Origin of the sequence: Enterococcus sp. DIV0170, from assembly GCF_051710765.1 — a bacterium.
GTDB lineage: Bacteria > Bacillota > Bacilli > Lactobacillales > Enterococcaceae > Enterococcus_A > Enterococcus_A raffinosus.
Genome location: NZ_JBIOLG010000002.1, coordinates 922,746 through 980,416 on the forward strand (window position 1 = coordinate 922,746; position 57,671 = coordinate 980,416).

A 57,671-nucleotide genomic window follows, 5' to 3' on the forward strand; every position below is an offset into this window, starting at 1 on the left:
AGCTACCTGTGTGCTTTTGACGAACCTCGTTGGTCCGATAAAAGCGATCAAAAAGCTTGGGAAGATCCTCCTCAGTGATCCCAGCCCCAGTATTAGTAAAGGTTATTTTGATTTCCTTCGCTTTTGATTCCATCAATACATCAAAGGTTCCCTTTTCATCGGTGTATTTCCCAGCATTCTCGATGAAAATATCGAAAAGCTGCTGTAGCAGAGCTGCATCGGATTTTACGACTACTTTGGTCAGCTTTTGATTGACCGTAATTGATTTCGCCGCAAAGATCGTCTCGTAATTCGATAATGTATCCCTTAACAGCTCGTCAATAGAAAATTTCGTGAAGGTCATTTGCTCAAAAAGATTGTCCGTTTTCGCAATCGTCAGCATTTTGTTCACTAGTCCATTCATCCGCTCTGTTCCCCGCGAAATATTGTCCAGCCAGTTTAATTGTTCCTGTATCGTGTCTTCCTGACTAGAATAGAGAACACCAACATTGGTGGAAATAATACTTAACGGCGTCTTCAATTCATGGGAGGCATCTGCGATAAACTGTTTTTGCTTTCGCCAAGCTTCCTCCATCGGAGCAATGGCACGATTCGTGAAATAAATGATGATCAGGAAAAAGAAGAGCAGTAAGCCCACTCCTACAACCACTAAGGTCATTGAAAGAGAAGCCAAGCTCTTTTTCGAGTCTGTTATATCTAAAAAACGCATCAGGTAGGTCGCATCATTTTTGCTGATATTCTTGTCCGCGTCCTCATAGTCAAAATCTGCGATAGCCGGTGCAACCATGTATTGCCATTCTCGACCATTCATTTTTAGAGTACCGCCTTCTTGATTCTTCCATGCGTATTTAGCTGCTTTTTTATACTGTTTTTTTGACAGCTCTAAGGCAGAATCAATCATGATCGGCTTGCCGTTTTCATCCACCAGCATGTTGAAATAAACCCCTGCACCAGTGACAATCCGATTTATCTCCATGGTGTCGGCAGGTTTCTCATCAAAGGTCACTTTGCCGCCGGTGATTCGCAGCTGCTCCGCCTGATTCAATTTATCCAGATTATCGGACTGCTGCTTCAAGTAGGTCGTGATAAAAATTGTTGTGAAGGCTGCGATCAAAATGATCGCCACAAATCCTGTCGTCATCAGGATCAGGCGTTTCTTAAATTGATTAATCATTGATGTCACCATTTGAAAATTCTAGACAATAGCCTAGATTCCGTACCACCTTGATCTGTGTCCTACTGTTAACCTGTCTTAATTTCTTCCTTAAAAGAGAGACATGCATTTCCACATGATTGTACTCAGCCTCTGAATCATAGCCCCACACCTTCTCGATGATCTGATCTTTTGAAAACAATCTCGGATAATTGGTCACTAAAATTTCTAAAATATTTGCTTCCTTTTTCGTTAAACGAAGCGCTTCGGTGTGCGTTTTCAAACTCAAATTATAGGGATTTAGTTCAAAATCACCAAAAGTGAGAATTCCATCGATCTTGAATTCTCCTTTTCTTCGTCCTAAGGCTTTTAGTCTTGCGATCAATTCCTGATACTGAAACGGCTTGCACAAATAGTCATCCGCTCCACTATTCAAACCATCAACACGATCCTCCAGCTCGCCCTTTGCAGTCAGCATGAGTATAGGAATATCAATGCCCGCCTCTCTTGCTTCTTTTAACATTGTCAATCCATCCTTTTTCGGAAGCATAATGTCAAGAATCGCTAGATCATACACCCCTGAGCGTAAGCAATCGCCCCCATACTCTCCGTCATCGGCTAGATCAACTAAGTAGCCTTGTTTTCTTAAAATTTGTGCCGTCGCTTCTGCAAGCATCGACTCATCTTCTACAAGTAAAACTCTCATTTACTGTCCTCCTTACCACTCAGCGTCTCCCTCATTATATAAGATGAAGCTCTAATGAAGCTTGAATACTAAAAAGAACACCTGTAACGTTTGCTTTTTTAGTAAAAAATAAAACTTCCGTTCATCAAAAAATCTTACCTAATAAAAAATAATTTTTCTCTTGCGATTACAGCTTCATTATAGCTTCATCCCCTACACTAAACTCAGAAAAATGAAATGAGGTAGATATTATGAATAACAAGAAGTCAATGAACGATCATCCGAAGCAACCGACCTCCTGGTACGCTATTTTAAGAAACCTGCCTTTTACGGTCAGAGTATTCGGTCTCACTATTTTAATTGGTCTTTCACTTGTGTCCTACAACATTGGGAAAGCCGTTGCTGAGGCAACCGCCTATAACCAAACGGACGTTTCCTTCACAAACAAGAGAAAACAAAAAACAAAACTGGATGATGTGAAAATTCGTCGGAACAATGGCAAATGGGAATTCTCTTCCGATGAAGGCGTGTCATGGTCTACCACTCCGCCAGAAGGCCTCTACGAAGATGAAGATGGGCGTCTGCGTTACAAAAATTCTAGGTCAGAAAGCATCAGCCGCTCCTCGACTGAAGACATCGTCAACTTTCCATTTAGTGACAATTCCATCAATGGGACGATCATGAAGCGCAAAGACAATAAATGGACCTTCTCCTCTGATGGCGGAAAGACCTGGACAGAAGAAAAGCCAGCAGGCGTGGAAATCGATAAGGATGGCAAATTGACTTGGAAAAGTGAGGATGAGAAAAATGTCTCAACGTTTGATCCGAACAGCAATCAATGGAAGTATTCTGAAGATGGAGGGAAGACTTGGTACGATCCATTAGAAGAAATTGAGGATTGGCTTGAAAAAGGCTTTACCGTTCCGGTCGAAGGGGGTGTTTCAATGAAGGTTAATGATGGGAAAATCCAGTATTCCACAGATGGTGGAAGGACCTGGTCCGAGGAAGCACCTGAAGGCTTTGAAGACAAGGTGAAATCCGTCATCACTAAACAATCAGAAGACGGGAAGACCCTCTACTCCACTGACGGCGGGAAAACATGGAGTGAAGAAAAGCCAGAGAACTTCACGATTCCAAATGTCGAAGATCTGCTAGATGACCTTCCGGATGAACTATTACCTAAGTCTGAAGATATAACGAGTAACTCCACGGCCATTTAAGCGATTGAAGCTGTAAAAAAGGCAGAGACTGAACGGATCGGTCTCTGCCTTTTTGCAGCTTCTTTTAACTAAAACTTATTTCTTCAACTGCTCCTTCAAAAGTCCCTGAACTCTGGCTAATTCATCAGGTGAAATTCGTTGATAGGATACACCGTCCTGCATGAAGCCTTCTCCCTTTGCTTGTTCAGATTGAATCGTCCGGAAGGCACCACGATAGTTTCTTGCCAGCAGCTCTAGATTTTTGAAGGAGAGGTCTGTTTGGATATTGCTGTCTAGGCTGGCTAGAATTTCCTGATAGCTGCTTAGTCCCTTGATACTGACCGCCTGCTTCATGATTCCTGTGATCACCTGCCGTTGTCTGGCTTGCCGTCCGTAATCCCCTTCCGGATCATCGTAGCGCATACGGGAATACTTTAATGCCTTACTGCCATCTAAAAACTGTGGTCCATTTGGAAATTCGGTTTCCTCGTAGGTAAAGGCGAAAGGGTTAGAGACCTCAATTTCTCCCACGGCATCCACCAGCGATTCGATGCCCTTCATATTGATCGTCACATAATAATCGATGGGAATAGCCATTAATTTCTCGATGGTGGCGATTGTCATGGCTGTCCCGCCAAAGGCATACGCATGATTGATCTTATCCATCGTATCATGTCCGACAATCTCGCCATAGGTATCTCGTGGAATACTGACTAGAACGGTTTTCTTAGTAGCCGGATTGACTGTCGCTACCATGATCGTATCTGAACGTCCCTGCTCTGTTCGGCCCAAAGAGCCTGTATCGACCCCTAATAGCAATACGCTAAAGGGCTCCTGCTTCTTCAAATCAACCGGATCTAAAGCCAGCGTTCTCGCTACGGGTTTATAGGCTTCATCGGTCGTTTCTTTTACATCATACAGAATCTTTGCGCCGACAGCCGTCAGCAGCAGGACTAGGAAGAGCAGGATACTCACTAACGTAATCAGGATTTTCTTCAGCTTCTGCTTACGCTGCTGAGTATTGCGCTTTTTCTTTTTCCCCATTTGCTTCCTCCATTACTTAATCGTCCTATAAGCTCTGCGCCAGGATGTCAGCGATTCGTTCGCTGGCTTGGCCGTCACCGTAAGGATTCACTGCCTGAGCCATTTTTTGATAAGCTTGCTTGTCTTCGAGCAGCTTCAGGGTTTCCTGATAGACCGTTTCTCGATCTGTGCCCACGAGCTTTAAGGTCCCTGCTTTTATTCCTTCTGGTCGCTCCGTCGTTTCACGCAGGACCAACACAGGAATGCCAAGGGACGGCGCCTCTTCCTGCACGCCACCAGAATCGGTCAGAATCAGATCACAGCGCTGAGCGAAATTATGAAAATCAAATAGGTTCAACGGTTCGATCAGCTGAATGTTCGTTAGTGTCCCTAGCTCTTTTTCGGCTAATTGACGAACCACAGGATTTTTATGCATTGGGAAAATGATCTCTAGCTCTTCTTTTTCCTTCGCCAGCTGTGCCAAGGCTTGAAAAACACTCGTCATCGGCGCTCCGATATTCTCTCGACGGTGCATCGTTACTAACAATCGAGTTTTATCAGGAGCTGTCAAAGCGGGGTGGGAATAGTCTTCCTTCAGCGTATACTTCATCGCATCGATCGCAGTATTTCCTGTAACAAAAATCTGCTCCTGCGGATGATTTTCCTTCTGTAGATTTTCAGAACTTTCCTTGGTCGGAGCAAAGCAAAGGTCCGATAAAGTATCGACCAGTTGGCGATTCATTTCTTCTGGAAAAGGGGAATACTTATCCCAGGTACGCAAGCCCGCCTCCACATGACCGATAGGTATTTGCTGGTAGAAAGCGGACAATGCCGCCGCAAAGGTCGTGGTCGTATCGCCATGAACGAGAACAATATCTGGTGCTTCCGCTGTCAGTATCGGCGAAAGCTGTTCAATGATCTGTGTCGTTATCTCACTTAAGCTTTGCTTTTCCTTCATAATATTCAGATCTGCGTCCGGTGTAATCTGAAAAAATTCCAATACTTGATCCAGCATATCGCGGTGCTGACCTGTAACCACTACTTTTGATTGAAAGCGCGGGTCCTTTTCCAGTGTCTTCACTACGGGGGCCATCTTGATCGCCTCTGGTCTGGTGCCAAAAATTGACAATACTTTCATCGGCATATGTATCTCCTTTTTATGCGTATTCTTCTGCTATAACAAAGAATCTTGAAGGAGAAGCGTTCCTCCTTCAAGATCCTTCACTTTCATACAAAACTTAGCGGATTAAGGATCTAATCAATAAAAGATCCATTGCTCTTTGCGAAATATCGGACAATGAAAAAATCAATTATTTTAGATTCCATGTTTTAAGGGCTTTACCTGCTGGAGCATATTGTAGCTGCTTCGCCTTTTCTCCTTGCCCGATCAGATAATACAACTTGCCCTTAGCGGTTTCATCTGGCTTCAAGACACCGCCAAATGCCTCCATTTCCTCAGTGACGCTGTAGGCTTTATCCTTTTTATCGGTCACCAGTCGAAAATCGATCGCTCCCATACCTTTATCGTCGGTACCAATATTTTTGTACTCTACCGTAAAGGTGATCAGCTGCTTCGGCTTTTTGGCTTGGTCCACAGACTCACTGCTGGTCACGTCAGTAATTTTCATTTCAATCCCATCCGCTGTGAAAGGTTCGTTCAATCCATCTTTTACTGCTACTTTAGCAACTGGAGCAGTGCTTTCTCCGCTGTTATCTACTTGCTTATTATTCGCAGATTCGCATCCCGTTAAGAGAAAACAAACCGCAACAATACTTAATAATAATTTTTTCATCCAAAATCTCCGTTCGCTAGTTCACTTGAACTGTTTTTCTATCTAATTCCTTGCCATCTGGATCATAAGCAACCAAGTAAACACTGTCGCCCTTTTTGATCGCATTGCCGACATAATAGCTGAAGCTACCATTTTTGAAGGTTCCGCCAATGGATACCAATCCGCCATTTACATAAAGACGTGCTTGCTTCACATCGCCGACATAAATCCCAGTGATTTCAACCGCGCCAACTGTGTAAGCATTTGGTGAGATGCTGCCTGTGTAAGAGGAGCTAGTGAAGGAAACCTTCACGTTTTCTTGTAACAGGACATCATTTTCTCCATAAGCATTTAATGTAACAACATCGCCTTCTTTAATGCTGCTGCCGACATAATAAGTGAAGGTACCATTTTTAAAGGTTCCGCCCCAAGAAATGACATTGCCGTTTACTGATAGACGCGCTTTCTTCACATCGCCTGTGTAAGTTCCGGTAATTTCTCCATTTCCAACCGTGTATTTATTTGGTGTGATCGTGCCCTTTTGTGCAGCTGCTTGATTCACAGTCACACGATTGTTTTGCGTCAATACGACATTGTTTTGATCGTAACCATTGATAAACACGCTGTCGCCTGCTTTGATGGCGTTTTTGCCAACCCAGTAAGTGAAGCGTCCGTTACTGAAGGTACCGCCTAGAGACAACACCGTTCCGTTTACGATGACTTTCGCTTTCTTCACATCGCCACTGTACGTACCAGTAATGTATTCATCGCCAACTGTATAAGCATCAGCTAAAAGAGTGCCTGAAGTAGTAGACTCTACTTGTACGACTTTGCTGTCTAATTCCTTATCCTCAGCAGAAAAAGCAACTAAACGAACATTTGAGCTTTTTGAAATGACATTTTGACCCACATAGTAAGTGAAAGTACCGTTCTTGAAGGTGCCGCCTTGTGAGATCAATTTGTCATTGACGTACAATTTCGCCTTCTTCACGTCGCCTGTGTAAGTTCCGGTAATTTCAACCGCACCCACTGTGAATTTGTTTGGTGTGATCGTTCCTTTTGCTTCTGGTGCAGCAAGAATATTCACTTTGTTGTTTTGACTTAGCACATCGCCATCAACGTCATAGCCGTTGATCAATACACTGTCGCCCGCTTTAATCGCGTTTTTGCCAACCCAATAGCTGAACTCACCATCTTTGAAGGTACCGCCTAATGACAGAACTTTTCCGTTAACGATAACTTTGGCTTTTTTCACATCGCCAGTATACGTTCCACGAATGTATTCATCACCGATCGTATAATCGTATGCTGAAATTGTTCCGCTGTAATTAGACAATACTTTGACTGTTTTTTCATCTAATTTCTTTTTGTCCTTGTCATAAGCCACTAGAACGACTTTCGAATTTTTCTTGATCAAGCCGCTGCTTACTTCATAAGTGAACTTGCCATCTTTTAATGTACCACCGCTTGAAACCAAGTGGCCGTCTACATAAAATTCAAGATAAGAAACATTTCCTTCATACGTACCCGTAATCATACCTTCTCCGACAGTGTAGTCGCTCGGTGTGATTCCGTGTACGCTAGCTTTTACTTCTACTTCAATGTCTTTTGTCGCAATCCCTTTGTGGCTGTCTTCTACTGAATACGTGATAAAGTATTTGCCAACAACATTGGTATTGACGGTATTTGATTTAATAATGATTTTTGAAGTCAAGTCGCCGTCTTCTTCATCGTGAGCGGTAACGCCTTCTAATGGATTAAATGGTTCACCTTTTTCGATGACTTTGTTTTCAGCGTTGATAACGGGTAGTGAATTTTCACCAACCGTAACTTCAATCGTTTTGGTAGCTGTCAATCCATGACTGTCCGTAATTTTATAGGTCACAGGGTAAACACCTGGTACATTACTTCTTACTTGATTGTCAGTAATCACGACATTTTTAGTAATATCACCGTCTTCTTTGTCGATCGCTGATACACCCTTCATAGCAAATGAGCCAGAGAAGTCATCACCTAAAATAATTTTGCGGTTTTCAGCTGTTAAAACAGGTTTTTCTGTTCCATAGGCTGGGTCAAGCTGTCTGTATTCCAAGTAGCCGCTAGATTCTTTTCCGCCACCGACAGTCCAGTCAACGATATTGTTATCCTGCGTCAAAGCTGTGTTGAAATGGTATTTACCATCCAATGAGTTTGGAATACGAATTTCTGTATCCGTCACAAATCCACCAAGGTCAATATTTACTGAACAGTAAACATGTGGTAAAAGCCCAATAATGGTCGTGATTTTAGGATTTTGGATGATCAATGAGCAGCTTTCTGGGTCTACCTTGATATCCGTTGATTTGTAGGTATAGGATTTGATTGGAATACCTAGATTGTAGGCCTTCATTTCTCCTGATAAATAATTAATAAAGCGCGGATCTTCTAATAACGGTTTGAATTCGTTTGGTAATTTCACTTGATAGAAGGTTTTATCCGCGATCCCCATGTTGGCCAATTGTGTGATGTTTAAGTCAACGGTTAAGATCCCCTCTGTTTTTTGGTTATTGATCACTAGTTCTTTGTTTGTAGAAGTTTTTAGGCCGATTTTCCCCCATGCGATTAATCCAAGATCCATCGGTTGGATAAGGCTGCCAGAATCTGCTTTTTGTTCATTGTCAGCAGTTGATTCCTCTGTCGTTGCTTCAGGCTCTTCTGTTGTCGCAGAAGGCGTTGTTGCTTCTGGTGTTTCTTGGACTGGCTCTTGAGTTTGTTCTGGAGCTGCTTCAGGCAAGCTGTCTGTTGTCAGCTTATCTGCTTGTTCTGGTGCTACCTCTTCTGTGTCTGCTGTCTTTTCTTCAGCTAAGGACACGACAGGCATTAATCCCGTATTCAGTAACATTAAACTGCTTGCCCCAATGGTTATTAATCTCTTTTTCTTCACTATTTTTTCCCCTTTCTTTTCTCCTGATCTTCGTTGAAACGCCGCCTATTCATCCATCACCCCCTCTAATACTTATAGTATTTATAGTTTCCAGCCCCCATGGATTTGGCCCCGTTATAAACAACACCAATCAGATGTGCCTTCGATCGTTCGAGTAAGGTTTTGCACTTTATCAAATTGTTTCGTTTCGTACGATTCTCCCGAACAACTAAGATCACTCCATCGACTTTAGAGGAAAAAATCTGCGCATCCGTCACTACCAATAACGGTGGTGAATCCACAATAATGGCATCGTACTGATCCTCTAACTCGCTAAAAAGCTCATTCAATCGAAGGGAGTTCAGCAGCTCCGATGGGTTTGGCGGAATCGGCCCTGCAGGTAGAAAATCTAAATTTTTCACCTGGGTCCGTTGAATCGCTTCGTTCAATGAACTTCTTCCGTTGTTTAACAAGGTGCTCAAACCCACGGCTTGGTTAGAACGCATATTAAAATATTTCCCGGCAGTAGCTCGCCGCAAATCTCCGTCAATCAATAAAACCTTCTTGTTGGTCTCTGACATCACAACAGCTAGATTGGCGGCTAAGGTGGTTTTCCCCTCTTCCTGCTCCGTGGAGGTCACTAAAAGCAGCTTTAAGGGGTCGCCTGCAGAGGCGGCAAATTGAATACTGGTTCGTACATTTCGGTATTGCTCGGTGATTGGTGAAAATCTATTTTCAATCGAAATTAACCGTGTTTCTCTTACTTTCATGAATACGCCCGCTCCTAAACTTTAGACTCGTTTTCTTTGTCTTCTCGACACACTAAGAGAATCCTCTGACAAATTCTTTTTCAGAAGATCCTTGTCTTTCGCAGACATCTTCATGTCCACATTGGTGGTATGGGGAATGATCCCTAAAGTATTGGTGCCAAAAATCTCGTAAATCGCCTGCTCTGATTTAATCGTCTGATCAAAGCTCGCCCGCAGCAGAATAAAGAGAAAGCCTGCCAAACCGCCGACAAAGAAGCTCAGCATCAGGTTCAATTTATGATTGGGAGAGATTGGGTTTCTGCTGGCGGTCGCACCTGAGGTAATCGAGATTTCACCAGGGATCTGACTTTCTGCCAAAGCCTCCTGAAACACCTGTGAAGTTGTGTTCGCTATATAAGCCGCCAATCTTGGCCGATCACTCACGGCTCGAATGGAAAAAAAAAGCGAGTCTTGCTGCTGCTCTAAGGTGATGGCCTCTCGCAGATCGCTAACGGAGAGGCTTTGATTCTCTTCACTCTTCAGCTTTTCCTGTACTCGCCCTAACACAAGATCGCTCAACACTAATTCCTTATAGGTCTTCACTAACTGCAGGTTAGCGGTAATCTCGTTGGACAAGTTTTCTTCTGTCGACTTGGTCGTAGCAATCATCTGGGTCTGGGAGCTGTATTGAGGGGTAATCCAGAAAAAGGAAATATAGCCGCCAATCAACAACCCGCCGATACTACAAAAGATAATGATAGGTAATTTTTCCTTAATGGTTCGAAACAAAAAGGAAAAATTGAATTTTTCATCCATAATGGTCAGTTGCCTCCAATAGTTTTTGTACTGGTTTAATAAGCACCGTAGTGAGTAACGATCACCAGTAAGGTTTTAAGCATGATTTGAACATCTAAAAGGAAGCTTCCTCTATTTAAATAGCGCAGATCCAACTGAATCATTTCTTCAAAATGAAGCTTATTACGACCACTGACCTGCCAAAGCCCTGTACAACCAGGCTTTACTCGCAAACGTAAACAATGGTAAGCGGAGTATTGCTCCACCTCTCGAGGCAGAGCTGGTCGAGGTCCTACGATCGACATTTCTCCTTTTAATACATTTACTAGCTGAGGAAATTCATCGATACTGAACTTTCGCAAAAAGCCACCTACTCGAGTGATTCTCGGATCACGCTTCATTTTGAACATTGGTCCTTCAATCTCATTTTTCGCCATTAAATCAGCAAGCTGCTTCTCGGCACCGACATACATCGTTCGAAATTTATAGATAACAAATGGCTTACCGTTCAATCCGACCCGTGTTTGGGTAAAAAAGATCGGACCTTTAGGATCTTCCAGCTTAATCAACAGTGCCGTAAAGGCTAGTGGTATCAAAAGGATCGCTAAACCCACAATACTTACAAAAATATCGATGACCCTTTTTGTTCTCCTGCCAAAAAAGTCAGAAGTACCGAAATCGTCTTGATTAGATAACACGAATTCTTCAATCGAAGAATTATTTTCATAAATATTATTCATCTTTTCACTTCCAAAGGATCGGCATCAATTCCGATGTATTTTTCTTTCCTGCAAAAATATTCTTCTTTAGAATAATTACAGCTAACTATTTAATAGTAGAACAGAAGCGAATCATCCAACCGTCAATTAATTGTCGCTTTTTTGATTTTTTATCATCAAAAAACACAGTCTATTTTCGGAAAAATGACTTTATTGTGGAATTACCTTTCTTTTTTTGTTTCTTTTTTGAATTTTCCGCGGTTTGGGTTAGTCAACCTCTGTGACAAGCATTTGATAAAATTCATCTGAAATTTGATACCCTTTGCCCCAGGAAGTATTGATCGGGTCACACTCGACACCGCTTTTGACTACCTTTGATTTGATATTTCGCACACAGGCGGATAAGGCGGACATTCTTGAATTAGTGGCTCCCTCGTCCTCCCAAATTTTTTCGCACAGCTCTTGGCGTGAAAGGTACTTTCCACTGTAATCATATAGACAGGTCATCAGCAGATTCTCTCGTTTAGACAGCCCAAAATGATAAAGATGATATTTCTTTTTTTGTGTACGTTCCCTTTCTTTGCTAAAAGAAGTATCCTTAAACTTCGTTGGATCTTGGTGGTTGATGGTCTGGCACATCTCACGAATTTCTTCTAGTGAAGCATTCCCTCTGATCCATTGATCAATGGCCGAATCTGTCTGATCCTCTTCATAGCTTTTCGTAAAATCACTCTCGTATTTCCTGACAATCGCAAAAACACAGCCACGAAGCTTCGGCATCAGCGCCACGATCTCCTGATAAGCGATCGTTTCACTCAAAATGACCGCATCAAAGCAAGAGAACAGCAGTCGCTTTTCCTGATCCATCGAGTAGCAATCCTCTAACAAACAAGTACTGCAGAAGACTTCATTATTCAACTGCTGCAGCTTGCTCTGGAAACCTGATTCCGCCAACAAATTTTTGGTTAAGATTAATATTTTCATTCGTGCTCTCCTTCTTTCATGCCATTTTGGCCAATGAACTGTCTGATACTTGAAACAAACTCTTCGTAAAAACGCTGCTGGGAATGCCGCTCTCGTCCACTTATGGCCGCTTCACTCATTTGACGACGTAATGCTTCGTTTTTAATCAATTGCTTTAGGCCTTGCGCAAATTGCTGAACATACTCTTGATCATAGGGAATCAATACTGCTCCTTTTTCACTGATATATTCTGGAATCCCGCCGATTTTTGTTGCAATCACGGGTATCCCCATCGCCTGTGCTTCAACTGCAGAAAGGCAGCAGGTTTCATGGAAGATAGAGGGCACTGCACAGATATCCGCCGCCCTCAAGTAAAACGGGATCTCTTTTTTATTGATATATCCGGTGAAGCGTACCTCAATCGGCAGCTTCTCAGCTTGCGCCAGAACCTTATTGAAATAGGCATCTTTCTTAGTAGAGCTATAGGTGGTTCCTCCTAGCACCAAGACCTTTACATGCGAGATATCGTCGAGTCTGCTTAGGGCTTCTAGAAGCAGATGAACCCCTTTTGTTTCGGTAATGCGACCCGAAAAAACAATGACGCAATCTGAATCCTCCAGACGAAGCTGCGCACGTGCCTCTTGTCTTTCAGCCTGTGATACTGGCTGAAAATCCTCTAGCTGAATACCGTTGTTTACCCGATAAAAAGCCGAACGCTCCTTAGGAAAATCTATCTTTTGAGCCTGTTGATTCAGAAAATCACAGACAGAGAACACACCATCCAACTCCTGCAAAATCTCTTTTCCGTCCTTTGTCTCAGGATTCAAATAGTCATTATGCAAATACGTGCCTAATTTCCCTGAATAAAAGGAACGCAGCAACGGAATACGTTCTGGACAATTCAGATCCAGCACCCCATCAACCTCTGCCTCCTGTAAATACTCCTGCGTTTTTCTTATTAGGTCAGGATAAGGAATCAAGTTTTTCCGTTTTCCCGTCAGAAGTGACTGTCCTTTATTCCAGCATTTCTGGATGAACCACCATACGGGACGTTCTCTGATATCCACAGGTATAATTTGAGTCTGTGTATGGGTTTGGTTGAAGGCTGAAATTGCCGGGTCTGCTCGAGACACGATTCGTAGTTCCAGCTGTTGATGGGTTTCATTTTCTTCTATTAAAGAATCCAGCAGCGTTTCGATCGCGCCGCCTTTCACAGCCGGAACAGGTAAAGCCCCATAGGTTAGCAGCAAGATCCGTGGTTTCCTCATTTGACCTTCTCCTGCATCGTTAAATAAATAAAATAAAGATTTTCAAAGATGTAGCGTTTATAGAGCCGTCGCGGCTCCTTCATGAAGCGGTGCAGCCATTCCAATCCATTTTTCTGCATCCAGACAGGTGCTCGAGAAATGGCTCCTGCTAAAACATCGAAGCTCCCTCCCACACCCATGATTAGGTTGGCATTCAGCTCAGTTTTATACTTATTGACAAACTCCTCTTTATAAGGTGAGGTCATGCCGATAAACAGCATCTGCGGCTGACAGGCGGCAATCTTTCTTACGACCTCCTCCTCATCTTTAAAATAGCCGTGATGAGCGCCCGCAATCTTCAAACTCGGATACTGCTCCTTTAACACCTCTAGCAGTCTATTCAAAATAGCTTCTTTGGTTCCTAAAAAGTACACCGTCATTCCTTTTTTCTCTGCCTGCTCCAGAAGTGCCATCATGGTATCAATCCCGGTCACCCGATCAATCTTTTTCTTTTTGATCCAGCGGCAGGCGCGTACCACCGAATAGCCATCCGCGCTCACCATGTCCGCCTGTTGAATAATCTTTTTTATCTCGGTATTTCGATGGCTGAGGACGACTTTATTCGAGTTGACGCCGACATGTTCAATGACTTCATTTCGCTGGATTCGTTGAATGATTTCAGTCACTGTTTCCTCCAAGCTGCCATCATCTATCATCAGATCAAATAACTCTACTTTATTCATTTATGCACCCCTTTCTTGCTTATCCCTCCATGGAACAAATCAATAAAAATAATGAGAACCAATAACAGACCTTGGCTGAAAAACAACCCTCCGCCAGAAAGTACGCCTGATTGGTTGAGGACAATCTGTCCGATCAATAAAGCAACTTGCAGCCACATTGCTTTTGTGGATAGTCGCTGTTTCATGAAGCGATCGGTTTGCCGTTTTCGTAAATAGAAAATTAGGAAGAAACCGCCGCCCGATGCAAGTGAAGCACCATTAATTCCTATCAACGGAATCAGCAGCAAGCTTGCTAAAACATTGACTGCTGCACCTAACAAGGAAGTAGTCAGTATTCCTCTTGTTTTCTTCACAACGATATAGGTCGTCCCGAAGAAACCAGAAATACAGGAAAAGAAATTACTTATCAATAGCAACGGAATATAGGACTTGGCAAAGTAAAACTCTTTTGATAGCAACAACGATGCTAGTGGATCTAAAAACAGCAGGATCAATCCGGAGAACAGCAGCAGCAGCGTGCTGTAATGGTTAAACACCTTTTGATAAAAGGCCGCCGCCTCTTTTTTGTGATACTGTTCAACCGCCGACAGCTGCCACGCCTGTAAAAAGATCGTTCCGATAACGGACAATAGATTCGGAATCTTACTAGCCGCCGCATACATCCCGTTACTTGCTACACCAAGATAAAAAGTCATGATAAAACGACTAGAGGTGGTAAGAATCCACCACATCGCGGAATTCGGAATCAACGGCAAACTGTAGGCGATCAACTGTTTCCGCTGCTCAGAATTTACTGTTTTTCTTCGTGTAAGCAATGCTCGCCAGGAAATATTGACAGCTAGAAAACCGAGTGAGAGTAAATTTGCTAAGACCAGTGACAAGAAATAAGCCACGATCATGTTCTTCAGACGCTGAAACAGCAGCAGGTTAAACAGCAAGGTTAGTAGTGACAGCAAAATCCCGTTAGCCGCGTAGGTCTTCAGTTTCCCGACTGCTTTGATGTACTGCATCAGAATCAACTGGAAGGATTGAATCGTTAAGAGACAAAAGCTAAGCAGCCCCACACCTGAGGAAAGATCTACCCACAGCCCAAACAAACGCAGACCGCCCAACAGCAAAGCTAGACCTCCGAGTCCCATCACATTGGTGCCCAAGGCGGTTCGCAGCCAATCCAGCTTTTCCTGTTGGCTCTTACTATCCAGCACAAAGCGCAGCACCCCTTCAGAAACACTGAGACTAACAATTGGAAGAGCCAAATTGATGGTATTCAGCAGCAAATCTGCTGTACCGTACTCACTTTTAGTCAAATAGTAGGTATAAAAACCGACAAGGAAGAACGTAATCAGCTTGCTGCCGAAGCTGCCAATCGCAAAAATCAACGAATCGTTGAACAATTTCTTATATTGATTCCTCATTCGACCAATCCCTGCCGAAAGTCGTCCATTAGCTCATGATTGATTGCAAAGGCTTGCCGCATCTTCTCCTTTGCCCGCTTCATCTGCTGGGAGGCTTCATGATTCTCAACAAGCTTTTCATTTACCTTTTCCAAAAGAAGTACTCGCTTTTTCGGTAGTTCCTCAATCGGTAGTACATCTTCTTCCATCTCAAGATTTTTGAACATCTCGACTACCTTCTGCTGCCAAGACAAACCGATAATTGGAACAAATTGAGAAACAGCTACAATCATGGAATGCATCCTGGTACCGATGATCAGACTTAATCCTTGATACAGCTCTAATAACTCTTCTTTATCTGTGGTAACGATCAGCTGCACTTGCGGACACTCTCGAAACTCGGAATACACACTTTCGACCGTTTCGTAATCCTGAATCTCTGAAGAAAAGAGAACGATCTCTCTTTTCGAAGAAACCAGCTCGCGAATAAGATGGCTCATTTCCTCTAGGTACTGCAGGTATTCTTTTTGCGGACAGCCAGTAATACGGTAATCAATTACACAAATTCCAATTTTTTGGCGAGTCGCCCTTTGTGCCTTTAGCGCCTCAAAGGATTGCTTTTCCGGCAAAAGAAAGACAGGATCCACAGAGGCATAGGCAGCAGAATGCTGAGCATTTTGCAAATAAGCGTAGGAACGCTGATCACGAAAGGTCACAGCATCGCATTTTTTTAAGGTAGCGATCGCCGCTTGTTGCTGTTTTTCTGTACAAAAGGGACCAATTCCGATTGAACTGACGAATATCTTTGTGTGGTGCTTGTTCGCAAGAGTCACTACCTGATCAAAACGTTGCGCGGACAGCGTCGCAGGTGATAAATCGAAAATCGCATTTCCACCGCCAATTATCAGCAGATCCGTTTCCTCTAAAGCCGCTTCAAATGCTCGAATGTTGGCTGGCTCGTACATTTTCTTTCGCGAACGCAGCCATTTCCCTTTACTGACAAGATCCCTAACAAACGGCAACTGGCGAAAATATTTGTAATAGTAGTCATGAATTTTTGATCGTCGAATCAATTGGTTGTTTCGTTTAATCTGTGATTCTTCGATCAATTTGTAACTGTATTTTTTTGTTTCAACATCTGTTAACAGTTGGTCTGACAGCGTTTCAGCGATCAATCGATCCCCGATATTCGAACTATCAATGAAACTAACTAGGATTGCTTTCACTACGGCCACTCACCTTCAACTTTTTTCTAACATTGCTAGCATTCATAAAAATCAACCACACCGATAATTTCCGTATCCATCAACGAGGGAACGAGCTCCGGCGTTTGAATGATTGCTCTTGCCTTCAGATAGTAATAAATAAAACTGCTTGAGGTACTCAGCATCAAACTGATCAAAAAAATTCCCGCAAATACCTTCGTCAAACGAGGAGACCGCATTGTTTCAAAAGACTGCGCAGACAACAGAAAGACATTCCGCGGCAGCTGACTCTGTTCAACGATCTCTGGATACTTTTCACTCAAGCGAATCGCCAGTTCTTTGCTTTTTTCTGGTTGATCGGCGGTCACACTGACTTTGAATATTTGTGAATTGATGCTGTTGGTCACCGTCAAGGACTGACTAATAGTCTCTCTACTTAAATGCGGCAACTCCTTTTGCAGCGCTTCTATCACAGCATCGCTTTTGATCATTTCCTTGTAGGTCTCCACTAACTTGATATTGCTTGCCACCGCTTTGTTTTCTATCTCTTGCTGGTCGTTATTCGCCAGCGACTCTGCCTCGCGTTGCTCTGTTGCAGGCAGCAGGAAGGATACCTGTGTGCTGTATTTAAAGCCTTTCATGTAAAATCCCATACTTCCCAGTACAGCAAAAAGTACGGTCAGTACGATAAGCGCCTTCTTACGCAACCAAAGAAAGTAAAGAAAGTCCTTAAATGAATACATGACGTACTCCTTTCATCCACGAGATAATGAGTCGTAAAGACTCTCCCAATTCGCAATATACGCATCCAGCGAAAACTGCGCCTCGATTTTTTGTTTCGCCTGTTCCGACAGCTCTTTACGTAGCTTGTCGTCTGAGAAAAAAGAAAGCAGTCGCTCTTCCATTTCATCAATAGCTCCTGGCACTACCAGAAAGCCATTCTCTCTATCCGTGATTACCTGACTGATCCCCCCAACATCCGTTGCCAGGTTGGGGATTCCAGCGGCCATTGTTTCTAAGACTGCCATCGGAATTCCTTCATGGTACGAAGGAAGGAGATGTAGACCGCAATCCTTTAAAAGCTCCTGTTGATCACTAGTCCAGCCATGGATTTCTGCATTCGTACAGCCCGATTCTTCTAATCGCCGAAGAATTGCTGGGGTCGTTTGATCACTGTCTCCGTATAGATGGAAACGAACCTTAGGCAATTGCTCTTGTATTCGCTTAGCGAGCGTAATAATGTCGTGACTGCCTTTTCTTTCGCATACACGTCCGAAGGTTAGAATATTCATTGATTGCGGGTGATAGCTGCTCTTTTCTGGTACGAAAACCGCATTATTTATCACGATCACTGTTGTTGTCGTTAGTGTGCGATAATAACTAGCCCATTCCTCTCCCAAAGCGACAATGATATCCACTTTGTCTAGCACCCTGCGGATATAGTTCTTTTGTTTTGTAGAGGCTTTTTCGTAAAATTGATCAAAATTAGGCGCGTGCATATGAAAAATCGTTTTAGTCTCCTTTTTCACTGCCCTCAGCAGCAGTGCTTTGCGATAGAAACTCGCGTCCTGAGAAACATGAAAATGAACGATCGCTAGCTTTTGTGTATGAGCGGCAATGAGTAATTGTTGAAAGGATCGCAACGCGTATCGAAGCTTGTGTTTTTCATTCCATGAAAATACGTATTGAAGTTGCCAGTTATGATCCGTAGGAAAATACTGACGGAAATTTCGGATTACTGTAGAAATTCCACCTTTGCCGGTACTTTCCGGACCTATCATGATTATCTTTGCCATCCCTGCTCCTTTTTTATCACTTGGATCAGCATGCACATAAAACCGAATACCGTTGCCGATAGTGCGGAGAAAAATACATGTCCCACCAAGAAACTGTAAATGATTGTAAAAATTAATAAGAATACACAGAACTTATCGGCACCGTGATACACAGCCAGTTTCAAGAAATAGCCCACCACAGCGATCAGAAGGAACGTTCCAATAATTCCATAAGAGAAAAACATATCGAAGAAGTCCATTTCTATCAGACCACCCTTTCTTCCATACCAATCCCAGCGATTCTCAAAACCGGCTCCGAACAAAAAGAGGTACTGATTTTTCGGTGCCTGTAAGAAGTTATCCATCGCATCCTTCAGATACACATTTCTAGAACTAAGCAGCAGCCTCGGCCAATCATCCTGATAAAGCGTGCGAAAGTAAGCGAACCGCGCGATTACACCTGATAAGGCGGTCAATAAAAATTCTTTTCCCTTCATTAAAAGAAGAAAGAGCCCCAGTAACAGAAATTCAAAAACAAAAAACTGAGCAACTAAGGAACGGCTCCGATAACGAGAAAGAAAATAAAAAATCAAATAGAAGGTATAAAGGACACCTGTCAACAGACCCGACTTTGTTCCTAAGATCAGCAGGCAATACATGTTCAAGAAATACAAAGCCAATAATATTCCGGCTGGAATCAAGCATTTTTCATGATGGATGAGAAACCATCCAACAAAGAAGAGCAAGATCAAAAACGCAAAGGCAATGTCATTTGTCGCGAAATAGAACCCCTTAAAGCCAGCCGTATCGTCATAAGTGCTGTTTCCTAGCCCAAGAAAGTAAGGAATAATTAATCCTCCAATCAAAAATAAATCTAAAAAAACTGTTACCTTCGATAGCTTTCTAATAGACAAATAATCAATGTATTGATTCGCAAAAAACGGAATCAATAGACACAATGAAAAACGAATCACATAGGACAATTCCTCGATAAGTAATGAAAAACTCGTTTTGAAATACACCGTCTGAACGATACAAAGAAGGATCAGCAAGAAAATGGAAATCAGTAGTAATAGATAGTCACCTGTGCGCTTCACCCCTTTTGACAAAGCGCCATAGAGAATATAAGCAATAAAAAGAACTCGATAGGCTGTTCCTAGCGGGATATTGTGTCCATACGAGATAAAAACGCCGTTAAAAATATCTATTAAAGGAAAGATGATGATCATTATTAAAAAAATATGGATTTTAATCCGGTCAACCAATATATTCCTCCTCTGTCTGGGTATTAATAAAATCGTTTTTTTCGTTAAACGAAACACAATTAATGTTAATTCAATTAATAAATAAGCAAACATCTTTTTTTGTTAATAAATTACCTATTTTTGACTGATTAAAAGGGGTCTCAAAGTATAAAATAGATAAATATCAATCAAAAAATAAACATATTATAATTTTGATATTTTTTAATCGTTTATTCGAATTTATATTCATTATCATTTGATTACTTATCCCCTTCTTAAGAAAATTAATTGTGGGTATGTTGGAAGGAGTAAAAATAAAAGATGTTTCTAATTAATCAAATCGCTGATCTTTTTGACAAAGAAACGGTGACAAAAATAAAAATCATCTATTTGTTGAAAGAAAAGAAAACGTGGGTGTCGATTGATGAGCTGACCTCACAGTTAGAGATCAATCAACGAACAATCACAAAATATTTAACGTTTATTGAAGAAGATATTGATACATTCTCTTCAAACAAAGAAGTTGTGCTGAAGAGCCATAGTAAGAAAGGATATTTTTTGTACTATGATTTTGAGCCGGTTTTAGAAGATCTGGTCTTTCGTATCATTGAGGAAACAATCAATTATCAGTTATTAACGAAAATATTTTTCTCAAAAATTCCTTCGATCATACAGTTTTCTCATAAGTACTACGTAAGCGAATCTTCCTTATGGCGCATGATCAATAAATTCAGAAAGAATTTGCTACCCATTGGTATTTCTATCGAACGGAGATCCCTAGAATTGATTGGTGATGAAATTCAAATTCGTCGATTGAGTTTTGTGTTGCTGCAAAATTCTTATACACGGGGAAAATGGTTATACGGAAGTACGACAAAAATGGTGACAGAAAAACTGATGGAACGACTTGTCACCTTCTTCCATCTATGTTTATCAGATTTTGATTACAAGAATCTTTTCTGTATGATTGCGGTAAGCATTGAACGGACGAAACAAAAAAAGCACCTTCGTCTATCGAAGGAGCTGTGGGAAAATATCGAAAACAATGAATTGTTCGATCATTTTTTTTATGAAATGAGAGAGGTTTCACCCAAGGATTTTTATGATCGTGAAGAAATTGGGTTTCTCTTTTTATATGTTTTTACTATGGATGAAGTCTTTAACGACACATACATCCGAAAGAATTTTATTGCCTTTCATCACGAAAAAAAGACCCAGCTCTTTCAGTCGGTGGAAATGTTTAAACAGCTATGGTTTGAGGAACAGAACCTGTTTCTCTCAAAAGATGACCTGATCATTGTTGATAAAAGTCTCTATAGTGCACACCTGTACTGCCAATTATTCTACAATGATAAACAGCCAAATACTAAATCTGAAGATTCTTATTGGCAATCAAGCGAATACATATCTTTTCATCTGAAAAGTTTAGTCAAAGATTTCATACAATTACTGTACAACAAAACGAATTTTAATCTTTTCAGAGAAAGAAATTATCTTTTGTCTATTTATCCATTGTTGATTGAAACTGTCACACCACTCCAAAAGGTAGAAGAACCCTTACAAGTTTTTTTAGTCTCTGATTTATCAAATCTCGAAGAATACCAATTGATTAAAATGATCGAGAACGAATTCCGAGGGCGGTTTAAACTAGAAATCTATACCCATCATGATAGCCTGTGTGAAACGAGTTCTTTGGATTTGATCCTTTCTACTAGAAAAACATTTCTGCCGGAACGTCCACTATTGCCTAATATCGTCATTCCAAGAGAACCATCCAAACTTGATTTTCATACGTTGGAAATCAAGCTGCGAGACATTTATGCCAGAAAAAACCAGCAACCGACTCTTCCTTCACTGAACCATGTACCAGCAAACAATCCAAAATCAACCTATTAACATTTGTTAGAAACATCTCTGCAGCTTTTTGAAAAGAAAGTGCAGAGATGTTTTCTCACTCAAGCCAATGAACTTAATGGAAAAACCAGCTTTTTTTCACTTCTTGAAAAACGGGTCGCCGCACTGGATCCCCATTTAATAAATCCTTTGTCATTTGCTGCATCTCCTCCAGATAGCCAGTCCCAAAACATTCTTCGATCTCTTGATACGCTTCTTTCAAATAAAAACCACGCTGGTGGACACTATGCGCATCTGAGGCAAGCATATACACAAGTCGATTTTCCAGCATCAGCTTCGCCGTCCGTTGAATCTTTTTACCAAAAAAACCGATAATACTGGGAGCCGTCACCTGTGTCAAAGCCCCCATCTCTAAGTAGGGAATCAAACGATTCGGCTCCTTTGCAAAAACCACATTTCTCTCTGGATGAACAATCACAGGAATATGTCCCTGTTCAATCAGCCGAAGAAATAATTTTTCTGCGTAGGCGGGAACCTCTATTGTAGGAAATTCAATCAACAAATAGTGATTCGTCAAATCCGTAAATAAAATATTTCCATGATGAATCTCTTCTAATAAGTCCCCCGTTAGTCGTACCTCCTGCCCTTCAAAAAGAGTCAGCTTTAGGTTTCGCTGATCCAGTTCCTGCTGCAGCTTTTGAACGGCTGATATCACTGTAGAGGCGGGATTTTTGTATCGGCCATTATTGTGATGCGGGGTACATAATATATGTGTAATCCCCTGTCGTATAGCTTCATGGGCCATGGCTAGACTTTCCTCCAACGACTGAGGGCCATCATCAACACCAGGGAGAATATGACAATGCAAATCAATCACACGTATTCCTCCAAACAAATTAACTTCTCTATGAATAGAAAATTGACAATGACGCATCCCTTACTACACCAAAATGCTATCAACGCCTTGAGCATTGTCAATTCCTATCAAGTTTTTTTCTTTCGTTTGATTCTACCAAATACGCTTAAAAATGCCGCATCAAAAAATGTTGTTTTTGTGAAAAAAATTCTTGTGGGAAAGTCTCGTTCAGAATACTATCAGCCTAGGAGAAAATTGGTAAACAACCACTGTAAATACATCTAAATCTGTCAGAATGGAGCCCCTCTCTTTATGCAACCACTCCAAAAAGAACCGGAAGATATTTAATACATTGAGTTCTGACAAAAAAATCTGTCGTGCTCTCACTCTCTTCTTCATGGACGCAGGGCCCTTGAGATTAATTTAATGGGAAATCATTATTTTGGAATACTGAAGCGCTTTAGTTATTTGTACCGAAAAAATAGTATCCTAATTGAGCATTGCGGAACAAGTGAACGCTCGCATTCTTTGCTATGCTTTTCTTATTAAAACTAACTGAAATGAGGAAAACTTATGGCAAGAATTGCAGAGATTGTGATTAAGCAACTACCAAAGCAGCACATGCTGACTATTCGACGAACCATCAACTTTTTCGAGGAATACGCCGATTTTATGGGGGAAACGATCCGTACAATTCTTCAACACATCGAGGAAAATGAGGCGTGGCCCAGCAGTGGGCCGATCGTCTGCTTTCATAACATGGATCTAGAAAATTTAGCTGTAGAGATTGGCTTTGTGACGCCACGACCGCTTGAACCAAGTAACGCTGTTCAATCCGTGACACTGCCAATTCGCAAGGTAGCATTGACAATTGATTGCGGACCTTATGAAGAGCAGGACCCTACTCTGGAGGCACTCATGAAGTGGATTCCTGAACATGGCTTTGAAGCCTGTGGTGGAATTTATTATCATTACTTAAATGGCGAAGACCAGCCAGAACAGGAATATCTTACTGAGATGTTTCTTCCAATAAAAAGTTCGTAAAATTCTTATATTAAATCGTGAATCACTCTTTTTTAGTAGGAGTGATTTTTTTAATGCTTCAACATCCAAAAGATTGCATTCCAAACTGTTGACAAAATAAATCTACAGATATATTATATCTACAGATAAATTTAATCTATAGATTTATCCTAATAAGAAATTCAATGATACAAGAGGCGATTATTATGAAACGTAAAAAGAAATTTTTGATTTATGCAGTAGTTTTCTTTTTGACCCTTATTCCGATCCTTTATTCCGGTTTATTTTTAGGTGCTCTAATGGACCCTTATGGAAAAGTCGATCAGCTTCCTGTTGCCTTGGTAAAGGAAAATGACAATCCGATATACAACAAGCTGGTCGAGAGCAAGCTGTTTGATTATAAGGAAGAAAATGCTAGTAAAGCGAAAAAAGATCTAGACAAAGGAAACGTGTATGCGATCATCACTTTTGATGAGGGCTTTACAAATAAACTAACTGCCTTTCCGGTCACTCAACAGCAGCCGACGATGACCTTGACCACATCGGAGGGCCTAAACTACTCTGCCGCCAAATTAATTGTGACAACAACTGAGCAATTTGTTTCCAAAGTCAATGCGGGCCTTTCCGCCCAAATGATCAGCCAGCTAAACGCGAAGCAAGTTCCGACGAATATAGCCAGCGTCATTCATTTAGAACATAAGGATATTCATCCAGTGAAAAACAATGGTGAAGGGATGGCACCCTACATCTTCTCTTTGACCCTATTTGTCGGCGGGATTTTTACGAACCAGTTCATTATGAGAGCATTGACGAAGAAAAAGGAAAAATATCGTATTTACTGGCGAGAACAGTTTCTATACCCGATGGTGATCGCTCTACTGCAGCTGATCTTTTTGCTACTGATCAATGCGCTGTTCATTCACATCTCGATCACAAAACCTTTGGACTTCGCACTATTTTCAGTCGTCGTTGCGGCAGCATTTTACAGCATTATCGTTGCCTTTAACAAGCTGGTTCCAGGTGTCGGAAGCTTTATCGTCTTGCTATTGACTATGATGCAGACCTCCTCATCTGGAGGAAGCTACCCTATTCTATTGTCTTCACCCATTTTCCGTACGATCCATCGATTCATTCCCATGACTTATAGTGTCAATGGGTTTAGAAATTTGATCAGCTTAGACAATTCAAAGATCTTTTTAGACTACGCCGCACTGAGTCTATTTATCGTGATCGGTCAAATCGGGATTTATTTCAGCTATCGAATTCATGAAAAGAAAAAAGCAGCGTAGCAAAAGAGCCAATCATGTGATGAATCTTCAACACATGATTGGCTCTTTTCTTTACAACAACGTCGCGATATAAAGCAAGACAGCAGAAACAATTAAGAGGATGACAAATATTTTGGACCCAACCTTCAACCATTTAGAGAAATTGATCTCCGCTATGGCTAAACCTGCCAGCAACACTCCGCCAGTCGGTGAAATCAAATTCATCAGCCCGTTGCCAAATTGATTACTCAAAACTACGACATCACGATTAATATGAACCAAATCTGCTAGCGGTGCCATAACCGGCATCGTCAACGCTGCGGCTCCCGAGGAGGATGGAACAAAGAACGTAACGATGACTTGCGCAATCAATAAAATCGCTGAGAACATAAATTTCGGTAGTCCGCCTAAAAGATTCGCCAAACAATTCAAAATCGTATCAATAATCATTCCGTTCTCCAAAATGACTAGCACACCTCGAGCCAAACCAATAATTACTGCCGCATAAGCAAAATCCGCACAGCCTTCGACAAATGCCTCGGCGATCTCTTTCTGATTAAACCTAGCGACAAGCCCGGCATAAAGACCCATTCCTACAAACAATGCTGAGATTTCAACCATATACCAGCCTTGCGCGATGATGCCCCAAATCATGATCATCAACCCAATAATGAAGCCGCCAATGATCCATTTATCACTCGTACTAAATGGTTTGTCCACTTCAAAATTTTGAAACTTGTGCTTAACCTTTTGGTCATTTTTATAAACAATAGAGGATTCTGGATTGGCCTTGACTTTTTTCGCATAATGCATGGTAAATAGGATAGAAATAAGTGTGATTACCGCCCAGCAGACTACTCGATAGACCAAAAGAGGATTCCCGTGTACATCGGCTACTCCTTGAGCAATCAGTACGTTGAATGGATTTATCGTCGATCCAATGTACCCCGCCTGCGTTCCTAAAAATAGAATAAGAATTGCCGTCATTGAGTCAAAGCCTAAAGAAAACATCAGGGAAACGAAGACCGCAAATAGCGGAATAACCTCTTCACTCATCCCAAAGGTCGATCCTCCTAAGCTAAAGAGGATCATAGATAAAGGGATAACTAAAATTCCTTTATCTCCTAAAGATTGTGCCAATGTAAATAATCCACGGTCTACGGCACCCGTTTTTAAAATGATTCCAAAAGCGCCACCTACAATTAAAACAAACGCAACTACTTCAACCGCATTGATTACTCCCGCTGCAGGGGCTTCTAACACAGCGCTAATCCCTTGTCCGTAGCCCGCTTTATCAATCTGATGATACGTACCGGGTACGACCGTTGTTTTTTCCATCCCATTAATCGTTTCAACAACCGTCTTAAATTGCCCGCTTGGAATAAACCACGTAAGTAACGCTGCAATAATAATTAAGAGAAATATCAATGTATAGCTATGGGGAAATACAAACTTTTTTCTTTTTAATTCCATTTCTTCCGCACTCCTTATATCGTATCATAACGTTATGTCACAAATTAGTCTTTTTTATACACAATCTCACCATCGATGCAGGTCATGATTGTTTCTGCTGCCGCAACCTCATTAAAATCCTCAGTCGTAAGGTCTTGGTCAAAAATAGCAAATGTGGCCGATTTCCCTGCTTGCAGAACACCATAGTCTAATACACCGTTTGCTACAAACCCATTTTTCGTAAAGCTTTTTAATATTTCTAGCGCTGACACGCCATTTTCCTTTTTCCACGTTTCAGCTCCTGTTGGAAAACGACGGAAGCAGGCGCGAAGAATGGATTCTGGCAGATTCGTAATGAATAACGGCAAATCTGTTCCGCTAGTCAGTAGAATGTCCGCCTCATGCAAAAGCCGATAATTGAAAAAAGCTTCGTCCTCACCAAGAAGAACCTCTGGCATATAAGCCTCCTGATAAGAAGGGTTCAATCCTAAAATTTGAGGATAGATTTCCGCAGCGATGTTTCCTTCAGACATTTCTTTAGTCATATCCGCTGTAATCATCTCTAAATCACTGATTGAGTTATACACGCCTTTCGGTAAGCGCTTTCCAAATTGGTTAAGTATTTTCGCGGCTTCGACTCCTGCGCGATCCCCTTCTGTAGTCAAACAACAAGGAACTGATCGTTCATTCCATTTTTCTACTTCATTTGCTAATGCTGGATAATCAATTGTTGGGCCCTTCTTCCCCGAGGCATAGGACCCAGTGATGTCCCCTGTTTCATCTGCGACGACACCATCCACCATCATCTTGACTCCTCCAAAGCGAACCTTCTCTGGAAAATGCTCGGTTTGATAGCTTTGAACTAAAGCGGTCGAGATCGGCTCTTCCACTGATTGAAGGTAGAAGGTCGTCATCAGCTTTCTATAACTCACGTTATTTAAAAAATCAGCAGTATCAAAGACGATTTCCTTGATTGAGACGACTCCTCTCGAAAGCAGCAGCTCCTCGAATTCATGGTACACTGCTTGTACCAATGCCTGATTCGCTAACATTTCTTTGATTAAGCGGAAACGACTTTCCGCACTTGTTTCCGTTTCTTGAAAACCGTAACGATCTTTCGCCTTCTGATTCATCCAGCAATAGGACCGATCCTTCGCGATAGCAGTTATCGGTCCTGGATAGTTCAGACGATCCAATGTTTCTTGACTTGGAAGTGTTCCCCAATCCTGCGGTGCCCAACCATAGGCATAAACAGGCTGTCCATGTTTTTTATCAAGCTCATTTTGAAGCATCTGCAGTGCTTCATTTTCAGAGCTTGTCTTTTCTAAGTTTACTCCTGCATGCATACTTAAATATCCACTAAAAAACACATGGTTATCGTGCAAGCCCGGCATCACAAAAGAATTATCATACTTTAGAACGGTAGTCTCTTCATCTACTAGATGCTGATAATCCCAGCCGCTCTGTACTTCTTCAATCGTCTCCCCCTTAAAAGCAACATAGCCTTTAAAAGGAAGGTTTTCGCCATCGAAAATGGCGTTGGAACGGAGAATTTTACGCAATTTTTTCACTCCTAATTACGGAGAGCCTACAAGCTGAATTTATACACTTCGCCTAAATAATACTGATGGCCAACATGGATAGGCTGATGATTTTGGTCATTTATCAACGTGTTCACATAAAAGAAGGGCGTACCGATCCCTACCTCCATAACCTTAGCTAATTGGTCATCTGCGATTGCCAGCTCAAGGATCGTTTCACCTGGATTGATCGCCAAAATATCCTCCTCAGCCAATAACTGATACAGTGATCCTGTCAAATCAGCTGTCAACAATGACTCAAAACGCTGCTTATCAAAGTAATTATTCTCCAATAGGATGGGCGTGCCATCAGCCATACGCTTCCGTTTTGTATAGATGACGTCATCACCAACATTGATCTGGAGTTTCTTAGCCAGTTCGGCAGTCGCGGGAATAATCTTTCGTTCTAAGAGCTGATTGCTCGGGGTGAATCCATTCGCGCGGCAACTTTCACTGAAGCCAATTACATATTCGATTTTTCGGAAGACCTTGTGTTGATTGACAAAGGTTCCCTTTCCCTGCTTTTTGATCAAATAGCCCTCTTTCACCAGTTCTTGAATGGCCTTGCGAACAGTGATCCTGCTGACAGAATAGACTTCTGTCAATTCCGGCTCTGGCGGAATTTTCTCATTTTCCTTGTACTCTCCGCTACTTATTTTATTTTTTATGATTTCCTCTAATTGCTTATATAAAGGCACCTGTGCTTCTGCATCTAACATACATTGATCCTCACTTCTTTGGATTATCTCTCTTTTGTTAGAGTATCAAATGCCCTTTGATAAAACAAGCTACTCGTAAGAAACACCATAGCCGAAAGAGCCTTCCACCATGCAAGATTCTCCCGCAAATTCATTACCCTTTTTCATCGCAGAAGCAATATCCTCACCGCTTAAGTAATGGATCAGGAAAGCTGTTAGGAAAGAATCCCCTGCTGCCATCGTATCTACCGGTTCTCTCAAAACAGGATTCACTTCATAATAATGCTGACCATCATAGCCAATGGCTGCTTTGTCTCCTCTAGTGGCGATCAATACCTCATTGCTAGGAGTAAAATATTTTTTCAAGAAGGCCTTCGTCTCATCCTCTGACAAATGACTCACTGAAAAGAATCCAAAATTCACTTTATCAATCGCTCGCAGGATCTCCTCCTCAGAAAAATCATCCGAGAAATCATAGGAGACTTTCCCTGGTAGATCGATTAATTCTTCCAATAAATGATTGACATGACTATATAACCCCATGTGAATCAAGGCAAACTGCTCTAAATAGCTACGATCCGCTTGTGTAAGCTGGATTGGATGTTCACGCGTGACACCGCCTTCATTACTCCCTAAAAATATTCGATCGCCCTCTTTTATCTCTACACGGGCACAACCATTTTCACCTGACTCAAAGCGGGAGTGACTATATTCGATACCTAAATCTTCAAGCGCAGATAATACGTGCTTTCCTTCTGCATCCGATCCGAAAACACCCATGAAGCTGCTGTCTTGGCCAAGCTTTTTGGCAAAGACAGCAAAATTCAACGCATTTCCACCAGGATACATGATTTTAAGGTTTACATATTTATCAACAACATTATCTCCTAAACCTAAAACATTCATGCTGCTTCCTCCTAGTAATCAACTTTTCCCATATAACGTCGAACATCTAAATCGTGATTCCGATTATCAGCCAATGCAGAACGATATTCTGACAATACGCTGTAAAACAGAATTGGATTGAAGAACTCGGAAACTTCATCTGGGATTAAATCTAATCCTAATTCTTTTGCATCAACAATTTCAACTTTTTCCGCATATTTATCTAGAAAAACTTTTGCTCGCTCATCTAGCACACGCGTACGTCCTTGACTCATTAATAAAATGAACATTGTATCCTTGTCCGTTACTTCAAATGGACCATGGAAAAACTCTCCCGAATGAACCGAGGTCGAATCCAACCACTGCATCTCCATCAATGAACAAATCGAAAAACCATAGGCATGACCATAGCTAGGTCCGCTACCTAAAATGTAATACATTTTTTCTTCTTGGTACTTATCCGCAAAAACCTTCACCCGATCCTGAACCTGTTGCTTCGCATTATCTACTACTGTATCAATGATTGTCATTCCTTCACGAAATTTATCAAACGCCTTATAGCCCTCAGTCCCATGAAGCAATGAGACTGTCAAATCCAAGATAATCGCCATCGGATTGTTTTGAACCTGTGCATCACCACCCCATTCATATAGGAAGCTGTAATCAGAAACCTTTAATAGCTCCGCCTTCTTATTATGCGTGAGACCAATCGTGTGAGCTCCTCTTTTTTGTGCAACCTCTCCTGCTTTTACCGTTTCTCCTGTGTTTCCACCATGTGAGCAAAGAATTACGACAGATTTTTCATCTAATCGCTTAGGCACTACTTGTACAAATTCATTTGCAGTATAAAGACCTGTAACTGCCTTCGAAGCTTCAGATTTCATGAAATAGTCCGCAACATACATATCAACCAGCGAACCACCACAAGCTACGAAATAAATGCCCGATAATTCTCCCCCATTCTTCTCGATGATCTCATTTACAACTTTTTTTACGTCCACCAAAATTCCTCCTTTTTTATATAACGTTATATGACGTTATATCTATGAACCTCATTTTAGATTCTCTCAAACAAAAAGTCAACAAGTTTTTAAAAACGTTTTCTAAAAACAAAAAAAGATTGCTCTATTGGGCAATCGTCACCCAAAATGAACAACCTTTTTTAATCATCTTGCTGATCGTTTCGCTTTTTACCTATCCATTACAACAGGTAGCTCTTCCAAAGAAGCTTCGACTTCAATCAATTAAGTCGAAGCAACTCCTGTAGCTTTTCTTGTGCCGCATGATCTTCTGAGATTTGAAAATCTACATCTGGCGTATACGTTCCTTGCCTTCCATCATCGTCGTACTCACCAAAGCCTGTATTCGTACTTACTGGTGTGCCATTACCTGTCTTCAATTCATAGACCACACCGTTATCCCCTAGTAAATACTTGTTGACGGGACGAGTAAAATCCATTTTTACAGAGTAGTTCGCCGCGAAAGAATCCGCAAATAATTCTTGCTTGCCGACGCCGCCATCCTTTGCCGTGTAAAAAATGCAGCCTCCAATCGCATGGATAGGAAACGCACTTAGTCCAGGCATGTTATTGTTTTGAACTTGAACCTGCCCATCAGGGGTATTCGCATACCAGTCACCGTGTCCAGCTGCCCCGTGATCAAAGAACCAATCACTCACCGCCATATTTCCTATTGCCGCACGTTGTCCTGCCCATTCAAGAAAAGCCTGATTGATTTGATCTTTTTGCGCATCGCTCAATTGAACTCTTCTATTGTTAACAGGATTCGTTTGTTCAGTACTTTGCGCCTCTTCTGTATCAGAAGAGCGAGCAACTCGCGTTTTTGAAGTAGAAGACATGCTATCGGATGTCGCCGTTACCTTGATTTCAACAGAACTTTCCGAAGCGCTCTTATCCTTAACCGCCGTTGAGCTACAACCGGACAATAAAAACACTGAACAGAGTCCAAAGGCGAGAAAGCTATTTATTTTCATTATAATTCCCCCAATACAAAAGCCTCTGGCTCAATTCTAGCACTAAATTCATTAAAAAAAAGAAACCTTTAGTTAGAAAACGATTGATCTTTCTCATGCGCATGCTTCGGTCTAAAGAAAAATCTCACGATCGAATGATTGCTACTAACAGTTAATGCATCCGTAGGGAGCAACGTTAAAATAAAAAAGAATAGCCCGATCGCGTAATTTAGATAGACAAAAATAATGTCCGCTCCAGATCGATAAGAAAAATAGACAAGAGCTATATTAAGAAGAAAATCCATCGCAGCCAATAAACCTGATACTAATGAAACGATCCATAATACGAAAAAGCCTCGACCCTTTAATCCAACATCCCGACAGCGTCTTGTGAGCAACGCCAAACTCGGGACAAAAAAGAACAGGAAGTAAATCACTAGTACAACGAGCATCATCGTCATTATATTGTTCGTAACATATAGAATAACTTGCTCCTCATCTACGTTTCGAAGGATCATATCGATCATACTCGCGAATTGATACACACTAACAGGAATGAATAACAGGGATAAAATAAGATACCCCACCATAACCCACCAATATCCCGCCCGCGTTGTTCGACCTTTAAAATCAAAATAACCAACAAAAAAATCCTTAATTGCTGTTGGGAAACTTACATAACTTGCACGCTTTTTAATCTTTATCACTATGTTAACTCCTTTGATGTTTTGACGACGGAAGTTTGATCATGTCAATATACATATTCTGTCGTCGTTAATACTAAATGTAACTGTTGCTTTGATCGACATGAGTGATTATTGATGGAGGGGATTCCTCCTTCGCTGAACAGCCACTTAAAGTAGCAAACAACACTAATAAAATGAATACGGATTTCTTCATTCATAAACCTCCAGCTATTTTCATTCTCTTCAACCTAATCGTATCCAATCAGGCAAAATCTACTCAATAGAAATCATTATCACCTGCAATTAGTAGAGCTGCTTATATAAAGAATCAGAGTTCAATTTCTTATCTTGAAACCAAACTCTGACTTGCTTCTCTATTTAAATCAAAAAATTATTTCAGGGAGTATTATCACCAAATAGAAAGTAAACAAGACAAACTATTGCGATTATAACAACCACAATCATAATGGCCCTTTTGCCATTCCTTTGCGCAGATCTATCTTCTTTCACCTCTAACGCCACAGCTAAACTTTCAATCTCCTGCTCACTAAATTCATTGTTTACCCGTAGTAAATTGATTTTTTCTGGATCAATAGTTGTCATCCCAGACAGCTCTTCATTCGAAATATCCGAATGTTGAAGGGCCTGTTTTACATTCATAAATTTTTTATTTTTTGGAGCGATTAAAAAAGAGTAATAGACATACAGCACTAAACTGAAAACTCCAATGACAAATATAGAATTTCCAAAAAAGGTCAGTGATACTCCCAAAAGTGCGGCAAGTGAAACGAAACCGATGGAAATGATTTTATTCTTATTCAAATTTTTAACTCCTTTTATTTAGTTATTTTACTTAAGTTATCTATGCTTACCTTTCCAAACTTACTTCACTCAATTACTGAAATAAATTTTTAGAAAGACAGAGAAAAGGTGTCGGTATTTCTTATAACACTGACGCCTTTTCTAAATGCCAATCATATGCAGTATCTACTTGTACGACTCCGATTAAAAATAGTAACACTTGTGCTACTTCTCTTTCCAAAAGAAAGATGTATCTTCCATTTTTACTTCTTCAACTAAAATATTTTTACAGACTATAGTCATCGTCATTATTGACAAATCAAGAGAGCATTTAATAAAATCATCTGTTCCTCCAGATTTCTCGATCGAGCGTTTAACAGACTCGTTCGTTTCTACATATTTCTCTAGAGATATATCTTGACCATAGTATCCAGAAGATGGTCCTACATTTTTAACTTTGAAATCTCCTCGCCAATTCGCATCCGTTTCATAGTTTAATTTATAGCAGGAAGTAAAACTGATTCTGTAGCAAGCACCTTTATCTTTTTCGATGTACAAAAAAATTTCATCTCCAAAGTATTTGATTTCTAAATCAAGAATTAATAAATCCCAATAGCCTGTTTCTTCAATCTTTTTTTGAATCTCATTAATGTCCATTATATTTCTCCCTTTACTTATTTTTCCAAGGTATATGTCCACTAGGGTCTTTTGTTCCTACAGTATTACCTGCTTTATTCAGTGAATTTCCCTTATCATCATATATATGCATATGTTCGTATTTCGTCACTTTATCAGCCGGATCAATTCGAACTCTCATCTGCCCACTTGAATCTTTTATATGCACTCGACCATTATTTTCAAATAGTTTCCATCCGTCAGGAAGGTTATTGCGCATTTCCTCTAAAGACATCTTGTTAATCTCTTCTGGTGTCCTCTTATCGATTGTTTTTGATCCCTTACCTCCACTGCTATTTCCGCCAGAACCACCAGGATCTTTTTCATACAAACCTATTACTACTCCGCCAGTACCAAGAACTCCCGTAAAGCCTTTCATAGATACTGTGCTACCTACAGCCATTGTCGCAACACCATCGCCTAAATATAATGTAGTAAGACCTTTAGGAATGGTAAACTGCGGAGATAACATAATCGCCAATAGAACTGCAAAAGGCAATCCCCGCCTTAACATTTCTTTTTTTATATCTGTATTGTGCAAAGAATTGACATATTGTTTAGCCCCCTTAGGACTCATCAAGATTCCCTGACCACCAGGTCCTCCCATGGAACATAATACAGATCAGCTTTATTCGCTGGACCAAATAATCTTTCTAAGTCTTCTCTCTCTTTCTCTTTAGATGTTTGAGCTTTCTTGGCTTTTGGAGCTGTTTTACAGAATTTTGTCCACCTTTCCTTCATTGATTTATTCCCGGCTAAATCATAGGAATAAGCATAGTTTGCCAGTTCCTTTTTCTTATTCTTATCAGAAACGGTCATCTGAGTCACTTGACCAAGGCTGTCATACTCATATTTTTGCACGACAGTCTTGCCTTCTTGTGTGATCACTTCTTCAGAAACGAAATTGTCGGCATCATTTTTCAAAAACAGTTTATTTTGTACAGCATTGTTAAAACTAAAAATAAATTACAATAATTATTATTAACCAATATAAAAATATCATATTTAGATAAAAAAGAGAATTTATTATTAAAAAACGATTCTAAAATATCTTAAACGGTTATAAAACAACCCTGAACGGTAGTTTTTCTTGTATACAAAGAGCTTTTTTACCTTTCAATTGTTCTGGTGAAGAACTCCGTTACAACAAAAAAAGCCCAATCATCCGTTAAGACGATTGAACTTTAGTCAGAACAATCAGCAGCTGGTGTGCTCCATTCCTTTTCTAAGTAATATTAATAGGCAGTATTCGCCAATTTTGTTTGCTTAAGAACATTCTGATTTTTTCGTCAAATCAGCTGCCGTTTTCTATGGAATAGCTAGGTCGATCAACAATTACATTTTTCTCTGACCAATCGTTTCCTGCTCCTTTTCCAGAAATTCCTTGAACCAATAAAAGCTTTTTTTAGGGACACGTCTCATATCGCGTAAATCATGGTTGCCTCGGTTTACATAGACCATGCCGTATCGTTTTTCCATATCGCCTTTAGAGCTTGGCAAGTCAATTAATCCCCACCCGAGATAGCCTAACACTTCACAGCCATCGATAGCCATGGCATCCTTCATCGCTTGGATGTGGGTCTCATGGTAGTAAATTCGATAGTCATCCTGAATTTGAGTCCTGCCATCCCATTCTTCCTTCGTCCCTATACCATTTTCGACTGGAAAAATCGGTACATGGTATTTTTGGTACATCCTATTTATGATGTCTCTAAATCCAAGAGGATCAATGCTCAGCTGCCATTCATTATTTGAAACAAATGGGTTTTCAACCTCACCAAATGTTAAATAATAATTGGGTGCCACATCTGACGGGATGTTTTTATGACTGATCGATCCTGTGCAATAGTAACTGAAGGCTAAGTAATCACTAGTGACTTTTTCTATTTCTGCGAGTTCTTCTTCTGAGATTTCTAGGTTCATTCGTTGCTTCTCGAAAGTCCTTACCTGTCTAGAATAGCCACGTCCGCAAAAGGCGTCTAATAGGTTTTGATTGATAAACTCGTCCCATTCTCTTGCGACTAGAATATCTTTGGGATCATTGGTTGCTGGATAGATATTCGAATAGGCTAACATTCCTCCGATTTCACCATCTGTCGTCTCATGGATGTAATTCGCAAGCCTAGCATGAGCGACCATCACATTATGAGCAATTTGATGGATATTTTCGGCAGTATCTTCTGTAGTTAAAGTACCTCCATACAATAGTGCTAACGGAGTGGCGTATAAGTTTTGTTCATTAAAGGTGACCCAATACTTCACTTTTCCTTTATAGCGATCGATCACTTTTTTCCCATATTCAACAAACGCCTCTACGACATGTTTACTCATGAAGCCTTCATAGTTCTGCGCTAAGTGCAGCGGCATATCGAAGTGGTATAAGCACAGCATTGGTTCGATGCCCCGTGCCAGCATCGCGTCGATGTATCGATCATAAAACAATAATCCTTCCTCATTGAAGGTCCCGTCTCCCATCGGATTGATCCGTGACCAAGAGGTTTGGAAACGATAGAAGTTCATTCCCATTTCCTTCATTAAATCAAGGTCCTCTTCGTAGCGATGATACCGATCAATCCCGTGCTTCCAGTCGGATGTCTGCTCACCCGCCTCGCGTATATCATACACTGAGGGCCCTTTTCCCCCTTCATTCCAAGCACCTTCTGTCTGCATACTTGATGAAGAGTCGCCCCAGTAAAATTTCTTTTCTACCATTCTCTCATTCCCATCTTGAATCATTCTCTCTGTTCTCCTCGGTTTCTTTTCTTATTAAAGAACCTAGGAAGCTGAAGTCTCCGCGCTTGCACGAGCCACTCGTTCACTGATCTTCAGGAAAGGCAAATAGAAGAAGATCAAGGCGACGATGATGACTGCTTGAACAAGAATCGCCCGCCAATCCCCGGCTGTTGCTAAAAAGCCGCTGATAAATGGTGGCGTCGTCCACGGTATCGTGACCACACACGGATTGACCAATCCGGCAGCAGTCGCCAGATATCCGATAACGGTTCCAACAATGGGTGATAAAATAAAGGGAATGATCATCGGTAAGTTAAACACGATCGGCAACCCAAAGATCACAGGTTCATTGATATTGAAAAGATTGGGCCCTAAAGCTAATTTCGACAAATCCTTGTATGCTCGATACCGGCTAAATAGTAGGATCGCTATTACCAGGGCAATCGTTGAACCGGTCCCGCCCATTAAAGCGCCATAAACTTGGTGAAAGGCTGAATTGATAATGTGTGGCGCGTGTTGTCCCGCAGCTGCCGCGTCCATATTTTCATTCATATTCACCATCAACAATGGATCTAGAATCGGTCCTGTAACCACCGATTGATGGATACCAAAAGAAAACAGCAGGTTTCCAAGACAAACTAGGAACAAGTAACCAAATAAAGAGGTCCCTACACCACGCAATGGCTCTTGAATAAATCGTTCAATGATTGACATAAAATCATTACCGGTCAACTGAATCAAAAACGAAGCAAAGGCAAAAAGTGACACAACAATGATCAACGGAATCATCGTATTAAATGATTTTCCGACTGCTGGTGGAACATTGTCCCCTAAATTGATTTTTAATTTTTTCGATTGCGTCAGGCGAATATACAGTTCCGTTGCTAATAATCCAGTGATGATGGCGGCAAAGACACCCTTTGAGCCAATATTACCGTAACTAATGACGCCATTAATCTTCACAGCGGTCTCGGAATCTATCGGCGTAGTCTCGATCATGATTGGCAGTAATGTCAAAAATGCTGGAACAACCGCGATAATGACACCGATTGGATTCTCGTAGTCTCGATTTTTCGCTAAGAAATAGCCGATCGCGATCACCAAGATGATCCCTGTAATATTCAATGTAGCATTCGTAACGATGTTTCCCCAATTTTGCGCTGTCGCCATCGTATCTGCATTGATCAAGCCTTTGAACCAACCAGTCGGGTCCAACACAACAGAATTAATTAAAATGGCAATCCCGGCCAAAATGAATAATGGCATGATCGTAGCAAAGGAATCGCGTAAAGTTCTCAAATAAACTTGGTCTCCAATTTTCTGCGCTGTCAAAACAAATTTCCCCATCAAAGCTTCTCTTTTTTGCTTTTTATCCTCATTCATTCGTTTCCCTCCAAATTTATTTAAAGCTACGCGCTAACTTTATCTGAATAATACCACCTGCAAACGTTTTTGTAAACACTTATTTAAATTTGTGTATACTAATTTTTAAAAATAAAAAAGAATGTACCTAATACATAAGTACATTCCTCTGGATTCTTAGTTTATATCCGCGACTATTTTCCCTGATGTATAGGGGTATCGTGTCTTAGATAAATCAAAGGGCGTTCCGTCATCAAAAAACACGACCTGATTCGTTTCAAGTATTGGTTCTCCTACTTCGATATTGAACTCTGCACTGTCTAGTTCATTCGCCTTCGAAGCAATGATCACACGCTGCGCCGCGCTAATAACAAAGCCCAATTCATCTCTAATATAATTATAAATAGAGCCCATTAAAATTTCTTCATCCAAGTCTCTTACATACTTCAAAGGCATGACAGAAGTCTCGATACTCTTCGCTTCATCCTTTACATATCTGACACGTTTAATATCATAGACAGGATCTGTATGCTTTATTTTCAAGGATTCTGATTCATAGGCTGTGGGAAAGCGCACTTCGAAACGAATAATTTTACTTGTGACCTCTTCACCCTCCTGAAGAGAAGTCCCAAACACGCTATTAATTTGAGTAACATCTTTATTGTTCTGTTTGATATTCGTTCGGACATAGGTCCCAGAGCCACGTCTCGTATACAGCAACCCTTCATCGATCAGCAGCTGGATCGCTTTTCGAACAGTTACCCGACTGGTTTGATACATCTTCGCTAGCGTTTCTTGATCTGGCAGCAACTCGCCTTCTTTATACTCGCCTTCCACGATTTTTTTCTTTAGAGCAATGGCAATCTCTTTGTATTTAGGCATATCCACAGGCCTCCTGAAATTTGTATATACTTATATAGTAATAGATTACACATAAAATGTAAACCTCCTATACAAATAAACAAAATGTGGACTATGACTAATACCACTGCCTCTATAGCAAAACCAGTCTTATAAGCTGTGTAACTAGCTTATAAGACTGGTGTAGCCATTTTATTGTTTTATAACTTTCCCAGAATCCTTTAGATGCCCAGCAACGTTGGCTTTTAATTGATCAAACTCGACAGAACTCGTCGTAATCGTAAGAAGCAGTGATACCGCTTCTTCTCTGCTAAACGTCGTCTTATACCCATTCATCATGAAAAATGTCATCATTGCTACAAGTGCGGTTCGTTTATTCGCGTTTTGAAAAGGATGTCTTTTCGCAAGATTGATCGACAAGATAGCAGCCTTGTCATAAATGCTTGGGTAAAGCTCCTCACCAAAAACAATCTGCTTCGGTTGCTCCACAGTCCTATCCAGCGCGGGCGCATCTCCGACACCAATCATTTCTCCTTTTGATGTCTTTGTAATTAATTTTGCATTGATTTTAACAATATCTCGTACCGTTAAATAATTCATAGCTCAATTAAATCCTTAATCGCATCTTCATATTGATCCATCACAGCATCCACGATCGAATCAATATCAACCTTCTCTTCTGCCTTTACGATCTTCACTGTCCCATCTTCTAAAAAGATATAGCTGATTGCGCCACCAGTTTCAACACCTAGACGCTCTTTCACCTCGGCAGGAATTGTAGTCACATCACTATTACCTGATCTTCTGATTTTATAGCTCTTTTCTCCCACAATGTTTACCTCCATTTTGTATATACTTTTTGCCAATATATACAAAAGCAGAGTATTCACTTTTGAAATCGCATCATAAAAAAACGTCTCAAGAAAGACTTCAACTTTCTTGAGACGTAATGATTGCATCGAATGGAACATTGTTTCTTTCACGAGCAAACAATTTATTGATTTACCTGCTTTTCTCTTCCCTAGAATCAATCAATGAAACCCCCAAATAATGAGCTTTCTTCCGAATTTCTCTTCTTAATTGTTCGCCATAGACAAAAATTTGTTGTCGCCATGGATCTGTCAAATATCCCCAAGAGAAATCTTTGGAAAAGAACAAATAATAATCTCCGTCAGGATAGAACTCTGGAAAGTACGCGTAGTATCCACCATCGTAATAGTTTTCATCCGAAATAAATGTTGGCTTCTCTTTCCGCGTCTTTACCTGCGGATAATACTTGTAACAAGTATGCTGCCAATCCAAAACATACATATATTCTTGGTCTTTTAAGCAGGTACAAAAAATATCTTGGATCGTTTCTCGCCATTTAGGATCAGAATTAGCTATCGCAACTACGCCCTTACAACTGTAGAGATCGTAAGGCTCCTTCAAGGTATAGCGAGAATCTTCTGCAGAATAATCTGGTTCAAAGGAGAATCGCTGGTCGACGATTTTCCAAAGTTCATTTTGTTCTTGACCTGTGAGAATTTCCCATTCCTCTTGATGGTTCATAATAGCCCTCTTTTCTAGGTTAAGTTGTAACTAAAGTTCTATAGACAGTATTTTTAAAATTTTAAATCTAGCATGCGCACCTATATAGCTAAACAAAATCCGTCAAAATTAATTTTTCCCTCAAGCACTTATTTCTGTTTAAGGTTCAATTAAGCTAAGCTCGCTATAGTGTACTCAACCTAAAACTTTTTCATTATGCCAGTCGCTTCGGCGGCTGGCAGCCCTTTTTTTATTTATGTTCACTAACTGAAATCACTCAAAATCAATCTCTTGCTCTTTTATTGGACTCTACCAGAGCTAAGGAATCAGTTTAAAATCATAGCTAGTAGTCTTCGCGCAGAAAAAGACATCGACCTATGAACCGAAACATGGTTCATAGGTCGATGTCTTTAAAATAATGTACACAATAGGTTAGTCTAATTTGGCAAAATCGTATAACCGATCAGCTTGTCGATTCTTCTGATCTTCGACTTCAAACGTTACCATACAACAACGAATAACATCAGATATTAGTGTAAAACAAAAGAAATGGTAGAGCTTTTATTAATTAAAAATTTTTTTCTACACTTCTTTCACTCAATTAGTAACCGAACTTTTAAGAGTTCATTAATCCATCAGTCGATCAAGTAGCCAATCCACACCATACGTACAAGTTTTTTGTGCTTCATTGTTCCCACAATGAACGTTTCCTTCAATTTCATAGTATTCTTTATCTGTGCTTGAGACCTTTTCGTAGATAGTCTTCGCCCCTTCTATGCCGATAACAGGATCTTCTTCTGTGTGCTCTACAAGCACTGGACATGTGATGTTCTTCAAGTCCGCTTCAAAATTCATGCGGTGAGAAATTTCTGCTGCTTCATCTAATGATTCTACGTTAAATTTATTAAGGAAATTATACAGATAGAACCGATCAATACCTGCAAAGGTATGCATGGTCAATTGATCAAGCTGTGAGCAGCCCCCTCTAACTACTAATCCAGCGAACTCATTCGGATAGCGACAAACTGCGCTGGTAGCTAAGTAACCACCAAAACTGACTCCCATGATCCCGATCCTGTTTCCTACGGCGGGATTTTCCTTTAGATAATCAACAACCGCTAAGACTGCTCCATCGTAGTTGTTCTCAGTTAAGTAGAGTTCCCTGTTCAAATTGCATTCACCCTGTCCCGGACCATCGAAAATCAACGCTGCACATCCCCGGTCAACCACTGTTTTGGCAATGACAAAATTCTCTTCTTTAAAGCCTGTCGCACCGACCACACAAATAACGACTGGTGTATCTTTCGTTGCATGATTAGGTAGCGCAAGGTAGGCTGGCATCCATTTCCCTTCATAAGGAATTTCGATGTATTGAACATTTTCATTTTTGGCTAATTTTTTATGCAGCTTAAAACTACTCACAAGTTTGCCGTAAATGCGATACTTTTCTTCATCAAAATTTTTTATCCCATAATCCCCCAAACGATAGAGTGCATTAGCATTAAAATAGTATTCACTTGCTGTTTCTGTATGTCCGGCTTCCTCATTCTTTTTTGCATAGCTATATGCATTGTCACCTAATCGTTCACATACCTCTACAAAATCATGCGCTTCTTCTGGTGATACTTTGTCAAAAGTTTCCAAGTTGATCTCTGTTTCCGCCATCATTTTGATAAAATCTTCTGGTGACATGCCACCTCCTAGAATTCTTCCAACATCTTGTGCAGGGGGTCTTTTTCGAATTTCCATAACGACATCTCCTTTTCTCATTTTTAGTACAGTGTACTGTTTACGCTTTCATAGTACACTGTACTAACAAAGATGTCAATCGTTTATTTTTTGGTGTATACTGTATCTCATAAAAAGCTATTGTGCCGTTTTAACAGCTAAGTACATAAAAAGAGGGGTTCTCCATGGCGGATACTAAAACAAAAATATATTTAAGTGCTAAAGAGTTGTTTAAGGAACGAGGCTATAGTGCCGTTTCCTTAAGAGATATCGCGGAACACGCCGAAACTACCATAGGAAATCTGACCTATCACTTTCCAAAAAAAGAAGATTTTATGTTACGTCTTCAAGAAGAGCTTTATGACAATTTCTTCAACTTTATGGACGCGAAGATTACAGAGGACAATGCATTTGACTTACTAAAGGCTTCAATTAAAGAAATTCAAGAAATCCGAAATACGAATATGTATTATTACAAGTATATCGTGAACATCCACGAAGAGTTTCCTACAATGAATGGAAAACTCATGCAATTTAGAAAAAGACTGACCTCCTTTTATCTCAATATATTCCTCACGTTAAAAAAGACTGGTATCATGCGAAAGGATATTCCAGACAGTGAGTATGAAAATTTAACTGTGCTTATTTCGCACTTAACATATAGCTGGTATCAATTGACCAGCCCTTACTATGACAGTGAACATGAACTGTCGTTGGATGAGGCATTGAAGACATTGCTGAAAAGATATTTGACTGAGGACGAGGCTATCCGTTAAAAATCAACAATCACTTTTTCAAAAAAACTCAGGATATTTGAGAATATCCTGAGTCGTAATAAAAAAAATCGTATGCTTAAATCCGCGTTCACTCTTTATCCACGAAAAGTTGACGATTTGATACTGCGAGTAATCCGTTCAAAGCAATGGAGTACTTATTTTAGGCCTTTTTAATGAAAAGGTCTTTTTATTTTGATTATCTTATCGAATCTCTATCACTGACTGCGTTTACTTCCCCTCATGGTGTAAAACCACGATTACGCTATTCTTACTATCTTAACAGCCTTTTTCCTCTCCTATTCATTTACAAGAAATTGTCCAGTCCTTCTATCCTATTGATTTTATATATAGAAGATCCTATCTATAAAAAACAGTAAACAGGTTTTGAATTTTCTAAACATGTTCATAACTTTTAGGAAACACTTACATTTCCTCTTGTACTATTTATACTAGGAAATGAAGAAACAGTGGCCACATCGTTCTTCTAATCAAAGATAGACCTTAACGCTTCGCTTAATAATATCTCGAATTGATTCAACGTAGTTCCAAAGAAAAGATTTGGCTGGTATTCCGACAATACTTGCGGCGCATAGGTGCCTGTGCTGATGGTCAGTGTTGCTAGCTGCCCAATACGGGACTGCTTCTCTCCAACGAAAGCAATGAGATCAATCTGATGATCCTTTGCCATTTTCGCAAGTTCGGCCAAACGAAAAGTATCGCCTGAATTAGAAATGATGATAATCAATACATCCTTTTCAACTCGTTCTCGAAGAAATTCTAAATGACTGTTAGCCGTCGCGCGAAAGCCGTAAAGATTTAGCTTCTCAGAGAAATGGTTCGCGATATTTTGCGAAAAACCGGAGCCCAAGATCATGAGTCGCTTATCACGGTATTTAGACAATAGACGAATAAATTCATCTCGTTCTTCGTTTGAAAATTTCTTAGGAGAGCTAGTTGTTGACTGCTTGTTTGCATAGGCAAAGACCAGCTCACTATAACCGGAATAGCCGATTTTTTTCGCCATATTGATGATGGTAGCCGTTGAAACATAAGACGCCTTCGCTACCTCTCGAATGCCTAGGCTTTTTAGGGAATCACGATTTTTATCCATAAATCGTAAAACCGCAGCTTCCGAATCATTCAACTGATATTTATCGATTAGCGTTTCTGTATCCATTAGGTCCACCTCAAATTCTTTCGTTAGGAGTATTATAGCATGACAGAAAAAAAATTTATTCAAGATCCTTGGGCAAAGATGACTACCCGAAACGGCTTACGCGGCGATGAAGTAATCTCCGCATTACAAAAATCTATTCGTCGAGGAAAAGAAAAAGATGCCTGTGAATTTGCCTACGAGATGTATATTACCTCACCACAATTTGAAGAAAAACTATGGAGACGCTTATTAGCAATCAGTGTGGAGGACATCGGTATGGGGAATCCTATGGCGGCACTGATGATCAACAACTTGAATCTGATGCGTCAGGAATTCCAATACAATGAATCAGACCGTGCGATGTTTTTCTTCCATGCCATCCGCTATTTATGCGGCTCAGAAAAGGATCGTTCCTCAGATCTTCTAAAAAATATTGTTATTAAAAGCTTCGCTATGGGATATGTCCCTGAAATTCCAGATATTGCCCTCGACAAACATACGACACGTGGGCAAGAGATGGGACGTGGCTCCGAACATTTCTTACATGAAGCAAGTAAAGTTATTCCTCAAGCAAAAGTAGAGAATGACTACAAAGAACAATATGAAGAAATCATAAAAAAATATGACCCGAATCATGTCGTACCAAGCACGTTTGACTTTAATCCTTGGCAGGTATAGGAGGACACAAGTATGGAAAACTCTACGTTCATCATGAAACTTAATGACCTACTAAGTCCAGTAGCGGCAAAAATTGGAAATCAGCGACACCTCAAAGCCATTTCTAGTGGGATGATGTTTGGACTGCCCTTCATCGTAATTGGCTCTTTTTTTCTAATTTTCGCCAATCCACCGATTAACATTGATCGCTACAATCCAGAAACAGCCAATTTCTTTATGAAATTTATGGCTGGATGGAAGGATTTTGCAGTCGCTAATTATGATTTGATCACTGCTCCATACAACTTGACCATGGGAATTATCGGACTGATCAGTGTCTTCGGTATTGCTTTTTCTCTTGCTAGTGAATACAAAATCAATCCATCCATGAATGGCATGGTCGCATCTGTCATTTTCCTAATGGTCTGCACACCCGTAATGGAAGGAACAATAAACTTAAATTATTTGGGAACAAACGGTCTTTTCGTAGCCATCCTAATCGGTCTATTAGTCGTTGAAGTGAACCGAGTGTTTGAAGTGAGAAATATCAAGCTAAAATTGCCAGATACCGTTCCACCTATGGTAGCCACTTTCATCAATACACTGGTTCCACTGTTGACAAACATCATCCTTTTTTACGGCATCAATCTGATCTTTTTACTAACAACCAAAAAGATTTTTCCAGAAACAGTGATGCAGATTTTGACTCCCGCTACAAATATCGCTGGCAGTCTTGGTGGGTTCTTATTGATCGTCACTTTGGGAAACATTCTATGGTTATTCGGCATCAATGGCTCGTCTATTATTTTTCCAATTGTCTTTACTTTAGGAATGGCGCAAACAGGTTTGAATGCCGAACAGATGGCGAATGGAGAAACAATGACTCACCTGATGAATCTGCAAATGTTCCGTATCTCTGTTTTAGGAGGCGCTGGTGGAACCCTTGGTCTAGTGCTTTTAATGATACGAAGCAAGGTTTCAGAATATCGAACAATTGGAAAACTTTCCCTTATTCCGGGGATCTGTTCGATCAATGAACCCGTTATTTTTGGGCTTCCGATTGTCTTCAATCCAATTTTGGCAATTCCATTTTTAATTACGCCGATAATTTCATTATTATTGACATATGTTGCGCAAAGTGTCGGTCTGATTAGTGTCGGATTCATCGTTGATCCATCCTTCACGCCCTTTTTCGCACAAGCGTATCTTTCAAGTATGGACTGGCGTAATATCGTCTTTTGCTTCGTATTGATCCTTATAAGTGTTGTTATCTACTATCCGTTTTTCAAAGTAATGGAGAACAACAAGACGAAGCTAGTGGAAGAAGAACAATAAAAGCGAGCTACTAAAAAACAGTCAAGTAACGGTATCAATACCGTTGCTTGACTGTTTTTCATCTGTCATCTTTTCTGTATCTATCTCGCTATACTCTCCCTAAACTCTTCCCCCAAAGCGAGCAGATGCTCCTCTGAGAAATTCTGTGCCAAGCGATAGCCGACAAAGTATGGTGAGACGATAAAACGAGGGGTTATCTTGACGATGTATTTGCCGTTCTTTTCAAACAGAAAAAGATTGTAGCTATCACAGCGTCCATGATGATAGGTGTTCAATATGTAATCAACTGTTTTTTGAATGAAATCAGCTAATTGAATAATAGCTTCAGGAGCTTCAGCATCCACTAGGATATTGATCTCTAAAAAGCCCATCACCGGCATGGTGGAAAAATTAATCTCGATATTCTTTTCTGAAAGAACAGAGATTCCTGTAAAGTTCCCAGAATGAATATTTTTCTCACCATCCATCTCCTTTAATCCGACGATTTGCATATGGGGATGCTTCAAGCTGCCGCCAGATAGAGGTCCATGATTTTTATAAAAGAGCACGGATTCGAATTGCGGATCGTTCTTCGTTTTTGTCCAGCAGTCGAAGGCGAAAGCAAATAATTCTCTATTTTGTTCCTTTGTATAGGTCGAGATGTCCTTATTATGATCGTTGCTCTCGATTATAATGGTTTGGAACGTGTCCTGTAAGGTCTGATATTTATTGAGAATCCATAGCATTTCCTTTTCCCTTTTCAGGATGTTCTCTTCTTCTGCATAATCGCAAAAGGGGCAGCCGATCTTTTCCGATCCATGATGCTGCGGTTTGCCATTGGCCGCTAACGGCAAGAAAACCAATGCTTGTTCCTCTTTTTTCTCTTTCATCGATAAGCAACTCCTTATAAACCTGTTTAATGGTTAGCATACCATTTTCTCTTTCCCATAATAGCATTTTTTGTCTTAGAATAATTCTCTTTCAGCGGTTCTAATTTAAGATTAGGGAAATCAAAAACGAAAATAGCCACCCGATAGGTGACTATGAAAAATTTTCTTTGTGTACTCTTTGATGTAGCTAAACTCAATGTTTTATATTCTTCTCTATTTCCGAAGCAACATGCATTTTCAATTGTTCAAAATCATCCTTCTCAAAAGTAGCGATAGAAACGAGCAGCTCTCCCCCGTCTTTGATACCCAATTGCAGCTCAACATTATTCTTTTGGAGAAAAATATCGACAGCCATTAGCGCTGTTCGCTTATTGGCATTGTGAAACGGGTGCTTCTTTACTAGATTGATCATTAGAATAGCCGCTTTCTCAGCAATTGTTGGATACAATTCTTTGCCAAACACTTCCTGTGAAGGTTGATTCACAGTCCTTTCAAGAGCATTGAAGTCCCTTACTCCTAATTGTTCTTGTGGGGAATATTGAGTAATTTGAAAGGTGTTTATTATTGAAACTTCACTGGCAGTCAGATAGTGCAGCATTATTTATCTACCAGTTCCTTATAGAGTTCATTATGTTTTTGGAAAGATTTTGCGATCATCATTTCTAGTTGTAATTGATCCGCAGATTTTTCCTCTTTCTTAGTAAAGGCTTCTTTTAGTTTTTCCTCATCAATGTAAACAGTGTCAGACTCAGAGACGTTGATACTCTCTAAAAATTCTTTGGATAGGGTCACGACCATTGAGTTCCCTACTCTTCTAATTTTTCTCTCTTGGATTTTCATCTTTTTAGCGCTCCTTTTTATATGCACATCCATGTGTATATACTGTATACACAGTATATCATGCTAATTGCTAAGCGCAAAACTGTGGCCTGTTCTCCAACGAATGACAAAAAAAAATCTATTCTAAGAAAGAATTTTTCGTCTCTTAGAATAGATTTATTCGTTAAGAAAAAGGGATCCAAAGCTACTCTTTATTAATGGTTACTTTACTATCAAACGCATTCGTACCTAATTGACAGGTGTTAGAAATTGTTACACTCGTCAGTTTATTATTCCAGAAAGCATTATAGCCAATCTCCTGAACACTGGATGGAATTGTTACATTCGTCAATAAATTATTTCCAAATGCCCAATTTCCAATGGCTGTAATGTTTGATGGAATCGTTACGTTCGTAAGTAGATTTCCTGTAAAAGTTCCAGGACTAATTGTTTGGAGATTTGACGGAATGGTGATACTCGTTAAGCGATTACTTCCAAATGCATCATCACCAATCGCTGTGACTTGATCTGGAATATCTACTGTCACTAGCCTATTGACATAAAAAGCAGATGTCCCAATCTCCTTTAGATTTGCAGGCAACGTAACGTTTTCTATTTGATTTTGTGCAAATGTCGCATGCGCAATAAATTCAACACCATCAGGAATGACCACATTTTTTAATTTATTTTCGCTAAAGGCTCTCTCTCCTATTGATGTCACACCTAGTGGAATTGTTATAGCAGTTAAGTTGTTATGTGAAAATGCATCATCCCCAATGGTTTGAATGCTCTCTGGCAATGTCACATTTTCCAAATCATTACTTACAAACACGCCGCTTTCAATAGAAGTGATACCACTCGGAACAGTGACTTCCCTCAAGCTATTATTTGCAAAGGCATAATTTTTGATCTCTTTTACCGTTTCGGGGATCGTCACACTAGTTAAATTTTTATTTCCCAGTGCCCATGAACCAATTGATGTCACTGGATAGGCAACACCTTCACGAACCACATATTTTGGAATCACAGGCTCTGTACTTTCTTGTCCACTTTTAAAACCAGTAATGATTGCTTCTCCATTTTTGATTGTTGTTGAAAAGATATCAGTTACATCTGGAACATAGTGGAACGTGATGACCGTATCCGATTCCACCTTATTGATCGTCTGAGAGGCCTTCCCTTGGATAGCATATCCGGCGATAGCAGGTGCCATAGTGGAATAACTGCTGCCTTGGACTATTTGTGTCACAGTCGCTGGTTTTATTTCTAATTGATTGGAATCAAGATATTTAACTGTAACCGTGTATTTTTTAACTTCAGGTTTTTTCTCTAACCCATTAAATGCGTTTTGAAGCTGCGTCTTCGCGCTGTTGACCTGAGATTGAGTTGCTTTTCCATTGGCAAGCACACTTTTTGCATTGTTTAACGCGCTCTGGAAGGTTTTCCACGATGCGTCTGTATAGCTTCCTTGGCTCGTGCCCTTCACTTTGTTATAAAGTGTTTGTAATTCTGTTTTGTTCACTACAGGAGCAACGTCTCTTTTGGCTCCATACCAAGCGATGTTCTCATCTCTCCAGCCGACTTTGATTAAGTGATTCTGCTCCTTCTTATCAACCGTATAATTATGACTGCCTGCTTTGGCATTTGGATTGTAGGCCCGATACAATGGGATCGTTTTCTTTTTATCTGAATACCAGCCGATGCCTTCATATCGCCAACCAACTTTGACTAAATGATCGCGTTCACTTTTATGGGGTGTGTAGTGATGATCGCCAGCATTCGGATTATAGACGCGATACACCGGATCACCACTCGTTGGCGCGTACCAACCAATGCCTTCATCCCTCCAACCAACTCGTTTCAACAGGTCTCTCTCATGTGTATTCGCCGTGTAAAAATGTTCCCCACTATTTGGATTGTAGAGTCGATACATGTCATTTGTCGCTGCTTCGGCATGTGAACTGAAAAAGAAACTGAACAGTAAAACTAAAAATAATACACTGAAGCTGTACCTTTTCTTCATATCTCTCGCTCCTTTTCGTTTTACAAATCATTTCAAACAGACAGCTGACGTTAAATTTACTGTATAAAATCAGAAGCAGTTGTCTCTTCTATTAAAAAGTGCCTACGAATCTATTATCGGCAACAGAGATAGTCACTACTGTTTCATTCCAAATCCTTTGCCTTTCTACGGCTGCTCAGCCATAAGATACTCGTTGCGCCAACAAGGAGCACCCCAAGACTCGCCAGCCCCAGATCGACCGCCATGCCGGTGGCTGGATACTTGCTGGTGGTTGTTTGAGCATTTGCCTTAGGTTTGGTTGCATTCACAGGAACCACCCCACTCGTTTTTTTGCGCGGAATCAAGCCTTGTATGGCCTTTTTCAGATCAATCAAGGCCGCAGTGACTTTTTCCTCGTCGTAAGGGGTGTTTGTCAGAACTTCTTCGGCCTTCTGCAGCGCTTTTTGGTAGGCCTCCCAGCTCGCCTCGGTATAAGTCTCTTTGTCACGCAGCTTTTCCTTCTCCTCTTTCACCAGCTTTTCCAGCTCTGGTGCTGCTTCTGCCGGAATGGTAAGCGTCAGATCCACGGACTGATCCTGCCCATAGACCCTTGGCGAGAACGAGGTAGGGACCATCAGACACAGCAGGAACAATGACAGAGCCTGCAATATTTTCTTCATCGTGTTCCCTCCTCGTTTACTCAAATGAGCTGGTAAAGATGATTTTTCCTTGATATTTTCCCGCTTTGGCTTTTGCCCAGTCTTCTGAAGTGATGTTGACCTTTAAGGGGATTTCTTTGCCGCTATTCGCCTCAGCTTCTGTCCAAAATCCTTGGGTCCACTCCGCATTTTGTTCATCTTTGAGTGAGAAGGGAATGGATTGTGCATTGTACTTCAGTGGTATCTTGGTGGCTGTGACTTTTACTTTTTGATCAATGGCCAAGTTCCCCTGCACCTTCAAGCTGCCCAACTCTGTCAGCTCTTGGTTGTGTTTAATGTCCTTTGTCGTTGCCGGAATCGTCAAGGTATACTCCGAAGGGATCTCCACGGTTAGTTCCGTGCTTTGCTCTTCTGCTAAAGCAACGATCGGAAATAGGGCCAAGCTGCTAAGTAACAGTGCTATTCTTCGCTTTTTCATTAGATTCCCTCCTACTTGATCTCTGCTGTAAAGTTGAGTTGTGCCTTGTAGGTTCCCGCCTGTTTGTTTCCTGCAAGCTGTTCGAAGCTGATCTTTTCTTCCTTACCACTATCCGATGTGCCAGCTACCTGAAGTATTGAACTTCCTTTGAGAATTGTGCTTCCGTTAATCGTCATTTTTGTGGTTAATTTATTGGTACCTGTATCTTGACTCAGTGTCACTTTACCTTCATCGTCCATTGCTGTATTTGTCAATGATAAGCCGATATCCAGCTTTTTTCCTGGGGCGATATCATGTTTATTCGTACCGATCACCCATTCTCTATCAGTATCTGTTAAGGTTTTTGCTGGGATAGATAAGGTATAGGTGCTTGCTACGTCATAGGTTACGGTCGCATCTTCTGCCTGAACTGTCGCACCAAATCCAACGGCGATGATCGCTAACAGTGTTGCTCCAATTATTTTTTTCATTCTTCGTTCACTCCTTTTTTAAAATACTTCTAGGGTTACTTTTATTTCAGAGCCGTTGAGGGGCTCATGATTTTCTAAACTAAAACACTCGTACTTGACCATCGCCTCTTCATAGCTTCCCGCAGCTATTGTTTTATCTAATGTAAGCTCGTAAATGGCTTTGCCAGGCGCTAATAGTTTGGATTCCCATAGTTTCGTCTCGGGGTCTTGCCACAAAGAAATCTTGAAGTAGCAGGTATTGTTCTCCGGGTTGTGGAAGTTGACGGTTTGCTCCAAGCTATCGGCTTTCAGCTGAAGCTTTTCATAGCCAGGAATATCGATGGTAGGAGAAGGTTTTTGTGCCGCCTTCCGTTCGCCTGTCCAATCTTCTGCTGATTCCACGTCTGTCAGCTGTGCCTCTAAGGGCTCACCGAACCAGTTTTGCCAATTCATCCCAATGAAAATGCCCGCAACAATTAGAAAGAGTACGCCAGCAAGTTGTCCGATTTTTTTCTTAGTCATATATGATCGTCCTCCTTAATTGCTAAAGCCTGCTTCAAAGGTCAAGGTTCCTTTGTAGCTGCCCGCTCGAATCGGGTCTCCATCAATAGACGAAATCGGGGCAGCGAAGGTAATTTGATTTTCATTCTTTTCTGAACCTGCTTCCATCCTCAACTCATCCCACGCGACTTTGGTACGAATACTCTTGCTTGCATCCGTGGTATCCGTTAATGTCAAATACTTCTCATTATCTAAGGAACCTACTTTAAGCTTCGCTGTGACTTGACGGGTGTACCCTGGCACTTGATAAAAGTCATTTTTCAGTTCAACTGACGCTGTTTTATCACTAGCCTCTAGTTCGACTGTCTGAGGTATGGTTAAGGTATAGGTCGATGCTGCAAGAAACTGATTGGTTTGCCACTCAATATAGAATTCTGCCTCTCCGACCTTCACCACGTGTTTGTTTTCTGGCAGGTAGAGGTAGAAGGACTCATCTCCATCGTGTTTGCCGCTGACATTAAAGTCTTTATTCATAGCGGTAACCGTCTGATTCGATTGATAGTTCGTGCCATCAGCTTTATAGGGGTGAACAGGATCGCTGCCATCTGTCGGTGCAGGATCGATATTGTTTTTGGTCGCTTTGACACTGCCGCCGTTGATAGTGACCAAACCGCCAGAGCCATAGTTCCCGTTGCCGATATCTGGACTATTATTTCCCCCAGTTGATTGAACTGTCCCGCCACTTATGGTTACTTCACCGTTTCCAGCCGCTCCGCCGCCTATACCCGCTCCAGAATATCTACCGGTTGCGGTTACATAGCCGCCACTTATGGTTACTTCTCCACTACCGTTCCATCCGCCGCCTATGCCCGCTCCACCTGTTGCTGTTACATGACCTCCATTTATGGTTACTTCACCGCTTCCACCAGCTTCTCCGCCTATACCTGCTCCATTCCCCCCGTCACATCGCGCGATCAACCTCCCAGCATACCCATCATAACTGCCAGAATCACTTGTAATCACCAGCGAATTCTCAGTAGTATTGTTGTTTTGCAGCCCAGCATATCCATCAAGTATATTTTTACTAACTAATTCGTTCTCACCATTCAAGTCGACAGTCGCGGAAGCACCGGTATTAATTAAGAAGGGGGCGTTACTGGATGACTCAATTTTCACGCCATTTAGCTTCACCGTGACGTTGGTTCCTGTGACTTCGATCCGGTCAGAAATGGTTGTATAATCGGTTGTTTTCATACTGACGTTGTAAGTTTGACCATCGCCGCCTAGCTTCAGTACATTACTTTCATAAGTGACACTCGTTGAGTTGTCTATAAGAAAATCGCCGTAGGTTCTTTCTGTAAAGGTCTGTGTGCCGACATCCCATTCGATGTCCCATGTTTTGGTTTGCTGGTCGCTTTGCATCGAAAGGGTGTGGTCTTCCTTGGTTAGATAGAGATAGTACTGATCATCTGTAGGCTCGTGTTTGCCACCAATATTAAAATCAATCCCGTCCACTTTCAGCGTAGGCTGCGGGTTAAAGGAGACTGGATTCTTAAACTTGTAGCAAGCCACTTCTTCACCATCAGTATTTTTCGGTAGGGGTTTAAGAGTGTTATTAGTCGCCTTGACACTGCCGCCGTTGATGGTGACCGAGCCGCCAGTGACACCTTCCCCGTTGCCGATATCTGAATTATAATTCCCCCCAGTTGATTGAACTGTACCTCCGCTTATGGTTACTTCTCCACTACCACTATCTCCGCCGCCTATGCCCGCTCCATAATCTCCACCAGTTGCGGTTACATGACCGCCACTTATGGTTACTTCACCAGTTCCGAAAGATCCGCCGCCTATACCTGCTCCATAATCTCCACCGATTGCGGTTACATACCCGCCATTTATAGTTACTTTACCGCTTGCAGACACTCCGCCGCCTATACCCGCTCCATTATTTCCACCGGTTGCGGTTACATACCCGCCACTTATAGTTACTTTACCGCTTCCACCAGCTCCGCCGCCTATACCCGCTCCATTATTTCCACCGGTCGCTGTTACATAACCGCCACTTATAGTTACTTTACCGCTTCCACCAGCTCCGCCGCCTATACCTGCTCCAGACATCCCGTCACATCGCGCGGTCAACCTCCCAGCATACCCATCATAACTGCCAGAATCACTTGTAATCACCAGCGAATTTTCCGAAGTATTGTTGTTTTGCAGCCCCGCGTAGTTACCCGTACTGATCAATTCGTTCTCACCAATCAAGTCGACAGTCGCGGAAGCGCCGGTATTAATTAAGAAGGGGGCGGCGTTACTGGATGACTTAATTTTCACGCCATTTAGCTTCACCGTGACGTTGGTTCCTGTGACTTCGATCCGATCGGTGGTAGTCGTTTGTCCAGAGATACTCATCCTGACGGTGTATAGTGCATTTGTCCCACTCAGTTCCAAAGTACTGTCTTGATAGGTAATTCCACTAGATTCTCCATCTACTAGAAAAGCTCCTATTTGGATAAGTTTTGGACTTTTACTTTCTATTTCTGGTTGTTCTTCCGGCACCTCTCTTTGTTCTGCGACAGTCGCTTCTGATTCTTCAGTTTCTACTGTATTGGACTCCTCCGTGTTCATTCTATCGCTAGATTGGGAAGAGAAACTCTCTGATACTACTTCCTGACTAAAACTTGTCACCGGTTCTTCCGAAGCTATTTTTTGAAATGACTCACTTGACTCCACAGGAACCGTCTCAGTCTCTGCTAAACCTATGGCAGTTGAAAAAAGACTTCCAGCAGAAAGCATGACCGTCGCAGCAACTCCTATCACCTTTAATTTGTTTTGCACCCTCATATTTTGTGACCTCCTTTCGTAATAACCTACTCAAATCAATTATAACAAACAATTCACTCATTAAAATATTTTCTTTTATAATCGGCATTAAAACAACGATGTTTTAAAACCCAATAATTTGATTATCTCTTTAAAATAATGGATTTTAAATACTTCATAATAGGTATATACATTTAAATAAATATAAATCAAATTTTCTAATATTTATTATCAAAAAGGAACTATCCTTTATTGATAGATGAGATTTTCCCTCAACATAAGCTTCATAAACGTTTTTCTTTCATTAGTCTCGCCGATTACACATCATTTTCCTCACAACGAAAAAGCGAGCCTTCAAATCCTCTCAAGTGATAAGCAGACTGGCAGGTAAACGTAAAAGAACCCTCGAAAATCAAAAAATGATTATCGAGGGTTCTTCTTTTTTCATATGACTCATCACTATTTCTATCCAGAAGACACTGCCTGATGGTCATGACTGCTGAGACTTAGGATACATGTGATAAAATTTCTTGTTCAAATGATAGCCTTTTCCCCAGACTGTCTCAATAGTATCTGATGGAAAGCCTTTATTCATGAGTTTCTGGCGTAGAGCTTTCGTTAAAACAGAAAGCTGCGCCAAATTGGATCGTGTAGGTTCGACGCCCCAGATAGACTGACAAAGCTCTTTTCGTGAGACGAGAGAAGAATCTGCTTCATACAATGTTAAAAAGTATTTTTTTTGATTCTTAGTGAAATCCATGATGAGCCCTTCAAACGTTTCTTTAGATAGATAGTCACTAGGTTCAGTAGTACTCATTACCGCGCACTCACTGATCAATTCCCTTAAAGTATCTATTCCAATTTCTCGTGATATCCAGCGATCGATTTCCAATGCTTTTGCCGCATCTTTTTCTTTATTCAAGGGCTCACATACGTATTTCCGAAAAATTACAGCGCGCCGTTCCTTTAATTTCGGGACGATCACTTCTAATTCTTTATTCGATAAGGATTCACTAAGGATAATCAGTTGGTAAAAAGAAATGTTCCAGGGATCTTCTTCGTGTAAAAGCATGTCAAACATTGTTTTTGAGACAAATACTTCGTAATTAAACTTCTGTAGATTTTGCTGTATGGATTGTTCATTTAAAATATTATGAGTCAATAATAGTATTCGAATTTTTTATCACCTCACAGAATCTCCTCTAGTATTCGAATTTGATTTTGTATATCAAAAAATAAGTAAACAGCTAAAATTACACATACAACAACAACAATCAGTAATGACAAATCTAAAAGATAGTACATTTTAGAGAGTTTCCGTGCCTGTATTTGTTTCATATCTCTGAATATGAAATAGAAAAAAACAATTAAGCTGATCATGCCTATTATTGTTAAAATGATCATCCAACTATAGCGTCCCAATCTTGTCATCCTTTCAGGAATGGTGAGAAAAACACTCTCACCATTCCTAATTTATAAAAAGAAAAAATACTCCTTGTGGGAAATAGAGAATAACTACTAAGGTTCATTTACCATTAACCATTCTATCTTCCCTTCGTAAAACGCGCCTTTTTGAGCCACGTTTCCCGGAATAGACAGCTTGACAGACTCAAAGCCAATCATTGTTCTAAATTTCCCTTGCCCTGCAGCAATACTCGTCGACTTCCATAATTGAGTCGTCGTATCATTGGCAGGGAGGCTCGCCGTTGGTTCAGACAATCCTTCAAAATCTTGAGTTATCGGCTGCCAATTCATACCATCTGTTGTGTGCTGCAACTGTTTCTCGAAGGAAAGCTGTGCGCCTGTTAGCTCTTGATTACTCCCATCCTGTGTTTGTAATGAAGCGACGCGAGCCGCAAAAGACCAGTTAGAATTTATTCCTACATTTTCCATCTTTATTCCAAAATCAGCGGTTCCTTGAGCAGTTGACAATCCCGTGGCTATCACGTTTGAACTGACCGATTGAACACCGAAGTTAAAGGTCGGTGTTTCTGAAATATAAAAACCCGCCTGTCGTTGATTGGTAGTAAATGCTCGTGTAGGGGTTTGTTCAGACTCGCCTCCCTGATTAACAACACTGCACTTCACATGATACGATTGTCCGGCGATCAAGTTCTTGATTTTCACAGTTGCTTTTTTATTCGTTGTATCAAAATTATACGTATCGATTGATGGAGAACTCGACTGAGTGCTGACTTCAGAAAAATCTACACCATTGGTGCTTAAATACACCTTTACCTTACTTGGATGGGCTGCAGGTTGATCTGGATGATCGCCCGCGGCTTGATAATCCACTGAAAATTCAGCGGTCGCCTCATTTTCCGCTACAGGTGTATTTAATGTAGGCATACTTAAACTGGAGACAGTATTTTTCGTATAGAAATATTCGTTTGCAGCACCGGCCGGTTGCCCTATCGGTCCAACAACAGTCCCTTCGAAGTTTTTGAGTTGCACCCACCCTCTGTAACGAGTTCCAGGAGTCAAGCCGTTCACCATCGTGGCAGCGTACGTTCCGTTTGTTGTGGTGGTGTGTTGTAGATTATTCACCCGTGCGGTCCAGTCTTTGTCATTGGTTCCGTTATTATAGGATTCAGTAAAAATGACCCCATCATTTGATGTTTGTGAAATATCTCCACTGTAAGTCCCTTGCTTCAATTGAATACTTGTTGCTGTGGCAGTCGCTTGATCGAAAACAGGTGGTGAGATTTGTAGAGCGATCCCGTATGTTCGAATGGATACAACACTAGAATACTCAGACCATTGATTGCTATCATTTTTCACACGATACTGTACTTCATACGTAGTGTTTGCTTCCATATGTCCGAGTGTGAATTCAACCCGTTTACTTGTCGAATTAATAGTCAGCGAAGTAACAGTAATGGGCGAGCCAACTGTTCCTATTGCTTTTACACTTTTCCAAGACGTGTAATTAGTATCTTGGGAAGAACGTATACGAATATCTACACCTTTTTGACCATCATAACCATCAGTAACCCCCGATTCTTTCGGGTGCGCTTGCCCTTGCGAGTAGTCGGATACTTTATAGACTCCGACCATTGATGCGCTGGCACTTGATGCTGTTTGTGCCGGTGTATAGGTGACATTGGTAACACCATCCACTTCATTTTTTGTATAAAAGTAGGAATAGGTATTATTGTTCAAGCGCCAAGATTCTTGCCACACATTATCAGTATCACGAATAAATATGTGGGAACGATACTGAGTTCCTGGCATCAATTCATCGGGTAATGTATAGCCACCAGCAGCATATTTTCCACTGCCGTACGGTATTTCATGATGCACACTACCTCCGCGTACGCTAACCCATGCACCAGCATCGTTTTTCACATGCATTCCTTGCTGCCCATTAGTTGCTCCACCATATATATCACCGTTATAGCTTCCTTCATTCAAAATCATTTTTTTTGCTGAAGTCGTATAGCTAAAGGTCGGGTTAGATATATAAGTTAACGGGACCCCTTTTGTCGTAAATTCACGAGATGTTGAATAGCCGGACCAAATATTACTGGCATTTCGTACACGATAACGTACATAGTACTTCGTTTTAGAGTTGAGCTTTGATAGGGTAAAGCTCACACTTTTATTTCCAGTATCAAA

Annotated in this window: 55 protein-coding genes (2 of these 55 cut by a window edge); 7 read left to right on the plus strand and 48 right to left on the minus strand. The window is 40.9% G+C overall.

Going from position 1 to position 57,671, the window contains the following annotated elements:
• Window positions 1-1,174 carry the 5' portion of a sensor histidine kinase gene (locus tag IGI50_RS19955; protein ID WP_028020250.1) on the minus strand. Its footprint begins 149 nt before the window's first position, so the window shows 1,174 of its 1,323 coding nt (coding positions 1-1,174); its start codon is at window positions 1,172-1,174; its stop codon lies off the left edge, out of view.
• Window positions 1,167-1,859 (minus strand): response regulator transcription factor, encoded by a 693-nt coding sequence (locus tag IGI50_RS19960; RefSeq protein WP_438778272.1) that lies wholly within the window; start codon window positions 1,857-1,859, stop codon window positions 1,167-1,169. Before IGI50_RS19960 ends, IGI50_RS19955 begins: the two co-directional genes overlap by 8 nt.
• 230 nt (window positions 1,860-2,089) lie before the next feature.
• On the opposite strand from IGI50_RS19960, the gene IGI50_RS19965 reads away from it, so the two are divergent.
• Entirely contained in the window at window positions 2,090-3,058 is a 969-nt protein-coding gene (locus IGI50_RS19965; protein WP_438778273.1) for a sialidase family protein, read from the plus strand.
• A 75-nt stretch (window positions 3,059-3,133) separates the two neighbouring features.
• On the opposite strand, the gene IGI50_RS19970 is transcribed toward IGI50_RS19965, so the two are convergent.
• The 15 genes from IGI50_RS19970 to IGI50_RS20040 form a co-directional block, all read right to left on the minus strand.
• The gene (locus IGI50_RS19970) at window positions 3,134-4,081 is read right to left on the minus strand and encodes an LCP family glycopolymer transferase (RefSeq protein WP_438778274.1); all 948 of its coding nucleotides are present in this window, start codon (window positions 4,079-4,081) and stop codon (window positions 3,134-3,136) included.
• A gap of 25 nt (window positions 4,082-4,106) precedes the next feature.
• Complete coding sequence (wecB, locus tag IGI50_RS19975) at window positions 4,107-5,204, minus strand: non-hydrolyzing UDP-N-acetylglucosamine 2-epimerase (RefSeq protein WP_438778275.1); 1,098 nt, start codon at window positions 5,202-5,204, stop codon at window positions 4,107-4,109.
• 166 nt (window positions 5,205-5,370) lie between these two features.
• Window positions 5,371-5,853 (minus strand): DUF4352 domain-containing protein, encoded by a 483-nt coding sequence (locus tag IGI50_RS19980; protein ID WP_028020245.1) that lies wholly within the window; start codon window positions 5,851-5,853, stop codon window positions 5,371-5,373.
• 16 nt (window positions 5,854-5,869) lie between these two features.
• The gene (locus IGI50_RS19985) at window positions 5,870-8,755 is read right to left on the minus strand and encodes an immunoglobulin-like domain-containing protein (RefSeq protein ID WP_438778276.1); all 2,886 of its coding nucleotides are present in this window, start codon (window positions 8,753-8,755) and stop codon (window positions 5,870-5,872) included.
• 65 nt (window positions 8,756-8,820) lie between these two features.
• Window positions 8,821-9,504, minus strand: coding sequence for a CpsD/CapB family tyrosine-protein kinase (locus IGI50_RS19990; protein WP_438778277.1), 684 nt, complete (start codon window positions 9,502-9,504; stop codon window positions 8,821-8,823).
• A 21-nt stretch (window positions 9,505-9,525) separates the two neighbouring features.
• Window positions 9,526-10,299, minus strand: a complete 774-nt coding sequence (locus IGI50_RS19995) for a YveK family protein (RefSeq protein WP_028020242.1) — start codon at window positions 10,297-10,299, stop codon at window positions 9,526-9,528.
• A 35-nt stretch (window positions 10,300-10,334) separates the two neighbouring features.
• Window positions 10,335-11,018, minus strand: coding sequence for a sugar transferase (locus IGI50_RS20000; protein ID WP_028020241.1), 684 nt, complete (start codon window positions 11,016-11,018; stop codon window positions 10,335-10,337).
• A gap of 246 nt (window positions 11,019-11,264) precedes the next feature.
• Window positions 11,265-11,981, minus strand: coding sequence for a winged helix-turn-helix domain-containing protein (locus IGI50_RS20005; protein WP_438778278.1), 717 nt, complete (start codon window positions 11,979-11,981; stop codon window positions 11,265-11,267).
• Window positions 11,978-13,228, minus strand: coding sequence for a glycosyltransferase family 4 protein (locus IGI50_RS20010; RefSeq protein WP_438778279.1), 1,251 nt, complete (start codon window positions 13,226-13,228; stop codon window positions 11,978-11,980). Before IGI50_RS20010 ends, IGI50_RS20005 begins: the two co-directional genes overlap by 4 nt.
• Complete coding sequence (locus IGI50_RS20015) at window positions 13,225-13,950, minus strand: WecB/TagA/CpsF family glycosyltransferase (RefSeq protein WP_438778280.1); 726 nt, start codon at window positions 13,948-13,950, stop codon at window positions 13,225-13,227. Before IGI50_RS20015 ends, IGI50_RS20010 begins: the two co-directional genes overlap by 4 nt.
• Complete coding sequence (locus IGI50_RS20020) at window positions 13,947-15,365, minus strand: lipopolysaccharide biosynthesis protein (protein WP_438778281.1); 1,419 nt, start codon at window positions 15,363-15,365, stop codon at window positions 13,947-13,949. The genes IGI50_RS20015 and IGI50_RS20020 overlap by 4 nt, the downstream gene beginning before the upstream one ends.
• Complete coding sequence (locus IGI50_RS20025) at window positions 15,362-16,570, minus strand: polysaccharide pyruvyl transferase family protein (protein WP_438778282.1); 1,209 nt, start codon at window positions 16,568-16,570, stop codon at window positions 15,362-15,364. Before IGI50_RS20025 ends, IGI50_RS20020 begins: the two co-directional genes overlap by 4 nt.
• A 35-nt stretch (window positions 16,571-16,605) precedes the next feature.
• Window positions 16,606-17,292, minus strand: a complete 687-nt coding sequence (locus tag IGI50_RS20030) for a YveK family protein (RefSeq protein WP_438778283.1) — start codon at window positions 17,290-17,292, stop codon at window positions 16,606-16,608.
• Between the two features lie 12 nt (window positions 17,293-17,304).
• Complete coding sequence (locus IGI50_RS20035; RefSeq protein ID WP_438778284.1) at window positions 17,305-18,345, minus strand: glycosyltransferase family 4 protein; 1,041 nt, start codon at window positions 18,343-18,345, stop codon at window positions 17,305-17,307.
• Window positions 18,333-19,589, minus strand: a complete 1,257-nt coding sequence (locus IGI50_RS20040; protein WP_438778285.1) for an O-antigen ligase family protein — start codon at window positions 19,587-19,589, stop codon at window positions 18,333-18,335. The genes IGI50_RS20035 and IGI50_RS20040 overlap by 13 nt, the downstream gene beginning before the upstream one ends.
• A 300-nt stretch (window positions 19,590-19,889) precedes the next feature.
• Here IGI50_RS20040 and IGI50_RS20045 point away from each other — a divergent pair, with 300 nt between their 5' ends.
• Complete coding sequence (locus IGI50_RS20045) at window positions 19,890-21,464, plus strand: helix-turn-helix domain-containing protein (RefSeq protein ID WP_438778286.1); 1,575 nt, start codon at window positions 19,890-19,892, stop codon at window positions 21,462-21,464.
• 73 nt (window positions 21,465-21,537) lie between these two features.
• On the opposite strand, the gene IGI50_RS20050 is transcribed toward IGI50_RS20045, so the two are convergent.
• Window positions 21,538-22,299: a tyrosine-protein phosphatase gene (locus IGI50_RS20050; RefSeq protein ID WP_060789218.1), complete on the minus strand. Its 762-nt coding sequence runs from the start codon at window positions 22,297-22,299 to the stop codon at window positions 21,538-21,540.
• A gap of 552 nt (window positions 22,300-22,851) precedes the next feature.
• On the opposite strand from IGI50_RS20050, the gene IGI50_RS20055 reads away from it, so the two are divergent.
• Window positions 22,852-23,322: a GyrI-like domain-containing protein gene (locus IGI50_RS20055; protein ID WP_438778287.1), complete on the plus strand. Its 471-nt coding sequence runs from the start codon at window positions 22,852-22,854 to the stop codon at window positions 23,320-23,322.
• 185 nt (window positions 23,323-23,507) lie between these two features.
• On the plus strand, window positions 23,508-24,590 hold the full coding sequence (locus tag IGI50_RS20060) for a YhgE/Pip domain-containing protein (protein WP_438778288.1): 1,083 nt from the start codon (window positions 23,508-23,510) through the stop codon (window positions 24,588-24,590).
• A 51-nt stretch (window positions 24,591-24,641) separates the two neighbouring features.
• Here IGI50_RS20060 and IGI50_RS20065 read toward each other — a convergent pair whose 3' ends face one another.
• The 18 genes from IGI50_RS20065 to IGI50_RS20150 all read right to left on the minus strand — a co-directional run bounded on the left by IGI50_RS20065 (window position 24,642) and on the right by IGI50_RS20150 (window position 41,553).
• A complete protein-coding gene (locus tag IGI50_RS20065; protein WP_028020228.1) occupies window positions 24,642-26,042 on the minus strand; it encodes a YfcC family protein in 1,401 nt (466 codons plus the stop codon).
• A gap of 44 nt (window positions 26,043-26,086) precedes the next feature.
• Window positions 26,087-27,583 (minus strand): amidohydrolase family protein, encoded by a 1,497-nt coding sequence (locus IGI50_RS20070; RefSeq protein WP_438778289.1) that lies wholly within the window; start codon window positions 27,581-27,583, stop codon window positions 26,087-26,089.
• Window positions 27,584-27,609: 26 nt separating this feature from the next.
• A complete protein-coding gene (locus tag IGI50_RS20075; protein WP_028020226.1) occupies window positions 27,610-28,320 on the minus strand; it encodes a GntR family transcriptional regulator in 711 nt (236 codons plus the stop codon).
• Between the two features lie 69 nt (window positions 28,321-28,389).
• On the minus strand, window positions 28,390-29,205 hold the full coding sequence (locus IGI50_RS20080) for a fructoselysine 6-kinase (RefSeq protein WP_438778290.1): 816 nt from the start codon (window positions 29,203-29,205) through the stop codon (window positions 28,390-28,392).
• Between the two features lie 11 nt (window positions 29,206-29,216).
• The gene (locus IGI50_RS20085) at window positions 29,217-30,185 is read right to left on the minus strand and encodes an SIS domain-containing protein (protein WP_438778291.1); all 969 of its coding nucleotides are present in this window, start codon (window positions 30,183-30,185) and stop codon (window positions 29,217-29,219) included.
• A 239-nt stretch (window positions 30,186-30,424) separates the two neighbouring features.
• Entirely contained in the window at window positions 30,425-31,177 is a 753-nt protein-coding gene (locus tag IGI50_RS20090; protein WP_438778292.1) for a hypothetical protein, read from the minus strand.
• A gap of 68 nt (window positions 31,178-31,245) precedes the next feature.
• Window positions 31,246-31,863 (minus strand): DUF805 domain-containing protein, encoded by a 618-nt coding sequence (locus IGI50_RS20095; RefSeq protein WP_438778293.1) that lies wholly within the window; start codon window positions 31,861-31,863, stop codon window positions 31,246-31,248.
• A 375-nt stretch (window positions 31,864-32,238) separates the two neighbouring features.
• Window positions 32,239-32,664 carry a hypothetical protein gene (locus IGI50_RS20100; RefSeq protein ID WP_438778294.1) on the minus strand — a complete coding sequence of 142 codons (426 nt, stop codon included), beginning with the start codon at window positions 32,662-32,664 and terminating at the stop codon, window positions 32,239-32,241.
• A 204-nt stretch (window positions 32,665-32,868) separates the two neighbouring features.
• On the minus strand, window positions 32,869-33,300 hold the full coding sequence (locus IGI50_RS20105) for a hypothetical protein (protein WP_438778295.1): 432 nt from the start codon (window positions 33,298-33,300) through the stop codon (window positions 32,869-32,871).
• 13 nt (window positions 33,301-33,313) lie between these two features.
• A complete protein-coding gene (locus tag IGI50_RS20110) occupies window positions 33,314-33,898 on the minus strand; it encodes a hypothetical protein (RefSeq protein WP_438778296.1) in 585 nt (194 codons plus the stop codon).
• Window positions 33,895-34,206: a hypothetical protein gene (locus tag IGI50_RS20115; protein ID WP_438778297.1), complete on the minus strand. Its 312-nt coding sequence runs from the start codon at window positions 34,204-34,206 to the stop codon at window positions 33,895-33,897. Before IGI50_RS20115 ends, IGI50_RS20110 begins: the two co-directional genes overlap by 4 nt.
• Before the next feature lie 447 nt (window positions 34,207-34,653).
• Window positions 34,654-36,054, minus strand: coding sequence for a glycoside hydrolase family 1 protein (locus tag IGI50_RS20120; RefSeq protein WP_438778298.1), 1,401 nt, complete (start codon window positions 36,052-36,054; stop codon window positions 34,654-34,656).
• Between the two features lie 39 nt (window positions 36,055-36,093).
• Window positions 36,094-37,434: a PTS sugar transporter subunit IIC gene (locus IGI50_RS20125; RefSeq protein WP_438778299.1), complete on the minus strand. Its 1,341-nt coding sequence runs from the start codon at window positions 37,432-37,434 to the stop codon at window positions 36,094-36,096.
• 156 nt (window positions 37,435-37,590) lie between these two features.
• Window positions 37,591-38,295 (minus strand): GntR family transcriptional regulator, encoded by a 705-nt coding sequence (locus tag IGI50_RS20130; RefSeq protein ID WP_060789234.1) that lies wholly within the window; start codon window positions 38,293-38,295, stop codon window positions 37,591-37,593.
• Between the two features lie 171 nt (window positions 38,296-38,466).
• Window positions 38,467-38,874, minus strand: a complete 408-nt coding sequence (locus IGI50_RS20135) for a type II toxin-antitoxin system death-on-curing family toxin (protein WP_438778301.1) — start codon at window positions 38,872-38,874, stop codon at window positions 38,467-38,469.
• Window positions 38,871-39,119: an addiction module antitoxin gene (locus tag IGI50_RS20140; RefSeq protein WP_035019385.1), complete on the minus strand. Its 249-nt coding sequence runs from the start codon at window positions 39,117-39,119 to the stop codon at window positions 38,871-38,873. Before IGI50_RS20140 ends, IGI50_RS20135 begins: the two co-directional genes overlap by 4 nt.
• Window positions 39,120-39,276: 157 nt before the next feature.
• Entirely contained in the window at window positions 39,277-39,825 is a 549-nt protein-coding gene (locus IGI50_RS20145; protein WP_438778302.1) for a DUF2716 domain-containing protein, read from the minus strand.
• A 606-nt stretch (window positions 39,826-40,431) separates the two neighbouring features.
• A complete protein-coding gene (locus tag IGI50_RS20150) occupies window positions 40,432-41,553 on the minus strand; it encodes an alpha/beta hydrolase family protein (protein WP_438778303.1) in 1,122 nt (373 codons plus the stop codon).
• Between the two features lie 164 nt (window positions 41,554-41,717).
• On the opposite strand from IGI50_RS20150, the gene IGI50_RS20155 reads away from it, so the two are divergent.
• Window positions 41,718-42,308 (plus strand): TetR/AcrR family transcriptional regulator, encoded by a 591-nt coding sequence (locus IGI50_RS20155; RefSeq protein ID WP_438778304.1) that lies wholly within the window; start codon window positions 41,718-41,720, stop codon window positions 42,306-42,308.
• A 484-nt stretch (window positions 42,309-42,792) separates the two neighbouring features.
• On the opposite strand, the gene IGI50_RS20160 is transcribed toward IGI50_RS20155, so the two are convergent.
• Window positions 42,793-43,485 (minus strand): MurR/RpiR family transcriptional regulator, encoded by a 693-nt coding sequence (locus tag IGI50_RS20160; RefSeq protein WP_028020209.1) that lies wholly within the window; start codon window positions 43,483-43,485, stop codon window positions 42,793-42,795.
• A gap of 39 nt (window positions 43,486-43,524) precedes the next feature.
• Here IGI50_RS20160 and IGI50_RS20165 point away from each other — a divergent pair, with 39 nt between their 5' ends.
• Complete coding sequence (locus IGI50_RS20165; RefSeq protein ID WP_028020208.1) at window positions 43,525-44,142, plus strand: hypothetical protein; 618 nt, start codon at window positions 43,525-43,527, stop codon at window positions 44,140-44,142.
• 12 nt (window positions 44,143-44,154) lie between these two features.
• The gene (locus IGI50_RS20170; RefSeq protein ID WP_438778305.1) at window positions 44,155-45,456 is read left to right on the plus strand and encodes a PTS sugar transporter subunit IIC; all 1,302 of its coding nucleotides are present in this window, start codon (window positions 44,155-44,157) and stop codon (window positions 45,454-45,456) included.
• An 80-nt stretch (window positions 45,457-45,536) separates the two neighbouring features.
• Here the strand turns inward: IGI50_RS20170 and IGI50_RS20175 are convergent, their stop codons facing one another.
• From IGI50_RS20175 to IGI50_RS20225, 11 genes are all read right to left on the minus strand, one after another.
• Complete coding sequence (locus IGI50_RS20175; RefSeq protein WP_438778306.1) at window positions 45,537-46,325, minus strand: DUF4931 domain-containing protein; 789 nt, start codon at window positions 46,323-46,325, stop codon at window positions 45,537-45,539.
• Window positions 46,326-46,518: 193 nt separating this feature from the next.
• Complete coding sequence (locus IGI50_RS20180; RefSeq protein ID WP_438778307.1) at window positions 46,519-46,923, minus strand: type II toxin-antitoxin system death-on-curing family toxin; 405 nt, start codon at window positions 46,921-46,923, stop codon at window positions 46,519-46,521.
• Window positions 46,923-47,165 carry an addiction module antitoxin gene (locus tag IGI50_RS20185; RefSeq protein ID WP_438778308.1) on the minus strand — a complete coding sequence of 81 codons (243 nt, stop codon included), beginning with the start codon at window positions 47,163-47,165 and terminating at the stop codon, window positions 46,923-46,925. The genes IGI50_RS20180 and IGI50_RS20185 overlap by 1 nt, the downstream gene beginning before the upstream one ends.
• A gap of 184 nt (window positions 47,166-47,349) precedes the next feature.
• Window positions 47,350-49,167, minus strand: coding sequence for a leucine-rich repeat protein (locus IGI50_RS20190; protein ID WP_438778309.1), 1,818 nt, complete (start codon window positions 49,165-49,167; stop codon window positions 47,350-47,352).
• 143 nt (window positions 49,168-49,310) lie between these two features.
• The gene (locus IGI50_RS20195) at window positions 49,311-49,826 is read right to left on the minus strand and encodes an FIVAR domain-containing protein (protein ID WP_438778310.1); all 516 of its coding nucleotides are present in this window, start codon (window positions 49,824-49,826) and stop codon (window positions 49,311-49,313) included.
• A gap of 16 nt (window positions 49,827-49,842) precedes the next feature.
• Window positions 49,843-50,283, minus strand: a complete 441-nt coding sequence (locus IGI50_RS20200) for a hypothetical protein (protein WP_438778311.1) — start codon at window positions 50,281-50,283, stop codon at window positions 49,843-49,845.
• Between the two features lie 11 nt (window positions 50,284-50,294).
• Window positions 50,295-50,753 carry a hypothetical protein gene (locus IGI50_RS20205; protein ID WP_438778312.1) on the minus strand — a complete coding sequence of 153 codons (459 nt, stop codon included), beginning with the start codon at window positions 50,751-50,753 and terminating at the stop codon, window positions 50,295-50,297.
• A gap of 18 nt (window positions 50,754-50,771) precedes the next feature.
• Window positions 50,772-51,254 carry a hypothetical protein gene (locus tag IGI50_RS20210; RefSeq protein WP_060789251.1) on the minus strand — a complete coding sequence of 161 codons (483 nt, stop codon included), beginning with the start codon at window positions 51,252-51,254 and terminating at the stop codon, window positions 50,772-50,774.
• Between the two features lie 15 nt (window positions 51,255-51,269).
• Complete coding sequence (locus IGI50_RS20215) at window positions 51,270-54,074, minus strand: hypothetical protein (RefSeq protein ID WP_438778313.1); 2,805 nt, start codon at window positions 54,072-54,074, stop codon at window positions 51,270-51,272.
• Window positions 54,075-54,543: 469 nt separating this feature from the next.
• The gene (locus IGI50_RS20220) at window positions 54,544-55,215 is read right to left on the minus strand and encodes a winged helix-turn-helix domain-containing protein (RefSeq protein ID WP_438778314.1); all 672 of its coding nucleotides are present in this window, start codon (window positions 55,213-55,215) and stop codon (window positions 54,544-54,546) included.
• 356 nt (window positions 55,216-55,571) lie between these two features.
• Window positions 55,572-57,671, minus strand: the 3' portion of a protein-coding gene (locus tag IGI50_RS20225) for a hypothetical protein (RefSeq protein WP_438778315.1). 2,394 nt of this gene lie beyond the right edge of the window; 2,100 of the gene's 4,494 nt are visible here — the last part of the coding sequence; its start codon lies beyond the right edge, outside the window — the gene reads right to left on this strand; its stop codon occupies window positions 55,572-55,574.

What these genes read in the sequence shown, in the direction of transcription:
- wecB (WP_438778275.1), bottom strand. Translation starts at nt 5,204, where the DNA reads ATGCCGATGAAAGTATTGTCAATTTTTGGCACCAGACCAGAGGCGATC.
- IGI50_RS20210 (WP_060789251.1), bottom strand. Translation starts at nt 51,254, where the DNA reads ATGACTAAGAAAAAAATCGGACAACTTGCTGGCGTACTCTTTCTAATT.
- IGI50_RS20015 (WP_438778280.1), bottom strand. Translation starts at nt 13,950, where the DNA reads ATGAATAAAGTAGAGTTATTTGATCTGATGATAGATGATGGCAGCTTG.
- IGI50_RS19980 (WP_028020245.1), bottom strand. Translation starts at nt 5,853, where the DNA reads ATGAAAAAATTATTATTAAGTATTGTTGCGGTTTGTTTTCTCTTAACG.
- IGI50_RS20165 (WP_028020208.1), top strand. Translation starts at nt 43,525, where the DNA reads ATGACAGAAAAAAAATTTATTCAAGATCCTTGGGCAAAGATGACTACC.
- IGI50_RS20205 (WP_438778312.1), bottom strand. Translation starts at nt 50,753, where the DNA reads ATGAAAAAAATAATTGGAGCAACACTGTTAGCGATCATCGCCGTTGGA.
- IGI50_RS20215 (WP_438778313.1), bottom strand. Translation starts at nt 54,074, where the DNA reads ATGAGGGTGCAAAACAAATTAAAGGTGATAGGAGTTGCTGCGACGGTC.
- IGI50_RS20060 (WP_438778288.1), top strand. Translation starts at nt 23,508, where the DNA reads ATGAAACGTAAAAAGAAATTTTTGATTTATGCAGTAGTTTTCTTTTTG.
- IGI50_RS20155 (WP_438778304.1), top strand. Translation starts at nt 41,718, where the DNA reads ATGGCGGATACTAAAACAAAAATATATTTAAGTGCTAAAGAGTTGTTT.
- IGI50_RS20190 (WP_438778309.1), bottom strand. Translation starts at nt 49,167, where the DNA reads ATGAAGAAAAGGTACAGCTTCAGTGTATTATTTTTAGTTTTACTGTTC.
- IGI50_RS20005 (WP_438778278.1), bottom strand. Translation starts at nt 11,981, where the DNA reads ATGAAAATATTAATCTTAACCAAAAATTTGTTGGCGGAATCAGGTTTC.
- IGI50_RS20185 (WP_438778308.1), bottom strand. Translation starts at nt 47,165, where the DNA reads ATGAAAATCCAAGAGAGAAAAATTAGAAGAGTAGGGAACTCAATGGTC.
- IGI50_RS20030 (WP_438778283.1), bottom strand. Translation starts at nt 17,292, where the DNA reads ATGTATTCATTTAAGGACTTTCTTTACTTTCTTTGGTTGCGTAAGAAG.
- IGI50_RS20160 (WP_028020209.1), bottom strand. Translation starts at nt 43,485, where the DNA reads ATGGATACAGAAACGCTAATCGATAAATATCAGTTGAATGATTCGGAA.
- IGI50_RS20105 (WP_438778295.1), bottom strand. Translation starts at nt 33,300, where the DNA reads ATGGACATTAATGAGATTCAAAAAAAGATTGAAGAAACAGGCTATTGG.
- IGI50_RS19960 (WP_438778272.1), bottom strand. Translation starts at nt 1,859, where the DNA reads ATGAGAGTTTTACTTGTAGAAGATGAGTCGATGCTTGCAGAAGCGACG.
- IGI50_RS19995 (WP_028020242.1), bottom strand. Translation starts at nt 10,299, where the DNA reads ATGGATGAAAAATTCAATTTTTCCTTTTTGTTTCGAACCATTAAGGAA.
- IGI50_RS20125 (WP_438778299.1), bottom strand. Translation starts at nt 37,434, where the DNA reads ATGAATGAGGATAAAAAGCAAAAAAGAGAAGCTTTGATGGGGAAATTT.
- IGI50_RS20080 (WP_438778290.1), bottom strand. Translation starts at nt 29,205, where the DNA reads ATGAATGTTTTAGGTTTAGGAGATAATGTTGTTGATAAATATGTAAAC.
- IGI50_RS20200 (WP_438778311.1), bottom strand. Translation starts at nt 50,283, where the DNA reads ATGAAAAAGCGAAGAATAGCACTGTTACTTAGCAGCTTGGCCCTATTT.
- IGI50_RS20000 (WP_028020241.1), bottom strand. Translation starts at nt 11,018, where the DNA reads ATGAATAATATTTATGAAAATAATTCTTCGATTGAAGAATTCGTGTTA.
- IGI50_RS20195 (WP_438778310.1), bottom strand. Translation starts at nt 49,826, where the DNA reads ATGAAGAAAATATTGCAGGCTCTGTCATTGTTCCTGCTGTGTCTGATG.
- IGI50_RS20045 (WP_438778286.1), top strand. Translation starts at nt 19,890, where the DNA reads ATGTTTCTAATTAATCAAATCGCTGATCTTTTTGACAAAGAAACGGTG.
- IGI50_RS20130 (WP_060789234.1), bottom strand. Translation starts at nt 38,295, where the DNA reads ATGCCTAAATACAAAGAGATTGCCATTGCTCTAAAGAAAAAAATCGTG.
- IGI50_RS20120 (WP_438778298.1), bottom strand. Translation starts at nt 36,054, where the DNA reads ATGATTCAAGATGGGAATGAGAGAATGGTAGAAAAGAAATTTTACTGG.
- IGI50_RS20065 (WP_028020228.1), bottom strand. Translation starts at nt 26,042, where the DNA reads ATGGAATTAAAAAGAAAAAAGTTTGTATTTCCCCATAGCTATACATTG.
- IGI50_RS20150 (WP_438778303.1), bottom strand. Translation starts at nt 41,553, where the DNA reads ATGGAAATTCGAAAAAGACCCCCTGCACAAGATGTTGGAAGAATTCTA.
- IGI50_RS20035 (WP_438778284.1), bottom strand. Translation starts at nt 18,345, where the DNA reads ATGGCAAAGATAATCATGATAGGTCCGGAAAGTACCGGCAAAGGTGGA.
- IGI50_RS20145 (WP_438778302.1), bottom strand. Translation starts at nt 39,825, where the DNA reads ATGAACCATCAAGAGGAATGGGAAATTCTCACAGGTCAAGAACAAAAT.
- IGI50_RS20170 (WP_438778305.1), top strand. Translation starts at nt 44,155, where the DNA reads ATGGAAAACTCTACGTTCATCATGAAACTTAATGACCTACTAAGTCCA.
- IGI50_RS20180 (WP_438778307.1), bottom strand. Translation starts at nt 46,923, where the DNA reads ATGCTGCACTATCTGACTGCCAGTGAAGTTTCAATAATAAACACCTTT.
- IGI50_RS19990 (WP_438778277.1), bottom strand. Translation starts at nt 9,504, where the DNA reads ATGAAAGTAAGAGAAACACGGTTAATTTCGATTGAAAATAGATTTTCA.
- IGI50_RS20075 (WP_028020226.1), bottom strand. Translation starts at nt 28,320, where the DNA reads ATGTTAGATGCAGAAGCACAGGTGCCTTTATATAAGCAATTAGAGGAA.
- IGI50_RS20055 (WP_438778287.1), top strand. Translation starts at nt 22,852, where the DNA reads ATGGCAAGAATTGCAGAGATTGTGATTAAGCAACTACCAAAGCAGCAC.
- IGI50_RS20175 (WP_438778306.1), bottom strand. Translation starts at nt 46,325, where the DNA reads ATGAAAGAGAAAAAAGAGGAACAAGCATTGGTTTTCTTGCCGTTAGCG.
- IGI50_RS19970 (WP_438778274.1), bottom strand. Translation starts at nt 4,081, where the DNA reads ATGGGGAAAAAGAAAAAGCGCAATACTCAGCAGCGTAAGCAGAAGCTG.
- IGI50_RS20020 (WP_438778281.1), bottom strand. Translation starts at nt 15,365, where the DNA reads ATGAGGAATCAATATAAGAAATTGTTCAACGATTCGTTGATTTTTGCG.
- IGI50_RS20140 (WP_035019385.1), bottom strand. Translation starts at nt 39,119, where the DNA reads ATGGAGGTAAACATTGTGGGAGAAAAGAGCTATAAAATCAGAAGATCA.
- IGI50_RS19965 (WP_438778273.1), top strand. Translation starts at nt 2,090, where the DNA reads ATGAATAACAAGAAGTCAATGAACGATCATCCGAAGCAACCGACCTCC.
- IGI50_RS20135 (WP_438778301.1), bottom strand. Translation starts at nt 38,874, where the DNA reads ATGAATTATTTAACGGTACGAGATATTGTTAAAATCAATGCAAAATTA.
- IGI50_RS20010 (WP_438778279.1), bottom strand. Translation starts at nt 13,228, where the DNA reads ATGAGGAAACCACGGATCTTGCTGCTAACCTATGGGGCTTTACCTGTT.
- IGI50_RS20090 (WP_438778292.1), bottom strand. Translation starts at nt 31,177, where the DNA reads ATGAAAATAAATAGCTTTCTCGCCTTTGGACTCTGTTCAGTGTTTTTA.